The sequence below is a fragment of the Xanthomonas sp. 3498 genome (genome assembly GCF_014199795.1).
In the GTDB taxonomy this organism is placed as follows: Bacteria; Pseudomonadota; Gammaproteobacteria; order Xanthomonadales; family Xanthomonadaceae; genus Xanthomonas_A; species Xanthomonas_A rydalmerensis.
Map to the genome: position 1 here is coordinate 110,371 of NZ_JACHOH010000008.1, position 56,793 is coordinate 167,163.

At 69.0% G+C, this 56,793-nt stretch carries 52 protein-coding genes (2 of these 52 cut by a window edge); 24 read left to right on the plus strand and 28 right to left on the minus strand.

Features of this window, described 5'->3' with window-relative positions; genetic code table 11:
* The 3 genes from katB to GGR66_RS19330 form a co-directional block, all read left to right on the plus strand.
* Positions 1-1,122, plus strand: the 3' portion of a protein-coding gene (gene katB / locus GGR66_RS19320; protein ID WP_184449970.1) for a catalase KatB. Its footprint begins 402 nt before the window's first position; 1,122 of the gene's 1,524 nt are visible here — the last part of the coding sequence; its start codon lies beyond the left edge, outside the window; the stop codon is at positions 1,120-1,122.
* Between the two features lie 64 nt (positions 1,123-1,186).
* The gene (locus GGR66_RS19325) at positions 1,187-1,744 is read left to right on the plus strand and encodes an ankyrin repeat domain-containing protein (RefSeq protein ID WP_184449973.1); all 558 of its coding nucleotides are present in this window, start codon (positions 1,187-1,189) and stop codon (positions 1,742-1,744) included.
* A 232-nt stretch (positions 1,745-1,976) separates the two neighbouring features.
* Positions 1,977-3,548, plus strand: a complete 1,572-nt coding sequence (locus GGR66_RS19330) for an SDR family oxidoreductase (protein ID WP_184449975.1) — start codon at positions 1,977-1,979, stop codon at positions 3,546-3,548.
* Between the two features lie 206 nt (positions 3,549-3,754).
* On the opposite strand, the gene GGR66_RS19335 is transcribed toward GGR66_RS19330, so the two are convergent.
* Positions 3,755-4,222, minus strand: a complete 468-nt coding sequence (locus GGR66_RS19335) for a metallophosphoesterase family protein (RefSeq protein ID WP_184449976.1) — start codon at positions 4,220-4,222, stop codon at positions 3,755-3,757.
* A 375-nt stretch (positions 4,223-4,597) separates the two neighbouring features.
* On the opposite strand from GGR66_RS19335, the gene GGR66_RS19340 reads away from it, so the two are divergent.
* On the plus strand, positions 4,598-5,905 hold the full coding sequence (locus GGR66_RS19340) for an MFS transporter (RefSeq protein WP_184449977.1): 1,308 nt from the start codon (positions 4,598-4,600) through the stop codon (positions 5,903-5,905).
* 88 nt (positions 5,906-5,993) lie between these two features.
* Here the strand turns inward: GGR66_RS19340 and acpA are convergent, their stop codons facing one another.
* The 15 genes from acpA to ilvD form a co-directional block, all read right to left on the minus strand.
* Positions 5,994-7,706 (minus strand): acid phosphatase, encoded by a 1,713-nt coding sequence (gene acpA / locus GGR66_RS19345; RefSeq protein WP_184449978.1) that lies wholly within the window; start codon positions 7,704-7,706, stop codon positions 5,994-5,996.
* Between the two features lie 164 nt (positions 7,707-7,870).
* Complete coding sequence (locus tag GGR66_RS19350; protein WP_184449979.1) at positions 7,871-8,161, minus strand: hypothetical protein; 291 nt, start codon at positions 8,159-8,161, stop codon at positions 7,871-7,873.
* 34 nt (positions 8,162-8,195) lie between these two features.
* Complete coding sequence (locus GGR66_RS19355; protein ID WP_184450108.1) at positions 8,196-9,191, minus strand: AI-2E family transporter; 996 nt, start codon at positions 9,189-9,191, stop codon at positions 8,196-8,198.
* A 260-nt stretch (positions 9,192-9,451) separates the two neighbouring features.
* Entirely contained in the window at positions 9,452-9,841 is a 390-nt protein-coding gene (locus tag GGR66_RS19360; protein WP_184449980.1) for a VOC family protein, read from the minus strand.
* Positions 9,838-10,176 carry a hypothetical protein gene (locus tag GGR66_RS19365; RefSeq protein WP_184449981.1) on the minus strand — a complete coding sequence of 113 codons (339 nt, stop codon included), beginning with the start codon at positions 10,174-10,176 and terminating at the stop codon, positions 9,838-9,840. The genes GGR66_RS19360 and GGR66_RS19365 overlap by 4 nt, the downstream gene beginning before the upstream one ends.
* Before the next feature lie 28 nt (positions 10,177-10,204).
* Positions 10,205-10,516, minus strand: coding sequence for a hypothetical protein (locus GGR66_RS19370; RefSeq protein WP_326521086.1), 312 nt, complete (start codon positions 10,514-10,516; stop codon positions 10,205-10,207).
* Positions 10,513-10,809, minus strand: a complete 297-nt coding sequence (locus GGR66_RS21310; protein WP_255421800.1) for a DUF2695 domain-containing protein — start codon at positions 10,807-10,809, stop codon at positions 10,513-10,515. Before GGR66_RS21310 ends, GGR66_RS19370 begins: the two co-directional genes overlap by 4 nt.
* Before the next feature lie 69 nt (positions 10,810-10,878).
* Positions 10,879-11,223, minus strand: a complete 345-nt coding sequence (locus GGR66_RS19380) for a hypothetical protein (protein WP_255421801.1) — start codon at positions 11,221-11,223, stop codon at positions 10,879-10,881.
* A 31-nt stretch (positions 11,224-11,254) separates the two neighbouring features.
* The gene (locus GGR66_RS21315) at positions 11,255-11,725 is read right to left on the minus strand and encodes a DUF1161 domain-containing protein (RefSeq protein WP_255421809.1); all 471 of its coding nucleotides are present in this window, start codon (positions 11,723-11,725) and stop codon (positions 11,255-11,257) included.
* Positions 11,726-11,730: 5 nt separating this feature from the next.
* Positions 11,731-12,267 carry a hypothetical protein gene (locus GGR66_RS19390; protein WP_255421802.1) on the minus strand — a complete coding sequence of 179 codons (537 nt, stop codon included), beginning with the start codon at positions 12,265-12,267 and terminating at the stop codon, positions 11,731-11,733.
* An 86-nt stretch (positions 12,268-12,353) separates the two neighbouring features.
* On the minus strand, positions 12,354-12,893 hold the full coding sequence (locus GGR66_RS19395) for a transglycosylase domain-containing protein (protein ID WP_184449982.1): 540 nt from the start codon (positions 12,891-12,893) through the stop codon (positions 12,354-12,356).
* Positions 12,894-12,949: 56 nt separating this feature from the next.
* Positions 12,950-13,324, minus strand: coding sequence for a hypothetical protein (locus GGR66_RS19400; protein ID WP_184449985.1), 375 nt, complete (start codon positions 13,322-13,324; stop codon positions 12,950-12,952).
* A gap of 66 nt (positions 13,325-13,390) precedes the next feature.
* Positions 13,391-13,675, minus strand: a complete 285-nt coding sequence (locus tag GGR66_RS19405) for a hypothetical protein (protein ID WP_184449987.1) — start codon at positions 13,673-13,675, stop codon at positions 13,391-13,393.
* A gap of 119 nt (positions 13,676-13,794) precedes the next feature.
* Positions 13,795-14,199 (minus strand): hypothetical protein, encoded by a 405-nt coding sequence (locus GGR66_RS19410; RefSeq protein WP_184449990.1) that lies wholly within the window; start codon positions 14,197-14,199, stop codon positions 13,795-13,797.
* Positions 14,200-15,906: 1,707 nt separating this feature from the next.
* Positions 15,907-17,745 (minus strand): dihydroxy-acid dehydratase, encoded by a 1,839-nt coding sequence (gene ilvD / locus GGR66_RS19415; protein ID WP_184449992.1) that lies wholly within the window; start codon positions 17,743-17,745, stop codon positions 15,907-15,909.
* Between the two features lie 333 nt (positions 17,746-18,078).
* Here ilvD and GGR66_RS19420 point away from each other — a divergent pair, with 333 nt between their 5' ends.
* From GGR66_RS19420 to GGR66_RS19440, 5 genes are all read left to right on the plus strand, one after another.
* Positions 18,079-19,350 carry a cellulase family glycosylhydrolase gene (locus GGR66_RS19420; RefSeq protein ID WP_184450119.1) on the plus strand — a complete coding sequence of 424 codons (1,272 nt, stop codon included), beginning with the start codon at positions 18,079-18,081 and terminating at the stop codon, positions 19,348-19,350.
* 102 nt (positions 19,351-19,452) lie between these two features.
* Positions 19,453-20,007 (plus strand): DUF1190 domain-containing protein, encoded by a 555-nt coding sequence (locus GGR66_RS19425; RefSeq protein ID WP_184449995.1) that lies wholly within the window; start codon positions 19,453-19,455, stop codon positions 20,005-20,007.
* Between the two features lie 34 nt (positions 20,008-20,041).
* On the plus strand, positions 20,042-21,223 hold the full coding sequence (locus tag GGR66_RS19430; RefSeq protein ID WP_184449997.1) for a glutathionylspermidine synthase family protein: 1,182 nt from the start codon (positions 20,042-20,044) through the stop codon (positions 21,221-21,223).
* Positions 21,224-21,290: 67 nt separating this feature from the next.
* A complete protein-coding gene (locus GGR66_RS19435) occupies positions 21,291-21,890 on the plus strand; it encodes a hypothetical protein (protein WP_184450121.1) in 600 nt (199 codons plus the stop codon).
* A gap of 229 nt (positions 21,891-22,119) precedes the next feature.
* Positions 22,120-22,398 carry a hypothetical protein gene (locus tag GGR66_RS19440; protein WP_184449999.1) on the plus strand — a complete coding sequence of 93 codons (279 nt, stop codon included), beginning with the start codon at positions 22,120-22,122 and terminating at the stop codon, positions 22,396-22,398.
* A 415-nt stretch (positions 22,399-22,813) separates the two neighbouring features.
* Here GGR66_RS19440 and GGR66_RS19445 read toward each other — a convergent pair whose 3' ends face one another.
* From GGR66_RS19445 to GGR66_RS19480, 8 genes are all read right to left on the minus strand, one after another.
* Entirely contained in the window at positions 22,814-24,112 is a 1,299-nt protein-coding gene (locus tag GGR66_RS19445; RefSeq protein ID WP_167087925.1) for a DUF58 domain-containing protein, read from the minus strand.
* Between the two features lie 205 nt (positions 24,113-24,317).
* Positions 24,318-25,310, minus strand: a complete 993-nt coding sequence (locus GGR66_RS19450; RefSeq protein WP_160968736.1) for a MoxR family ATPase — start codon at positions 25,308-25,310, stop codon at positions 24,318-24,320.
* Positions 25,307-26,494 (minus strand): DUF4350 domain-containing protein, encoded by a 1,188-nt coding sequence (locus GGR66_RS19455; protein WP_184450001.1) that lies wholly within the window; start codon positions 26,492-26,494, stop codon positions 25,307-25,309. Before GGR66_RS19455 ends, GGR66_RS19450 begins: the two co-directional genes overlap by 4 nt.
* The gene (locus GGR66_RS19460; protein WP_184450003.1) at positions 26,491-28,158 is read right to left on the minus strand and encodes a DUF4129 domain-containing protein; all 1,668 of its coding nucleotides are present in this window, start codon (positions 28,156-28,158) and stop codon (positions 26,491-26,493) included. The genes GGR66_RS19455 and GGR66_RS19460 overlap by 4 nt, the downstream gene beginning before the upstream one ends.
* Positions 28,148-29,203 (minus strand): stage II sporulation protein M, encoded by a 1,056-nt coding sequence (locus GGR66_RS19465; protein ID WP_184450005.1) that lies wholly within the window; start codon positions 29,201-29,203, stop codon positions 28,148-28,150. Before GGR66_RS19465 ends, GGR66_RS19460 begins: the two co-directional genes overlap by 11 nt.
* Complete coding sequence (locus tag GGR66_RS19470) at positions 29,200-29,877, minus strand: RDD family protein (protein WP_184450007.1); 678 nt, start codon at positions 29,875-29,877, stop codon at positions 29,200-29,202. The genes GGR66_RS19465 and GGR66_RS19470 overlap by 4 nt, the downstream gene beginning before the upstream one ends.
* 173 nt (positions 29,878-30,050) lie before the next feature.
* Positions 30,051-30,974, minus strand: coding sequence for a DUF2167 domain-containing protein (locus GGR66_RS19475; RefSeq protein ID WP_184450009.1), 924 nt, complete (start codon positions 30,972-30,974; stop codon positions 30,051-30,053).
* Positions 30,975-31,105: 131 nt separating this feature from the next.
* Positions 31,106-31,666 carry an alpha/beta hydrolase gene (locus GGR66_RS19480; protein ID WP_184450011.1) on the minus strand — a complete coding sequence of 187 codons (561 nt, stop codon included), beginning with the start codon at positions 31,664-31,666 and terminating at the stop codon, positions 31,106-31,108.
* A gap of 29 nt (positions 31,667-31,695) precedes the next feature.
* Here GGR66_RS19480 and GGR66_RS19485 point away from each other — a divergent pair, with 29 nt between their 5' ends.
* Complete coding sequence (locus GGR66_RS19485; RefSeq protein WP_326521087.1) at positions 31,696-32,265, plus strand: Lrp/AsnC family transcriptional regulator; 570 nt, start codon at positions 31,696-31,698, stop codon at positions 32,263-32,265.
* A gap of 9 nt (positions 32,266-32,274) precedes the next feature.
* Here GGR66_RS19485 and GGR66_RS19490 read toward each other — a convergent pair whose 3' ends face one another.
* Positions 32,275-32,826 (minus strand): gamma carbonic anhydrase family protein, encoded by a 552-nt coding sequence (locus tag GGR66_RS19490; RefSeq protein ID WP_184450013.1) that lies wholly within the window; start codon positions 32,824-32,826, stop codon positions 32,275-32,277.
* Positions 32,827-33,091: 265 nt separating this feature from the next.
* Between GGR66_RS19490 and GGR66_RS19495 the strand changes: the two genes are divergently transcribed.
* The 5 genes from GGR66_RS19495 (at position 33,092) to GGR66_RS19515 (ending at position 38,435) form a co-directional block, all read left to right on the plus strand.
* Positions 33,092-34,600, plus strand: coding sequence for a NosD domain-containing protein (locus GGR66_RS19495; protein ID WP_184450015.1), 1,509 nt, complete (start codon positions 33,092-33,094; stop codon positions 34,598-34,600).
* A 29-nt stretch (positions 34,601-34,629) separates the two neighbouring features.
* Positions 34,630-35,925 carry a carbohydrate porin gene (locus GGR66_RS19500; RefSeq protein ID WP_326521088.1) on the plus strand — a complete coding sequence of 432 codons (1,296 nt, stop codon included), beginning with the start codon at positions 34,630-34,632 and terminating at the stop codon, positions 35,923-35,925.
* Between the two features lie 37 nt (positions 35,926-35,962).
* A complete protein-coding gene (gene aroD / locus GGR66_RS19505; protein ID WP_255421804.1) occupies positions 35,963-36,868 on the plus strand; it encodes a type I 3-dehydroquinate dehydratase in 906 nt (301 codons plus the stop codon).
* A gap of 48 nt (positions 36,869-36,916) precedes the next feature.
* Complete coding sequence (locus tag GGR66_RS19510) at positions 36,917-38,224, plus strand: MFS transporter (protein ID WP_184450018.1); 1,308 nt, start codon at positions 36,917-36,919, stop codon at positions 38,222-38,224.
* A 73-nt stretch (positions 38,225-38,297) separates the two neighbouring features.
* Complete coding sequence (locus tag GGR66_RS19515) at positions 38,298-38,435, plus strand: hypothetical protein (protein WP_184450020.1); 138 nt, start codon at positions 38,298-38,300, stop codon at positions 38,433-38,435.
* 210 nt (positions 38,436-38,645) lie between these two features.
* Here the strand turns inward: GGR66_RS19515 and GGR66_RS19520 are convergent, their stop codons facing one another.
* Positions 38,646-41,075, minus strand: coding sequence for a membrane-bound PQQ-dependent dehydrogenase, glucose/quinate/shikimate family (locus GGR66_RS19520; protein WP_317844418.1), 2,430 nt, complete (start codon positions 41,073-41,075; stop codon positions 38,646-38,648).
* A 345-nt stretch (positions 41,076-41,420) separates the two neighbouring features.
* Here GGR66_RS19520 and GGR66_RS19525 point away from each other — a divergent pair, with 345 nt between their 5' ends.
* The 5 genes from GGR66_RS19525 (at position 41,421) to GGR66_RS19545 (ending at position 49,993) form a co-directional block, all read left to right on the plus strand.
* Positions 41,421-42,563 carry an efflux RND transporter periplasmic adaptor subunit gene (locus GGR66_RS19525; RefSeq protein WP_304944333.1) on the plus strand — a complete coding sequence of 381 codons (1,143 nt, stop codon included), beginning with the start codon at positions 41,421-41,423 and terminating at the stop codon, positions 42,561-42,563.
* Between the two features lie 10 nt (positions 42,564-42,573).
* A complete protein-coding gene (locus GGR66_RS19530; protein WP_184450024.1) occupies positions 42,574-45,702 on the plus strand; it encodes an efflux RND transporter permease subunit in 3,129 nt (1,042 codons plus the stop codon).
* Positions 45,699-47,132: an efflux transporter outer membrane subunit gene (locus GGR66_RS19535; protein WP_184450027.1), complete on the plus strand. Its 1,434-nt coding sequence runs from the start codon at positions 45,699-45,701 to the stop codon at positions 47,130-47,132. Before GGR66_RS19530 ends, GGR66_RS19535 begins: the two co-directional genes overlap by 4 nt.
* A 431-nt stretch (positions 47,133-47,563) precedes the next feature.
* Positions 47,564-48,421: a PA4780 family RIO1-like protein kinase gene (locus GGR66_RS19540; protein ID WP_184450029.1), complete on the plus strand. Its 858-nt coding sequence runs from the start codon at positions 47,564-47,566 to the stop codon at positions 48,419-48,421.
* A gap of 612 nt (positions 48,422-49,033) precedes the next feature.
* Positions 49,034-49,993 (plus strand): alpha/beta hydrolase, encoded by a 960-nt coding sequence (locus GGR66_RS19545; protein ID WP_184450032.1) that lies wholly within the window; start codon positions 49,034-49,036, stop codon positions 49,991-49,993.
* A 398-nt stretch (positions 49,994-50,391) separates the two neighbouring features.
* Here the strand turns inward: GGR66_RS19545 and mnmG are convergent, their stop codons facing one another.
* Both mnmG and GGR66_RS19555 read right to left on the minus strand, forming a co-directional pair.
* Positions 50,392-52,281 carry a tRNA uridine-5-carboxymethylaminomethyl(34) synthesis enzyme MnmG gene (mnmG, locus tag GGR66_RS19550; protein WP_184450034.1) on the minus strand — a complete coding sequence of 630 codons (1,890 nt, stop codon included), beginning with the start codon at positions 52,279-52,281 and terminating at the stop codon, positions 50,392-50,394.
* Positions 52,282-52,790: 509 nt separating this feature from the next.
* Entirely contained in the window at positions 52,791-53,312 is a 522-nt protein-coding gene (locus tag GGR66_RS19555) for a hypothetical protein (RefSeq protein WP_160968700.1), read from the minus strand.
* Between the two features lie 164 nt (positions 53,313-53,476).
* On the opposite strand from GGR66_RS19555, the gene GGR66_RS19560 reads away from it, so the two are divergent.
* The 4 genes from GGR66_RS19560 to GGR66_RS19575 all read left to right on the plus strand — a co-directional run.
* Positions 53,477-54,436 (plus strand): pyridoxal-phosphate dependent enzyme, encoded by a 960-nt coding sequence (locus GGR66_RS19560; protein ID WP_184450036.1) that lies wholly within the window; start codon positions 53,477-53,479, stop codon positions 54,434-54,436.
* A complete protein-coding gene (locus GGR66_RS19565) occupies positions 54,421-55,035 on the plus strand; it encodes a YdcF family protein (protein WP_160968696.1) in 615 nt (204 codons plus the stop codon). The genes GGR66_RS19560 and GGR66_RS19565 overlap by 16 nt, the downstream gene beginning before the upstream one ends.
* 53 nt (positions 55,036-55,088) lie before the next feature.
* Positions 55,089-55,517: a ketosteroid isomerase-related protein gene (locus GGR66_RS19570; RefSeq protein WP_184450039.1), complete on the plus strand. Its 429-nt coding sequence runs from the start codon at positions 55,089-55,091 to the stop codon at positions 55,515-55,517.
* 116 nt (positions 55,518-55,633) lie between these two features.
* Positions 55,634-56,793, plus strand: the 5' portion of a protein-coding gene (locus GGR66_RS19575; RefSeq protein ID WP_184450040.1) for a glycosyltransferase family 39 protein. The gene runs 355 nt beyond the window's last position; only the first 1,160 of its 1,515 coding nucleotides appear in the window; it begins with the start codon at positions 55,634-55,636; the stop codon falls past the right edge of the window.

The window sequence follows — 56,793 nt, forward strand, 5'->3', positions numbered from 1 at the left end:
TTCTACACCAGCGAAGGCAACTGGGACCTGGTCGGCAACAACTTCCCGACCTTCTTCATCCGCGATGCGATCAAGTTCCCGGACATGGTGCACGCGTTCAAGCCGGACCCGCGCACCAACCTCGACGACGATGCGCGTCGCTTCGACTTCTTCTCGCACGTGCCCGAGGCAACCCGCACGCTGACCCTGCTGTACTCCAACGAAGGCACGCCGGCCGGCTACCGCTTCATGGACGGCAATGGCGTGCATGCCTACAAGCTGGTCAACGCGCAGGGCCAGGTGCATTACGTGAAGTTCCACTGGAAGAGCCTACAAGGCCTCAAGAATCTGGATCCGCAGCAGGTGGTTGCAGTGCAGGGCAAGGACTACAGCCACCTGACCAATGACCTGGTCGGCGCGATCAAGCGCGGCGACTACCCGAAGTGGGACCTGTACATCCAGGTGCTCGCGCCCGAGGACTTGGCTAAGTTCGACTTCGATCCGCTGGATGCCACCAAGATCTGGCCGGGCGTGCCCGAGCGCAAGATCGGGCAGATGGTGCTGAACAAGAACGTGGACAACTTCTTCCAGGAGACCGAGCAGGTGGCGATGGCGCCGGCCAATCTGGTGCCGGGCATCGAGCCGTCGGAAGACCGCCTGCTGCAGGGGCGCATCTTCTCCTACGCCGACACGCAGCTGTACCGCGTCGGCACCAATGGCCTGAGCCTGCCGGTGAACCGGCCGCGCGTGGCGGTCAACAACGGCAACCAGGACGGCGCGATGAATGCCGGCAGCACCAGCAGCGGCGTGAACTACGAGCCGAGCCGGCTCAACCCGCGGCCGCAGGATCCGAACGCGCGCTACAGCCAGCTGCCGCTGTCCGGCACCACCCAGCAGGCCAAGATCACCCGCGAGCAGAACTTCAAGCAGGCCGGCGAACTGTTCCGTAGCTACAGCAAGAAGGAGCAGCAGGACCTGATCCAGAGCTTCGGCGAATCGCTGGCCGGCACCGACGACGTGAGCAAGCACCTCATGCTCTCGTTCCTGTACAAGGCCGACCCGGCCTACGGCAGCGGCGTGACCCGGGTGGCCAAGGGCGACCTGGCGCGGGTCAAGCAACTGGCCGCGCAGCTGCAGGACTGATCCGTCCCACGCGCGGCCCGGCGGCGCTATCGCCGCGCCGCGCACCTTCTTGCGGAGACCCCCTATGCGTCGTGTTGTCCTCTTTCTTCTCGGCCTCGCGGTGAGCGCCACGGCCGCCGCCGCACCGGCTGCCCCCGCGACCCCCGATCCGGCTGCGGTGCAGGCGCAATTGCGCAGCTACTTCTTCGATGCCGCGCGGCAGGGCCGCCAGGACATGCTGGCCGAGTTCATCCGCGCCCATTACGACCTCGATACCCGCGACGACAAGGGCTACACCGCGCTGATCCTGGCCGCCTATCACGGGCAACAGGCAGCGGTGGAACAGTTGCTGCGCGCCGGTGCCGACCCCTGCGCGCAGGACAAGCGCGGCAACACCGCGCTGATGGGCGCGATCTTCAAGGGCGAGCTGAGCATCGCCAAGCGGCTGATGCAGGCCGATTGCGCGCCGGACCAGCGCAACAACGCCGGACAGACCGCGGCCATGTACGCGGCGTTGTTCCAGCGCACCGAGGTGCTGAAGGACCTCGCCGCCAAGGGCGCCGACCTGCAGGCCCGGGACGCGCAGGGCAACGACGTGGCCCGGCTGCAGCGCGGCGAGTTCGCGACCGCACCGGCGCGCTGAGCGGTCCCGCCCCGCTTCCGGGGCGGGTGCCGGGTCGGGCAATCGCACGGCGCGTGGATCGCAGGCCCCGGATCGGCGAAAATGCCCGGGTGGCCGGTTCCTCCGGCCCGCCGCGGCCCGTGCGTCGCCGTTTCCGCTTCGGCGGGCGGTGGCACATCAGGGCCGCGTGCTGCCCTGTCGGCATCGTGCCGGCGCTCTGCCGCGGCTCGCCGTCGCCCATCCCGGATCTGTCTTGAACGCCACTGCCCCCGTTTCTCCCGACGACCTGCCCCAGGCCGAGCGCCTGCGCATCGCCCTGGACCTGCTCGAGACCATCGCTGCCGACCGGCGCGTGCTCGATACCCTGCCGGAGCCCGAGCGGGTGCGCCTGCTGCAGGTGGTCGCCCAGGTCTTCAACCCCGAACCCAAGGCGCGGCGCAAGCTGCTCAAGGACCAGGCGCGCGAGCGCCACCAGGAGAAGGTGCGCAAGGCCGAGGAACTGCTGGCGCAGACCGGCATCCGTGCGCTGCGGCGCAAGCCGGTGTTCAGCACGCCCAACTATTTCCCGCCGCACATGCCGGCCGCGTTGGCGCATGCGCAAACCGTGGCCGAGACGCCCGCGACGCATTCGCCCGAATTGCGCCACTGTTACGTGTGCAAGCAGAAGTACACCGAGCTGCACCACTTCTACGACCAGATGTGCCCGCCCTGCGCCGAGTTGAACTACTTCAAGCGCACCGAGACGGCGGACCTGCGCGGGCGTGTGGCGCTGCTCACCGGCGGCCGGGTCAAGATCGGCTATCAGGCCGGGCTCAAGCTGCTGCGCGCCGGCGCCGAACTGATCGTGACCACGCGCTTCCCGCGCGACTCGGCCGCGCGCTACGCGGAGGAGCCGGATTTCGCCGAGTGGGGCCACCGCCTGCAGGTGTACGGGCTGGATCTGCGCCACACGCCCAGCGTCGAGGCGTTCTGCAGCGAACTGCTGGCGACCCGCACCCGCCTGGATTTCATCGTCAACAACGCCTGCCAGACCGTGCGACGGCCGCCGCAGTTCTACGCGCACATGCTGGCCGGCGAGACCGCCGCGCTGCACGACCTGCCCGAGCACGTGCGCCGACTGGTGGGCCAGTACGAAGGCCTGCGCGGCCCCGACCTGCTGCCGGCCGGGGGAAACACGCTGCCGGCTGGAGCGGGCCAAGGGCGAAGTGGCGCCGACGGCCTGCTGCGCGCCGCGGAGCTGTCGCAGGTGCCGTTGCTGGCCGACGATCTGCTCGCCCAGCAGCACCTGTTCCCGGAAGGGCGCCTGGACCAGGACCTGCAGCAGGTGGACCTGCGCGGACGCAACTCCTGGCGCCTGCTGCTGGACGAAGTGTCCTCGGTGGAACTGCTGGAGACGCAGCTGGTCAACGCGGTCGCACCATTCGTCCTCAACGCGCGGCTCAAGCCGCTGATGTTGCGCACGCCCGAGCGCGACAAGCACATCGTCAACGTGTCGGCGATGGAAGGGCAGTTCTACCGCAACTTCAAGACCACCCGGCATCCGCACACCAACATGGCCAAGGCCGCGTTGAACATGATGACCCGCACCTCGGCGGCGGATTACCAGAACGACGGCATCCACATGAACAGCGTGGATACCGGCTGGGTCACCGACGAGGATCCGGCCGAGATCGCCGCGCGCAAGGTGGAGGAGGAGCGCTTCCATCCGCCGCTGGACATCGTCGACGGCGCCGCGCGCATCGTCGATCCGATCATCCACGGCTTCAACACCGGCGAGCACGTGTGGGGCCAGTTCCTCAAGGACTACGCGCCGACCGACTGGTGAGGCGGCGCCGCTCGACCGGAGCGGTGCGCGCGATGTGCATCCGCTCCGCGCTCGGGGACTAGCCGCGGTCGCGTCCTGCGGTCGTCGCGGTGACGGCGGCGGCGTCCTTCTCGCGGCCCCGGCACTGAACAGCGAAGAACACGCGCGTTCGCCGCCTGCCGCCGCACGCCGCGTGTCCCTGCGTCGCGGCGCCGGACCCGCCCGTACTAGCCCAGGGTTTGCAACTCGCCGCGCGGGCCGGCTGATGTCAGATACAGGTGGCCGAGGCTGATCGGCAGGCGAAAGCGGCGCGGTCCGGCGCTGCCGGGATTGAGGTAGAGCACGCCGTCGCGGGTCTGCAGCGACGGCATGTGCGAGTGGCCGCTGATCACCACGTCCACGCCGTCGGCGACGTGTCCCAGCGTCTTCAGGTCGTGGCGCACGTGCAGGCGCACGCCGTCGATGTCCAGGTCCAGGGTTTCGGGTAGCGCCTGCGCCCACGGCGCGGTATCGATGTTGCCGCGGATCGCGTGCAGTGGCGCCAGTTCCCGCAGCGCTTCCAGCACGGCGGGCTTGCCGACGTCGCCGGCATGCACGATCGCGGCGCAGCCGCGCAAGGCCGCCAGCGCCTCGGGACGCAGCAGGCCATGGGTGTCGGCGATCACGCCGAGATGCAGCGGTCGAACGGGACGCATCGGTGGCGCTTCCTGGTGCGTGACCAGTGTCCAGCCTACGCATTCGGACGTGGTGGCGCCGTCGCGACCGCCGTGTAGGTGCCACGGTCCATGGAGCGAGTCGCGCCAGCGCAGCGAGCGTGGACGCGCAGGGTTCGCACGCCGGCATCGGTGCGTCGGCGTGCAGCGGTAAGCGCGGCAGTGCCCCCGCGATTGGCAGCCACCGGCCCTGCCGGGACCGCGCCATCGCGCTCGAGCATTAACCTGCACGGAGCGGCGCGCGCGCCGAGTGCGGCGGACGCACACGGCGTGTTGTACCGTTGCCATCCGCGTTCAGCCCTCGATGTCGCGCGACCGCGCAGGGCGTTGCCTTTCTTCTCCAGCAGACTTCGACCGATGACCTCTTCCGCTACGCCCCCTGCCGCCGCCGATGCCGCGCCGCACGGCGCCGCCGCCGTGTTCCGCGTGGTCACCGGCAACTTCCTCGAGATGTACGACTTCATGGTCTATGGCTTCTATGCCACGGCCATCGGCCATGCCTTCTTTCCCTCGCACAACGCGTTCGCCTCGCTGATGCTGTCGCTGGCCACCTTCGGCGCCGGCTTCCTGATGCGGCCGATCGGCGCGCTGGTGCTGGGCGGCTACATCGACCGGCACGGGCGTCGCAAGGGGCTGATCCTGACCCTGGGGCTGATGTCGGCCGGCGTGCTGCTGATCGCCTTCGTCCCCGGCTACGGCACCATCGGCGTGCTGGCGCCGGTGCTGGTGCTGATTGGCCGCCTGCTGCAGGGCTTCTCCGCCGGTGCCGAACTGGGTGGCGTGTCGGTGTACCTGGCCGAAATCGCCACGCCGGGACGGCGCGGTTTCTACGTGGCCTGGCAGTCGGCCAGCCAGCAGGTAGCGGTGGTGTTCGCCGCCGCGCTCGGCGTGGCCCTGCATGCATTGCTGTCCGACAGCGTGATGGACAGCTGGGGCTGGCGCGTGCCGTTCGCCATCGGCAGCCTGATCGTGCCGCTGATCTTCCTGATCCGCCGCTCGCTGCAGGAAACCCCGGAGTTCGCCGCGCGCCAGGCGCCGGACCTGGCCGGCATCGCGCGCTCGCTGCGCGCCAATGTCGGGCTGATCCTGGCCGGCGTGGGCATGGTGATGATGACCACCGTGTCGTTCTACCTGATCACCGCCTACATGCCGACCTACGGCCGCGCCGAACTGCATCTGAGCGAACTGGACAGCCTGGTGGTGACCGGCTGCATCGGCCTGTCCAATTTCGTGTGGCTGCCGGTGATGGGCGCGCTGAGCGACCGCATCGGTCGCAAACCGCTGCTGGTGGTCGCCAGCGTGGCCATGCTGCTGACGGTGTGGCCGGCGCTGCAGTGGCTGGTCGACGCACCCTCGTTCGGGCGGCTGCTGCTGGTCGGCGAGTGGCTGTCGCTGCTGTACGGCGCCTACAACGGCGCGATGGTGGTGGCGCTGACCGAGGTGATGCCGGCGGAGGTGCGCACCACCGGTTTCTCGCTGGCCTACAGCCTGGCCACCGCGACGATGGGTGGCTTCACCCCGGCGGTGTCCACCTGGCTGATCCACGCCACCCACAGCCGCGCCGCGCCGGCGCTGTGGCTGTCATTGGCGGCGCTGATCGGCCTGGCCTGCACCTTGCTGCTGTTCCGTCGCCAGCGCGGCGCCGACACGTTCCACGCCACCTGAGCGCGGTACTGCGTGGAGGAGGGCAGGGCGGCGGCAGTCTTGCCGCGCTCTGCCTGGCAACGCGCCCCGGTATGCGTCCGGCGCCGGTCTAGCTCAGATCCAGTGCGGCAGTCAGATCGCCCGGCACCACGCCGCTGGCGGCGTGCATGGCGCGTTCGCGTTCGACCAGGCCCGGCAACGGCTCCAGGCCGAAGCGGCGGGTGATGAAGCGCAGGATCGAGCCGGTGTCGTAGACGCTGTGGTCGACATGGCCGCGCTTGGCGTGCGGCGACACCACCAGCGCCGGGATACGCGAGCCCGGGCCCCAGCGGTCGGCCTTGGGCGGCGCCACGTGATCCCACCAGCCGCCGTTCTCGTCGAAGGTGATGAACACGACGGTCTTGTCCCACAGCGGGCTGTTGCGCAGCGCGTCCACCACCATCGCGATGTGGCGATCGCCGGCGGCCACGTCGGAATAGCCGGCGTGCATGTTGAGGTTGCCCTGCGGCTTGTAGAACGTCACCGGCGGCAGCGTGCCGGCCTGCACGTCGGCGAGGAAGCGGTTCTCCGGGGCGCTGTCGCCCAGGCCGCCGTCGCGCAGGTGCCGCGCCCGTGCCGGCGTGCCCGGGGCGAGGTTGGCGAAGTAGTTGAACGGCTGGTGGTGGATCTGGAAGTTGGGGCTGGTCGGGAACTCGCTGGTGTCGCCGGTGTCGCCCTTGCCCTGCACCGCCAGCGCCCAGCCGCCGGCGTACCAGGCCCAGTCCACGCCCTTGGCGTCGAGCGCGTCGCCGATGTGGCGGTGGGTCTGCGGCGGCAGCGTGTTGGGGCTGTTGGGGTCGGCGTAGTCCGGGCGCGCCGGGTCCTGGCTGGTGCTGGGCTGGAACGGCGGGCTCAGCGTGTTGATCGCCCAGAAGTCCGGGGTCAGCGCGCCGTTGCGCACGAAGCGCGGCCGGCCGTTGAGCGCGCTGCCCGGCGAATCGTCCTGCACCGCCAGGCGGATCTCGTCGGGACGGTCGCTGGCCAGCACGCTGATCTGCGTCCGCCCCGGGCTGCTGTCGGCCTTGGGATAGTACGGCGCCTGCGCGGCGACCAAGTACTGATGGTTGAGGAACGAGCCGCCGAACGCGCCCATGAAGAAGTTGTCGCACAGCGTGTAGTCGCGGGCCAGGCTCCACAGCCGCAGCGTGGCCGGCGCATCGGCGTAGTGGCCCATCACCAGGCCGCCGGCGTCGCTCCACGCGGCGAAGCCGTCGTTGCGGCCGCCGTTGATCTGCATCTGGTTCTCGTAGAAGCGATGCACCAGGTCGCGGGTCACGATGCCGTGCGGCAGCAGTTGGCCATCGGGCGTGCGCAGCGCGAACGGCGCATTGGGCAGCGGCCCGATCGCGTCCTCGCCGATCTTGTAGCGGCGGTGCGCCACCACCTGTTCGTCCGGTGCCAGCCCGCCCCAGATCGGCGGCAGGATGTCGAGCACGCTGCCGTCGCGGTCCACCTGCCGCGCCTGCGCCGGCGTCACCTTGGACAGCGGCTGTTGCAGCCCGGGGAACTCGGGGAACAGGTTGTTGAAGCTGCGGTTCTCGGCGTAGATCACCACCACGTGTTCGATCTTCTGCCGCAGTTGCCGATCCAGTTCCGTCGGCGACAGCGCACGCGCTGGCGCGCGCTTGGCGGTCTCGGCGTGGGCCTCGGCGGGACCGCCGATCGCGAGCGCGCTGCCTGCCAACGCCAGGCCACCGAGCAGGCGGCGGCGTTGCGGGTTTTCGGGGGTGGTGTCGGTGTCGGCGGGCGTGGTGGACGCAGGATCCTGGGGCGGCTTCTTCACGGGGTCATCGGAGACGAGGGAAAGGCACCCGCCAGTGTGGGCCGCGTGAATGACAAGTCAAAGCCAGCCCGTCCCAGTGCCGGGCCGGCGTTCAGCGGCCGTATCGCAGACCTCCCTACCGGGGTTCTGGATGCTGCTGCGAGAGGCCGTGTCCGCGGCCGCTCTCAGCGGCACGCTCGCATGCTGCCGAATACCTGCTCGCACAGCGCCACATAGATGCCCGAGCCGTCGCGCGCTGCCGCGCCGCTGGCGATGGCGCCACTCAGCGCCGGGCCGAGCCGCGCCTCGCCCAGACGCGCGGCCAGCTCGGTCAATTGCGCCTGGAACCGGTGCTGCATGTCGGCGATCTGCTGGGCATCGTGCCCGAGCCAGGCGTAACCCTTGTCGTTGTACGCGGCGGCACCGTGCAAGGTGTCGGCCAGGTCGCGCTGCGGGTCCTGCGGAGCGGTGGGCATCGTGGGTTGGGGGAGAGATATGCGGCAGCGCCGGTCAGGCGGGCTTCCCGGCATCTTCGGCGCCCTCGGCATCGCCCAGCGCATGCTGCACGTACAGGCGCTTGACCAGCACGTAGACCACCACGGTGAGCGGTGCCGCCAGCACCACGCCCATCGGCCCGAACAGCACGCCGATGCCGAACAGCGAGAACAGCAGCAGCGCCGGCGGCAGGTCCACCGCACGTGCCTGGATCAGCGGCTGCAGTACATGACCTTCGAGTTGCTGCAGCACCACGAACAGCAGCAGCGCGCCCAGCGCCACCTGCGGGCTGACGGTGAAACCCAGCAGGATCGCCGGGACCGCGGCCACGATCGGGCCGACGATGGGGATGAAGTCCAGCAGCGCGGTCAACAGGCCGATGCCCAGCGCCACCGGCACGCCCAGCAGCCACAGGCCGATGCCGGTCAGGGTGCCGATCACCGCCATCGCCAGCAACTGCCCGGTCAACCACGCACGCAGCGCCTGGCCGCTGGCGGTCAGCGCCTCGTCGGCGACGCCGCGGCGGTCGCGCGGCAGCAGGTGCAGCAGGCCCTGCCGATACAGCTTCGGTTGCGCGGCCAGGTACAGCCCGCCGACCATCATCAGCACCGCGTCGGTGACGCCGCCGCCGGCCGACAGCACGATGGCGCCGGCGTGCGTGGCCAGGGTCGAGGCGCCGTCGCGCAACTGATCGGGGATGCGCTCGATCTGCGGCCCCAGCGGGCCGGACTGCAGCCAGGCATGGAACTTGTTCCAGGCCGCGGGCAAGGTGGCGCGGAAGGTATCGATCTGCGCGGCGACCTCGGCACCGAACAGCAATACGATCGCCGACAACGCCAGCACCAGCACCAGGATCACCAGCGCCAGCGCCGCCCACTCCGGCAGCGGCAACCACTTGCGCAACAGCGTGGCCAACCCGTGCAGCAGCACGCCCACCACCACCGCACCGAACACGATCAGCAGCAGCTCCGACAACTGCCAGGCCAGCAGCGCCAGCGCGCCCAGCGCCATGACGACCAGGACCCGCGCCGCGAAGGGACGCAGGGGCGAGGGGGAACTCGGGAGGGAGGCATTCATCGGCGGCGCGGATCCCGATCAGGACAATGAGCGCGGACAGTAGTGATAGCGCAGTGCAGGGCGAGCGAAGATCGAGTGCCGGCCGTCGGCCGCACCCACCCACCGGTCGGCGGCCATGGGCGATGCCGGCGGGCGCCAGCATGTGGGGAGGCTTCGACGCGCGTTGGTCGGGCGCCCAGCGGTAACTGCCAGCGCTACTGCCCTGCGGGCGGCTGCCAGAGCTCCACCTTGTTGCCTTCCGGGTCGATGACCCAGGCGAATGCGCCGTATTCGGATTCGTCGATGCGCTCCAGCACGTGGCAGCCTTCCTCGCGCAGCGCCGCGACCAGGGCGTGCAGATCGTGCACCCGGTAATTGATCATGAAGGGGGCCGTGCCGGGCGAGAAGTGCGGCTCCTGTGCCGCCGCGCCGATCGACCAGACGGTGGAGCCGGTCACCGGCGCGCCGCTGTCGTCGTTCCAGGCGAAGGCGGTGCCGCCCCAGGCCTGCACGTCGATGCCGAGATGCCGCTGATACCAGGCCTGCAGTGCGGCCGGATCCTGTGCCTTGAAGAAGATGCCGCCAATCCCGGTGACGCGCTTCATGGAGCCTCCGCTGGTCCGATGGTAGGCTGGCCGGGCAGTGGCTCGTAACCGTCGCCGCGGCCGCTCAGCCAGCGCAGTCTACGCTTGCCGGCCTCGCCCAGGTACGCCGCGGCGGCCAGCAGCAGCGGATGCCGCAGGTCCGCATCCGTCATCGTCCGCGCATGTCCGTCGACTTCGATGTTCAGGAAATGCGCCTGGTCCGCCTCGTCGTCGTAGCTGCGCGCCAGCAGCCGGTCGCGGCCGTCGCTGAAGCGATAGAGGGTGTAGGCGTAGTAGTAGCCGTCTTCGTCGTCGGGCTCGCTGGCGTCTACGTGGTGGCTGATGTCGACGTGCATGTGGGCTCTGTGTGGACCGCCGTGTTCGTCAGGCCGTACTCGACACCACGTGGCCTGTCCCGGCGTTGCCGTTCGCCCAGACCGTGAAATCAGTGCCTGCCGGGAAACATGCAATTGCCTCAGACATCAACAACTGTACCGCTGCCCGGAACGTATCGCCGGGCGACGGGCTGCCGGTGAAGGTGAGGCGGGCGGACCATTGTTGCTGATCGATGCAGAGAATGGCGCACCACTGGCCGGGGACGAGCGCAATCGCCTTGCTTCCTGGCCGCGCAGGATGCAGATGCAGGTCGGCCAGGAAGTGATACGGCAGGCCTGCATCAGGCATATGTCCGGTCACGACTTGCCCCAGCGCTCCTCGACATTGAACAGCACCTCGCAATCGCAGAAGCCGCCGTGCGCACCGAGCCAGGGGATGACCGACTCCGGCGCGACACCGTGGGACGCGAGGAACTGCGTGGTGAGCCGCAAGGAATGATCGCAGCCATCGGCGAGCGCGTCGTTCAAGTGATCGAACAAGGCCCAGAGTGTTTCCTTGGGAAGGGGAAGCGCGGCCTCTTCAGATGTGCGCTGCTCGGACTCCACCTTCCTGCGGAGCGCTTTGCGACCTTGGGCTTTCGGGTCTTCTGTCATTGTCGCTGTCGCTGGAAGAAAACAATGCTGCGGCGGAAGTAGCGGGGAAGTACGGCGCGCGCCGGACGATCAGTTGTCCTTGATCCAGGCCTTGATCGCCAGGTTGACCCGCTGGCGGGTCTCGGCATCCGCCTTGCGAACCAGATACGGCGACCGATTGCCCAATACCCCCGGCGCGGTCGACTGCACGCGCTCGGCGAGCTGCGCGATGAAATCACGTCCAAGGGCGCGGAACTGCGCAATTTCCTGGGCAGTCAGTGCCATGGTCCACTCGTAACCGACGGGGCCATGGCTGCAGTTGACGTCGAGCAGCAGCGTGTCGCCGTCGCGCAGGAGGAACCAGGCATGAGGCGCGTGATCCACTACCTGCATGGCACGTTCCTTCGACGCGCGAGGACAATGCTTCGCGTCCATGTTGCATGCATGACGTAACAGCTCCTGTCGCTTACGTCGACGGCTTGTTCTTGCTGTACACGATCTTCTTGCGTCCTGCCTCGCAACTGCCAATGACCTTGCGATCCTTGACATCGGCGTTGTCGACGGCGTCCAGCGTGTAGTTCTTGACGCCGTGGGCATCGAGCTTCGCGGTGAGCTCTGCCTTCAACTCATCGCAGTTCTTGCCGGCAAGCGCCGGCGACGATACGAGGGCAAGCAACAGGAAGGCGATTGCGTATTTCATGATGGGGCCGATGGTTGAGGAAAGGGATCTTTCGGAGTCAGCAAAAAGAGGTGCCGGATTGACGGTGAAACCGAACACTTGCCTGCAGAGAGCGCTAAGTGAGACCTGCATGTATGCGTCGAGTGTAGCAACTTGCCGATTGCGGCAATCGCCACGGGCCGTCGCACTCTTCTTGCGGTCCGCCATGCCAGACGCGGCAGGCGACGTGCTGACGAGGGTGCGCGAGCCGTACTGCATCGCGTTCAAGGGTCGGCCCAGACGCCCGAGTCGTACATCAGCCGCATGGTGTAGTTGAGCTGCAGGGTCTGGTTAGGGCCGCAGGCGATCTGCTTGATCTTGTCCGACGCTCCAGGTCCGGAGACGGAGATGGACGAGGCGGATCGGAGTGGATCGAACAGGCTGTACCGGTAGCCGCCGTTGCTGAACTCAATCGACGCATTGCCGTTCAGGAACGAGGTGTAGGTGAAAAGCCCAGTCGGCGGCTTCTTGTCGGCGGGATACTGCATCACCAGTTTGCCACCGTCCGACGCCCTGTACTGCAGGTAGCCCGAGGTCCGGTTGACCACCTTCGAGGAACATAGAGAGAACACGCGTTTGCGCGTTTGGCACGTCCACAAGGTGAGTTCTTCCTTGGTGCAGAGCGGGCTGTGTTGGTACTCGCTCTCGGACTCCTTCAGTGTCGATTGGGTGATGGATGGCACCGGCTCAGACGCCGGTGCTGCGAGCGGCAGACTCGCCAAGGTCGCTGTCATTGCGATGCACGCTAGGGTCTTCTTCATTCTAGTGCCAATCCTGTTGGGGAGGATCGTGTCAGAGAGATTTCTGTGCGGGTACCGATGGTGTCGCCTTTGACACGAATGTAAGGCTAATGCGGATGATGGCTCCTCACCAGGAGCGTCCGAGCGTGTTTTTCCAGCCTGTCGCGGTCTCTCAAGTAGATCGTAGGGGCATGGGTGATCGCAACGGTCGCCGCAGCCTGCATTGGTGAGAGCTGGCTGAGCGGCTTGCCGAACTCCCGATGGGAAAAGCTGCTCAGTCCATGATCTTGGCCGTTGTAAGAAAGGGTGGCGTAAATGCCGTACATTTGCGACTTGTCGAAATGCATTGGCAACAGCAGGCTCCAAAGCGCGTTGCGCACGCGCGACTGACGTTGCGCAAAATCCGGGTAGACGAGGGACGTCACCAGGCGAGCCGCATGCGGGGAGGGCGACCCCACATTCGCATCAATCAGCCTGCGGATCGCTTCGGGAGGAGAGGCATCTTCTGGACTGGCCTGGGCGAGCAGATCACGAATTCGGGCCAGATGTGGGCGGACAGCGAGTGCATCGTAAGCGACCAATGCGACAAGCGTTGCCAGGAGGAGCAGTGCCGTTCCTCTTCCAACGAATTTGATGATCTTGACCATGAGCGTCAGCCAGCCCTCGGGTGACTTTGGCAGGTGAAGTCGTGCGCTGCAGGCGACTACAGCATCCGGTGTTGATCGGCCGCGTGCCGAAACACCCAGCCGACGAGCAAGCCGAGGCCTGTGGAAGCGAGTAGCTGCAGCCATTCCAAAGCGAAAAACATGGCCGGTTCATCAGTCATGTCTGGCGGCAATAGCGCTGCGACCACATCCGCGAAGACGGCGTACATGGCCAGGATGAGGCAGGCATGCGCGAGGCGGTGTTGCGCCACCCGTCGCGTCATATGTGCGAACAGCGCGGCGCAGAGCAGGAACGAGAGGAGGTTCCAGGCATTGATCCATCCAAGAGGGTCAAAGAACCCGCTGGCAATGCCAGTGCCGCACTGGATAAGGAACAGTAGCGCGGTGTAGGCAAGGATCGCTTTCCAGTTCATGGGGCATCTGCGAGGTGCGTGGTGGACGTGGAGTTCAACGACTGTCCGCCGCAGCGCGCTGGACGATCACTCGTATATTTTTCCTAGGTACAGAAAGACTGCTAGATCTGTCCAGCTTGGCTCAGATGTATTGCCCCAGTCATCTTGCGCCTCAGCTCCCGCCAGTGCGCAATCGAGAAAGGAAGAGATTGCTCCGTTCTGCCAGCCATTAGCTCCGCCCAATTGGTGCCGCTTGGGGTCAGCCCTTTCAAGCTGCTCAGCATTCTCACGATCAGTGATTAGTGCATGAACAAAGCGGACAAAGCTTTCTCTGTCTTTTACCGAGTCTGGATCAAGTGGATCGTTTTTCATATGAAGAGCCTTATGCCTGAATTAAGCCAAGCCCCGAAGCGGTCTAGCTCGAATGATTGTTAGACACCAGTGGTGCGCAGAGTGCTGGCTGGCAAGAAACTATCTAGGATGTTAGCCCGTCACAGCCAACGGTGCGGTAAACTTTGCATCAACTGTTCGGAGTTCTTTTCCGGTGCTGAACCAGGCCCGGCGTCCAAACCCGATGGGTCCGAGCCAAGCAGATCCTCAAAGAGCATGGCCGCGTCATCTGGTTTGATCCCTGGATCAGCCATTTTATAGAGCGTGTCGAACACGGCCTCATAAGATGCCATGCGATAGAGGAGGGACAGGTCGCGCCTCGATGCTCCCAAAGAAATCAGCCGTTCCAGGGCTGGCCCGGCGTCCCCGAATGGACCGTCAGGCTGCTTCCGCGATGCGTCAATTGCATTGTCGATCCAGAATTCCTGCATCGGCGAATTGATGATGTCACTCCACAGTAGACCTAGGAACTCTTCGCGGCTCGGGCGCTCTTCAGAATCATCCATGTTGTAGTGGTCTCGTATGCCTGTGATTGAGTTTTGTATCTAACACCTGAGTTAATCCCCTCCGCGAAGTGGCGTCGGATTGAATGAATTTTTAGGTGCCAAGATCGGCCCTCCTGCCACGCCGACCTAAGAACACCCGGAGAATAAGCAGAGCGGCAAAGCTTATGACGGCACCCTGTTCCAGTGGCGTTGGAGTGACACCAGGTTGCGGCCAGAAGGTAAGTCTAATGGCCAGGACGGCAAAGCATGCAAAAGCCAGCAGAAGCAGCCACTTTGCGATACGAGCCGAGAACGGAGCCGCGATAGCTGGCGCTGCGACAAGCAGGAACCCGATGCCACTGATCACTAATCCTGTCTGCCCCTGGTTGACATTGCCGGACGCAGCAATCGCTAGCAGTAGTGCGCCTATGGATGCGGCGCCGCCGCCGCCAATGATTGCAAGTAGATTTATAAATATTCGATGGCGCATCGCTGCCTCCTAACGCAAGTTAAACCGCGCCGCGAAACGGCTTCGGCTTGAGCGAGTTGTTAGATGGCTGGCCTTTGACTCTGCAAAACCACTCGCCGAATCCAAGATCCGGCTGGTCTACTCGATAGCAGTCACCTCTCAAAAGCACACTGCGAACGATGGTTTTTCCTCCGAGGCACTCCTTGACGAGCAGCGAGTTGCCACGCTTGAGGATCACCTCAGATGGTTCCCAACTTATCGAACTCAGATCATCGTCTGGGAAGTATGCACGCGAGCTGCTCTCTCGCGTTTCCACAGTAAGTCGTCCAAAGAAATTGTCACTGAAGAACCTGCGTTGTTTATCGGATAGCTTGTCGCTACGCGACATCTCGTCAAGCGTAAGGTCAGCATTCGACCGCCAATCTCCGCAAAGATCACATGGGCTATTTGCACAACCACCTAGTGCCAAGAAACTGGTGACAATTGCGAGCATTTTCATCTTGGCGCTTAAACAGCGACGCGAGCGACGTCGGCTTGAATGAATTATAGGGCTCAGCTGCATACGATAGCAGGCGAGAAACATTGCGATGAAATGTCTGCTTACCATTGGGCACTGGTTGCTCTGGTGAGGTGAAGTCCATGTAGTGATGGTAGACCTGACAATTGCGATCGATCGCGGCCTGTGTCGCAGTAGTATGCGAACCAGTCTTTATCAAAGGCTTTCCGGTGCCAAAGGGGTACGTATGATCTGAACTCCGCAACCGCAGCCTGGATGTCTGGAAAAACAGATTCTAAGTGTTTATGAATTTTGTCCGGCCAGTTGCTCGCAACCGGATAAAGACCGGAAAATTTGGTCAGTAGTGTGCTGCGAAACTTGACCGACGCCGCTCTTGCGGCATTGCGTCGATGGACGTGCAATGAGATCAAAGTACTGAAGAGCGCTAGAAGCACGACGATCGCTTGTTGTGGATCAACGGGCATGTTCGTGTGAGCCATAACTATTTGGCCGCCTAAAAGCGGTGATGCATCAAGTATCCACCAACGCCAGGGGTCTGCAAAGCGGGGAATTCCTAATCTTCATCAATGACTTGCCGGACGGTGGCCGCGGCTCTGGGCGTCGGTGCTGGTGATGCCAGCATCAAGAAAAGCGACCCAACGGTGGTCGTTTGTGGTCGCGCGTCGGGACTGAAGTCCCTCCCACAGTGCAGTGCGGGGACGCCCCTGAAGACCGTGGAGTTCCACGGTCTTCAGGCAATACCTCACCCATCCAACATCGCCTTGTTCCGCACCGCACCCTTGTCGGCGCTGGTCGCCAGCAGCGCGTACGCCTTCAGTGCGGTGGTGACCTTGCGCGGGCGATGTTCCACCGGCTTCCAGCCTTGCGCGTCCTGCGCAGCGCGGCGGGCGGCCAGTTCGGCATCGTCGACCAGCAGGTTGATGCTGCGATTGGGGATGTCGATCAGGATCTTGTCGCCGTCGCGGACCAGGCCGATGGCGCCACCAGCGGCGGCCTCGGGCGAGGCGTGGCCGATCGACAGGCCGGAGGTGCCGCCGGAGAAGCGGCCGTCGGTGAGCAGGGCGCACTGCTTGCCCAGGCCCTTGGACTTCAGGTACGAGGTGGGGTACAGCATTTCCTGCATGCCCGGGCCGCCCTTGGGGCCTTCGTAGCGGATCACCACGACGTCGCCGGCCTTCACTTCGTCGGCGAGGATGCCCTTGACCGCGGCGTCCTGGCTTTCGAACACCTTGGCGTTGCCCTCGAACACGTGGATGGATTCGTCCACGCCCGCGGTCTTCACCACGCAGCCGTCCACGGCGATGTTGCCGTACAGCACCGCCAGGCCGCCTTCCTGCGAGTAGGCGTGGGCGACGTCGCGGATGCAGCCGGTGGCGCGGTCGGCGTCCAGGCTTGGCCAGCGTGTGGCCTGGCTGAAGGCGACCTGGGTGGGAATGCCGGCCGGCCCGGCCTGGTAGAAGGTCTGCACCGCGGGGTCTTCGCTCTGGGTGATGTCCCACTGCGCGATGGCGTCGGCCAGGCTGCGGCTGTGCACGGTGGCCTGGTCGGTATGCAGCAGGCCGCCGCGCGCCAGTTCGCCGAGGATGGCGACGATGCCGCCGGCGCGGTGCACGTCCTCGATGTGGTACTTCTGCGTGTTCGGCGCCACCTTGCACAGCTGCGGCACGCGCTTGGACAGGCGGTCGATGTCGCGCAGGGTGAACGGCACTTCGGCCTCCTGCGCGGCGGCGAGCAGGTGCAGGATGGTGTTGGTGGAACCGCCCATCGCGATGTCCAGGGTCATCGCATTCTCGAACGCTTCGAAGGTGGCGATGCCGCGCGGCAGCGCGCGCGGGTCTTCGGCGCCGTACCAGCGGTGGCACAGTTCCACTGCGGTGCGGCCGGCCTTCAGGAACAGTTGCTCGCGGTCGGCGTGGGTGGCGACCACGGTGCCGTTGCCGGGCAGGGCCAGGCCCAGCGCTTCGGTCAGGCAGTTCATCGAGTTGGCGGTGAACATGCCCGAGCACGAGCCGCAGGTGGGGCAGGCGCTGCGTTCGAACGCGGCCACCTTCTCGTCGGAGGCGGTGGGATCGGCGGCGATCACCATCGCGTCGATCAGGTCCAGGTTGTGGTCGGCGAGCTTGGTCTTGCCGGCTTCCATCGGCCCGCCGGAGACGAACACGGTGGGGATGTTGAGGCGCAGCGCGGCCATCAGCATGCCGGGGGTGATCTTGTCGCAGTTGGAGATGCACACCAGCGCGTCGGCGCAGTGCGCGTTGACCATGTACTCCACCGAGTCGGCGATGATCTCGCGGCTGGGCAGCGAGTACAGCATGCCGTCGTGGCCCATGGCGATGCCGTCGTCCACGGCGATGGTGTCGAATTCCTTGGCCACGCCGCCGACGCGCTCGATCTCGCGCGCGACCAGTTGCCCGAGATCCTTCAGGTGTACATGGCCGGGCACGAACTGGGTGAAGGAGTTGGCGATGGCGATGATCGGCTTGTGGAAGTCGGCGTCCTGCATGCCGGTGGCGCGCCACAGCGCGCGGGCGCCGGCCATGTTGCGGCCGTGGGTCGAGGTCTTGGAGCGATAGTCGGGCATGGGAGCAACGAACGAGCGGGCGGGGAGGCTGGCGATGGTGGCGCGATCGGATCGTTGCTGCTGCAACCGTCCTGGCGCCCACCGGTGGGCCGACCACGTTAGCACGCACGCTGGCGCCGCCATACGCCGGCCAGGAGTGCGAAGCGGGTCGCAGATCCGCCTGCCTGCGCTTGGCAGACTGCGGAAGCCGGTGCGTCAGGGGGCGTAGGCCCGGCTCGCCCATCATGACCACAGGAGGTGTCCATGCTCCGGCATGTGCGTTCGTCGTCTTCCGCTGTTTCCTCCCCCACTCCGTCCCTCGCCTCCACCCCGGCCGATCCGGGCCGCCGCAGCGTGTTGCGCGCCGGTGTCGGCATCGCCGCCGGTGCCGCGCTGTGGGGCCTCGGCGGCCAGGCCCGCGCCGCGGGCACGCTGCCGTTCGCCGGTCTCAACCTGTCCGGGCTGGCGTCCAACAATTTCGTGGACAACGCCGTCATCGACCGGCACTACCGTGACATCCGCGACCAGCACATCGCCGCCGCCGGCGCCTGCCCGCTGTTCCGCCTGCCCACCACCGCCGCACGCTTCAGCACCGGCCAGGGCATGCCGCTCAACGCCACGTATTGCGACCAGGTCGAGCAGGTGCTGAATCGGCTCGCGCAGCGCGGCAAGGTGGCGATCCTGGAATTGCACGACTACATGCGCCTGCCGATCAAGGTCGCGAGCAAGTCCGGTTACCGGCGCGATAGTTCCGGCCAGTTGGTAGGGCCCGATGGGCGCGCGGTCACCGATCCCGCCGACCAGACGGTGTGGGACGGCACCTACCGCAAGGGCAATTTCCTGTACCTGGGCTATTTCGATCCTGCCGACAGCCTGCTCAAGCTCTACGAGTATCGGGTGATCGGCACGCCGGGCTGCACGCTGTACAACGCCGCCGGCCTCCCGGACCTGTGGAGCCGCATCGTGCAGCGCTTCCGCTCGCATCCGGCGATCTTCGGCTGGGGCCTGATGAACGAGCCCTACCAGGGACCGGAGCTCAACGCCGACGGCAGCAAGCTGGTGATGGCCGACCACTGGCTGCGCACCGCCACCGCCACCGCCGCGCGCATCTTCGATTTCGACCGGTCGCATTACGTGTTCGTCTGCGGCAACGAATACGCTAGCGCCCGCCGGTGGAAAGAGGTGTCCAACAACCTGGACACGATCCCCGATCCGTACGATCGCATCGTCTACGAGGCCCACAATTACCTTGATAACGAGGGCCGCGGAGGCGGTGCCTGGGCCAATCCCAATGAATCCGTTGCGCCGGACACCGGCATCGAGATGGTCACGCCCTTCATCGACTGGCTGGCACATAGGGGCAAGCGCGGCTTCCTCGGCGAGCACGGCTATCCGGCGGGCAACGCCAGTGCGGAATTGGCGACCAAGCGCATGCTCGCGCACCTGCAGGCCAACAACATCCCCAGCACGCAATGGTGCTTCGGTCCCGGTTGGCCCGACAACGACGTGCTGGGCATGAGTCGCGACGTCGGCATGGATATCCAGGTGAAGTCCAATATCGCCGCGGTGCAGCCATATTTCGACGCGCGCCTGTCCAGCTACGTGCCGCCGCCGCCGACGAGCTGACGCGTCGCGACCGCGTCCGCCGTGGCGTCCAACCGCCGGTCGCGGGTTTCCGCGGCCGGCGGAACCGGGCATCATCGCGGCTGGACTCAGGAAGACGTTGCCATGAAAAGGTCGAAGACGACCGCATTGTTGCTGATGAGCGCCGCGCCGCTGCTGTTTACCGCCTGCGGGCGCGAGCCGGAAGCCAAGGCCCAGGAAGGCCTGTACACCTCGGTGGATGCCTGCGTGGCGCAAACCCACGACATCGCCACCTGCCGCGAGGCCTTCGCGCAGGCGCAGAAGCAGGCAGCCGAGCAGGGGCCCAAGTACGCCAGCCGCGAGCAGTGCGCGCAGGACTATTCGCAAGATCGCTGCGTGGAGCAGCGCGACAGCCACGGCCATTCCTTCATCGGGCCGATGATGACGGGCTTCTTCCTGTCGCAGATGCTCAACAACAACCGCGCCGCCGGGTTCAATGCTGCGCCGGCCTATCAGGACCGGCAGAACCAGTGGCAGCGGCCGGCGTCCTATTCCGGCGGTGCCGGTGCGGCCGCGGCCGGCAGCAGCCTGCGCGGCAACCAGACCATGACCCATATCGGCGCCACACCGAACCGGGCGGTTACCGTCAGCCGCGGCGGCTTCGGCGAATCCGGCGGTGGGCGCGGCTTCGGCAGCTGAGCACGGCTTTTTTCCTCTTCGCACGAGACCCCGCATGAAACGCATCGCGATCGTCGAGCGCGGCGACTGGCGCGCCCAGGCCGCGGAGTACGGTTTCCGCTTCCACACCATCGATGGCCAGCGCTATTGGGACGAACGTGCCTACTACGCGTTCAGCCTGCGCCAGATCGAGCGCGACCTGGAAGATCCCAGCGCCGAACTGCATGCGATGGCGATGGGTCTGCTCGACGACATCGTCGCCAGCGAGGCGCTGATGCAGCGGCTGGCGATCCCGCCAGCGTTCCGCGACTGGATCGCCGACAGCTGGCGGCGCCGCGAACCGCATCTGTACGGGCGCCTGGACCTGGCCTACGACGGCCGCGGCCCGGCCAAGCTGTACGAACTGAACTACGACACGCCGACGTCGCTGTTCGAATCGGCGTTCTTCCAGTGGCAATGGCTGGAGGACCAGCGCGCGCAGGGCCGCTTGCCGGACGACGCCGACCAGTTCAACTCCATCCACGAGGCCTTGCTGGAGCGCTTCGCCGCGCTCGCCGGCTGGCTGCCGCCGCCGCTGTACTTCGCCGCGGTGCGCGATTCGGAAGAGGATCAAGGCACGGTCGCCTACCTGCGCGACTGCGCCGCGCAGGCCGGCGTCGCTGGCGAAATGATCGCGATCGAGGACATCGGCCTGTCCAGCGACGGCCGCTACACCGATCTGGACGACACGGTGATCGGCGCGCTGTTCAAGCTGTATCCGCTGGAGGACATGTTCGCCGAGCGCTTCGGCCAGGCGCTGCCGGGATCGGGCCTGCACCTGCTGGAGCCGCCGTGGAAGGCGCTGCTCAGCAACAAGGGCATCCTCCCGCTGCTGTGGGAGCGCCATCGCGGCCATCCCAACCTGTTGCCGGCCGCGTTCGACGATGGCAGCGCGTTGCCGCCGGGTTGGGTGCGCAAGCCGCTGCATTCGCGCGAGGGCGCCAACATCGTGCTGCACCTGGATGACGGGCGTGTGCTGGAGAGCGATGGCCCCTATGCCGGGCCTTACATCCGCCAACAGGCGCATCCGTTGCCAGCGTTCGAGGGCCGCTACCCGATGGTCGGCAGCTGGATCGTCGGCGACCGCGCCTGCGGCATCGGCATCCGCGAGGACGATGGCCCGATCACCCGCGACAGCGCGCGGTTCCTGCCACACGCCATCGTCGAGGACGCGCAGCCGGGTGTGCTGTATGCCTGAGTCTGTGTCGCGCGCCGACGCGGTGTCGCCTGGCGCGCCGCGTCGGCATCGCAACGACGGCACGCCTTTGGCCGCCTATGCGGAACAGGTGGCGGTGCGCTGCCATCGCTGCGGTGCGCCGGGCTGGGTGCTGGCGCAATGGGAGCCTCACCGCTGGCAGGCGCGATTCCGTTGCGGCCAGTGCGCTGCGGGGCTGGACAGCGACGCCGACGATTGGGTGGGCGCGGTGCAGCTGGAAGGTCATCGCGCTTGCGGCCATTGTGGGCACAAGTGGGTGCGGGTGCGTGCGACGTCGACCGGTGCAACCGCAGCGCCCGCGACCTTGCCCGGGCGTTGTGCGCATTGCGGGAAAAGCAGCGCGGTGGCGGTCACCACGTATCGCGTGCGCGATGGATCGCCCTGCGATCCGCATTTCGGCATGCCGCTGGCGCTGGTTGCGCCGACCCGCGCCGGGGTGCTGTGGGCCTACAACCCGCGCCATCTGCAGGAGTTGCAAGACTACGTGGCGGCGACGCTGCGCGAACGCCGCGGCCTGTTCGGTCGCTCGATGGTGGCGCGGTTGCCGGCGTGGATGAAGCTGGCGCGGCACCGGCCGCTGATGCTGCGGACGTTGCAGCGCCTGCAGCAGGCCTGCGCGCAGTTGCCGCCGCTGCCTGCGGCAAAGTGAGCGGTGGCGGAATGTCGGATGCTGTAGCTGTCGCCGCGCGAGCGCAGGGTGTGGACGTGATCGACTCGACGCGCTTGACGCGCGTTGCGTAAGCGACGATGCGGTGTTGGCTGGGATGCTGGACTGCCGGAGGGGACGCAGCCAGCGTCAGCACGCCGAGGCGCGAAGCACGGCTGACGTGCCCGGCGTTGCGCATCGGCAGAAACGATGCGCCAGTGGGGCACTGGCCATGACCAATCAGACCAAGGACGCCGTCGTCCTGCAGATCGCCGACGTGGTCGGCCCGTTGCTCAAGCCCCAGGGCTTCGTGCGCCGGCGGCATCGGTTCGAAGCGGCCGATGGCGGCAGCAACATCCGTGGTTATGAGATTTGTCTTTCCAGGAGCAAGGCGCATCTTGCGTTGCACCTGCGATTGACGCTGCTGGAACGCAGGTACGAAGAGGTGTTGTCCAAGAGCAGATCGAAGAACGAAGTGGCCTTGTTCTTCAAGCATCTGACCATGCACTGACGCGCGTGCAGCGCAGCCCGGCATGCGCGTTTCTGGCATGTTGCGGTTGCTGCGCGTTGCCGCCATGGGAGCGGCTTCGGCCGCGACGCACGATGGCGTGAACGTCGGTCGTCTTCGGACGCTGTCGGGACTGAAGGGTGTCTCTAATAACGCGCGTTGCCGCGGCGCAGCCGGACACGTCGTTATCCTCGTAGGAGCGGCTTCAGCCGCGACGGGCATTCCCGGTAGAGCTTGTCGCGGCTGAAGCCGCTCCTACAACGGGACTCTGTGGTTATTCGAGGTCCCCTGAAGTCCCTCCCACAGTGCACCCATTACGCCAGCCTCGTTCTCGTCAGGAGCGGCTGGGGCGATGCAGCCGCCATGTGCTGGCCATACCGCGGGCGGCATGCCACCGCACTGCATCGACAGCGTCGCGCTACAGCAAGCCGTCGCGCTTCACCGCCAGGTAGCGCTCGATCAGCGCGGCGGGCAGTTCCTCGCCGGTGACGTCGAGCACCATCACGCCGTGGCTGCGCAGTGCGTCGTGCGCGGCGCTGCGCTGCTGCAGGTAGCGCGCCACTGCACCGGCCTGCACGGCCTGCGGCAGCTCGTGGACGTCCTCGGCCAGCGCCTGGTCCAGTTCGCGCTCGCGCAGGCTGGCCACGCACACCAGGTGGCGGCGCTGCAGCAGGCGCACCGCGGCCAGCAGGTCCTCGATGTCCTCGTCGCGCACGTTGCTGACCAGCATCACCAGCGCGCGGCGGCGCTGGCGCAGCGACAGTTCGGTGGCCGCGGCGAGGTAGTCGGTGGCCACCGGCTGCGGCTGCAGGTCGTAGCTGGCGCGCAGCAACACGTCGACCGTGGCCATGCCGCGCTGCGGCGCCACCCAGCGCGCGTCGCCGCCGCTGGCCATCATGCCCACCGCATCGCCCTGGCGCAGCGCCAGGTACGACACCACCAGCGCCGCGTTGAGCACATGGTCGAAATGCGACAGGCCGCGTTCGCTGGCCAGCATCCGCCGCCCGGTATCGATCAGCATCAGCAGTTGCTGGTTCTTCTCGTCCTGGTACTCGCGCGAGATCAGCTTGCGCGCGCGCGAGGTGGCCTTCCAGTCGATCTGGCGCAGGCTGTCGCCGATCCGGTACTCGCGCATCTGGTGGAAGTCGGTGCCTTCGCCACGGCGACGCTTCAGGTGCGCACCGACCAGGCGCGAGGCCTGTTCGGCGCTGAACAAGGCGAAGCGGGTCAGCGGCGCGAAGTTCGGATACACGCGCACGGTCTGCGCCGGCCCGGCCAGGCGTTGTTGCCACCACAGGCGCCAGGGCGCATGCAGGCGCAGGTGCGTGCCGTCGAACACGAAGCGGCCGCGCGCGGTCGGGCGCAGCTGGTAGCGCACCTGGGTCTGGTGGGCGGCGGGCAGGGTCAGCCGCTGCGGCAGGCCCTGCAACTCCCAGCCGCTGGGCACCAGGTCGAACAGGTCCACGCGCTGGCGCTGTGCGCTGTCCAGATACAGCACCACCTCGCGCTGCACACTCAGCGGCAACGCCTCGGGCAACTCACGGCGCAGCTGCGGCGTCGGCCGCCGCCACAGCCGCCACGCATCGAACGCCGCGACCAGCGCGATGGCCGCCGCGACCGCCTGCCAGCTCCACAGCGGCAGCCAGCCCAGCGCCACGGCCAGGCCGTACAGCGCCCACAGCGCAAGCAAGGCCAGCAGGGGCGGGGCGGGTCTCATCGGGGGGCCGGGATTCGGGATTGGGGAGTGGGGATTCGCAGAGGCGCGCACTGGCGGCCGCAGCGCCATGTGGCGGTGAGGCGGCGTCGAGTTACAGGGAGCGCGGTACAGCGGATCGGCCAAGACGCGCTGACGCAGTCAGTGGCATGCGCCGCCGCCGCACCGCGCTGTTGCCAATCCCCACTCCCGACTCCCCAATCCCCGCTCATTTCCGCGGCGCCTCCACCTTGGCCAGCAACGCGCTCAGGGCGTCGTCGGCGCTCTGGCCTTCGATCTGCAGTTCCGGGGCCAGGGCGATGCGGTGGCGCAGGGCCGGCTTGGCCACGTCGCGGATGTCGTCGGGAGTGACGAAGTCGCGGCCGGACAGCACCGCCTGCGCGCGCGCCGCGCGGACCAGGGCGATGCTGCCGCGCGGGCCGGCGCCCAGGGCGATGCCGGGCCAGCGGCGGGTGGCGGCGACGATGCGCACGGCGTAGTCGATGACCTGCGGGTCGACCGCGATGGCAGCGGTGCCGGCCTGCATCGCCACCACGTCCTCGGCGCCGAGCACGCGCGGCACCTGCGACAGGTCGAAGTCGCCGGCGCTGCGGCCGCTGGTGACCGCGGTGACCATGCGCGCCTCGTCCTCCAGTTGCGGGTAGTCGATCAGGATCTTCAGCAGGAAGCGGTCCAGCTGCGCTTCCGGCAGTGGGTAGGTGCCTTCCTGCTCGACCGGGTTCTGCGTGGCCAGGGCCAGGAACGGCGGCGCCAGCGGGAACGGCTTGCCTTCGATGGTGACCTGGCCTTCCTGCATCACTTCCAGCAGCGCCGACTGGGTCTTGGCCGGGGCGCGGTTGATCTCGTCGGCCAGCAGCAGATGGGTGAACACCGGGCCGCGGCGGATCTTGAAGCTCTCGGTCTTGGGGTCGTACACGGCGTGGCCGCTGACGTCGCTGGGCATCAGGTCCGGGGTGAACTGCACACGTGCGTAGTTCAGTTCCAGCGCCTGCGCCAGGGCGCGCACCAGCAGGGTCTTGCCGAGGCCGGGCACGCCCTCGATCAGCACGTGGCCGCCGGCCAGCAGCGCGATCAGGATCTGGTCCAGCACCTCCGGCTGGCCGATGAAGGCGTGGCCGACCGCGGCGCGGATCGCCTCGGCGCGTTCGATCAGGGCAGGGCCGGCGAGCGGCGCGACGGCGTCGGAGGAGGCGGTGGTCATAACTGGTTTCTCATCTGGACGAGGAGGCGGATGCGCTCGCGCAAGGCGGCGGGTTGGTTGGGTGGCGGCGGCTGCAGCGCCTGTTCGACCTGCGCCACCGGCAGTTGCAGGCGTTCGGCGATGGCCGCGGCCTGGGCCGGGCCCTCCAGCGCGGCGGCGATCGGCGCGCGCCGGCGCAGCCGCGCCAGGAACGCCTCGCGCATCGCCGCATGCAACAGGTCGGCGCGGCCATAGCGCAGCAGATGTTCGCCGCTGGCGCGCACGTGTTCCAGCAGCGAGCGGCGGTCGGCCGGCGGTGCGGCAAGCAGCGGCCCGAAGCGCTGCATGCGCGACCACAGCCAGGCCAGCAGGATCAGCAGCGCGGGCAGCCAGGCCGGCCAGCCACGGGTGAACAGGGTGCGCCACAGCGACGGCAGTTCGGCCGAATAGATCAGGTGGATGGTGCCCTGGCCGTAGTTGGGGCCCAGCACCTGACGGGTCAGCAGGCGGTTGCCGGCTTCGCGCAGCCCGCCCTTGCGCAGGATCGGGTCGTTCTCCATCGGCGAGCCATCGAACATCGCGCCGATCCGGTTGTCCTGGTTCTCGAGGAAGTCCAGCTCCGACAGCACGTCCACGTTGCCGTCGCCGTAGGGAACGCGCGCAAACACGAAGTCGTCGTCCTCGCCGCTCCACCAGTTGTCGGGCGTGTCCGGATCGATGTGGAAGCGGCGGCCGTCGCAGAACACTTTCTGCGGCGGTGCGCCCGGCACCGCCATCATCAGGCAGTTGTCCGGGCTGCGCGCCTCGACGGTGATGTCCAGCGCGTCCAGGATCGGCACGTCGCCGCGCTTGACCTCCGCGGTGGGCGTGCGCAGCACCAGATGTCCGCCATGCTCCACCCAGTCCAGCAAGGCGTCGCCGTCGGCCTTGCCGAGCATGCGCGGATCGCCGTACAGCACCACGCTGTCGTGCGGGCGCAGGCGCATCGCCGCCAGGTCCAGGCGTTGCCGCGACTCGGCGCGCACGCCGTCGGCGCGCAGGGTCTGGCGCAGTGCGTACAGCGGGTTGTAGGCGGCCTCGCCGCGCGGCGGCAGCACGATCACCCGCTCGGCGCGTTCGTAGCGGCCGAAGAACCAGGCCGCGGCGACGCTGGCCAGCAGCAGGCCGACCAGGAAGATCAGCGCATTGCGCGTGCCGCTGTTCATGCCTGCCACCGGAACTGGCGCTGCAGGTCGTCGACCAGCGCGTCGAAGGCGCCGTCCTCGGGCAGCCGGCCGGCGTAGGCGGCGTGCTGCCAGACCCGCACCATGCGGGCGAACAGGCTGCGGTCGGCGTCGTCGGGCAGGCGTTGCGCGGCGCGCAGGCACTGCGCCTCGGTGGCGCTGGGCGGCAGCACCAGGTCGGCGCGCTCGCACAGCGTCGCCACGCTGGCCCGGTACAGCAGCGCCAGCGCATCGCGGTGGCGCCCCTCGCGCCAGGCGCGTCGTGCCACCGTCGCCACGTCGTCGGGCAGCGGTTGCGGTGCCAGCACCGGGGTGTGCTCCGGCGCCGCCGGCACCGGCGCACGTCGGCGCCCGGCGCCACGCATCCACGGCAGCCAGTGCCTGGCGGTGAGCAGCAGCACCAGCACCAGGATCCCCGCCAGCACCCACATGCCCCACTTGCCGACGAAGGCGATGGCCTGGGCGGCGGCCTTGATCCATTGGCCGAACGCGGTGAGGTCCTGCTTCTTGTCGTCCGGCTTGGGCGGTTCGTCGGGATTGCGCTTCTTCCAGTAGCCGATGGTGCGCTTGGCGGTCAGCAGCGGGTCGTCGTAGGCGCGGTCGGCGGCGCGGGCGAAACGCGCATCGGCGGCGGGAACGGTGTCGAACACCTCGTCCAGCGGGACCGGGCGCGCGCCGTGGTGCTGGCTGTCGGTGGCGTGCGCGGTGGCCTTGCTGTCGGTATCGGTGTCGGTGTCTGCGCCCTGGTCGGCGTCGGTCTCGTCAGCGCCATCGCGCTTGTCGTCGTCGGGGGCAGCTTGCACCGCCGTGTCGGTGGCCGGTTGCGCACGCAGCGCCGCCATCGGTGCGGCGAGCAGGGCCACGCACAGCATCGCCAGCGGCGCAGAAGTGCGCAGGCGCGCGGCCATCCGCCGCAATGCCATCTCCACGTCCCAGGCTTCGAGCTGGGTGCGCCGGTTGAGATACAGGCCGAAGCCGGCGCCGACGAAGAATGGTTCGATCAGGGTCATCGCCAGCCAGGCGATGGCGTTGAAGCCGATGTCGGCCCACACCGGCGTCTGCTGGCCGATCAGCGACCAGGCCGCGCGTGCGGTTTCCGGCAGCAGGTCGATGGGCACGAACAGGAAGATGGTGGCGATGCAGGCCAGGCTGAGCATGCCTTCGAACGTGGCGAAGACGCTGGCCATCAGCAGTGCATGGCCGTAGATGGCGCCGCCCAGGGTACGGCGGCGCTCGCGCTGCTGGTCGGCGCTTGCGCCTTCCAGCAGCTCCAGCGGCATGAACACGCTGCGCGCCGGACTCAGCCGGCGCCAGGTCAGGTAGCCGATCAGGGTGCGCCAGCCCCAGCCGCCCTGCGCACGCACGGTGTCGCGCACGCGCGGCACGTCGCCGAACACCGCACGCGAGATCACGAACAGCGGAATCCGGTCCAGCACCGGCTTCAGCCACCACAGCAGCAGCGGTGCCAGCCACAGCTGGTCGATCGCCCAGGCGCCGAGATTGAGCGCGGCGAACAGCGGCAGGGTGACCAGCAGCCACGGCTTCCAGATCGCCCCAGCATGGCGGCGGACCAGGGCACTGCCCAGTTCCATCGCTTCCCAGGCCGAGCGTGCGCGCAGCACCACGTCCAGGCGCTCAATCCGCATCGATGGCCTCCGCGCGGCCGCGCCCGCCGCGCCACAGCCACGCCAGCACCAGCGTCCACAGCACACCGGACACGCTGTACTTGATCCACGCCGGCACGGTCGCGATGGACGACCAGAACGCCTCGATGAAGGCGGCCACCAGCAGCATCGCCGCCACCCCCAGGCACAGCCGGGCACCGATCTTGCCGCCTTCCACCAGCGCGTCGATGCGCCGCCGCCGCCCCGGCGCCAGCACCTTCAGGCCGAGCTGCAGGCCGGCGCCGCCGGCGATCACGATCGCGGTCAGTTCGAACGGCGCATGCCCGGCGACGAAGCGCCAGAAGGTGACGCCGTAGCCGATCTGGTGCAGGTGCCCGGCCACCGCGCCGATGGTGATGCCGTTGAACAGCAGCACCAGCACCGTGCCCAGTCCCGCCAGCAGGCCGCTGGCGAAGGTGCGCAGGCCGATGCTGATGTTGTTCATGATGTAGTGGCCGAACATCTGCCAGTCGGTGCCGCTGTCGCGGCCGAGCTTCTGCGCGCTGGCGGCTGGGTCGTACATGCGCTCGATCTGGCTGACCTGCATCGGGTCCATCAGCCCGTGGATCAGTTCCGGGCGGAACTGCAGCAGCACGAAGATGGTCACCAGCGGCACCACGAACAGCGCAGTGGCCGCGGCCATGTAGCCGGCCTGGCTGCGCACCAGCTGCGGGAATTCGGCGAACAGGAACTCCGCCGCGCGTCGCCAGCGCGGACGCGGTGCCCGGTACAGGACGGTGTGGCCCTGCTGCATCAGGTGCTGCAGGCGCGCGGTGACCTGCGGGCTGTAGCCGCGCTTGCACGCCAGCGCCTGCTGCTGGCACAGGCGCCGGTACCGCGCCGGCATGTCCTCGTCGGCGAGCGGCGGCGGTTGGTGCGCGTTCGGTGGCGTGACCGCATCCGTGGCGTCGGTTGCGGTGGATTTGGGTGCCGGCTTGCGCCCGTTGCCGCTGCCGCTGCGCTGCAGCCAGGCCTCGAACGCCTGCCACTCGTGCTGATGGCGGAGGACGAACTGTTCCTGTTTCATCGGCGGCCCAGCAGCCAGTTGGCCATCGCGTACAGGCGCAGCACCCCGGCCTGGCCCGGCGTGTCGGTCAGCGGCTGCGCCAGCGCGGCCAGTTCCAGTTGCCGCTCGGGGGTGAGTCGCGGCGCGCGCTCGGCGAAGGCGATCAGCGCCGTCTGTTCGGCCGGCAGCAGCGGCCGCGGCGGCGCGAGCGCACTGGCGATCGGCGGCAGCGCCTCGTCCGCGCGCGGCGGCTGGTGCACCACCAGCGTGCCTGCGACCAGGTCGCCCAGGCGCCGCGAATGGGCGTCGAACAGGCAGGCGATCAGGCCGACCGCATAGCCGAACGGCAGCATGTCCACGGTGCGCAGCAGGTTGCGGGTGATCGCTGCCATCCACCCCACCGGCGCGCCGTCGCGCGCCACCACGCGCAGGCCCAGCGCCTGCTTGCCGAGGGTCTGGCCACGCCAGCCCTCCAGCACGATCGGGTAGCCCCAGAACACCAGGAACATCGCCACCAGGTACAGGCCCTGGCCGAGGCCGCCGAGCAGGCCGAGGAACATGCCCATGGCGGTGAGCAGGGCGAAGCGCAGCGCCAGGTCGATCAGCCAGGCCAGCGCGCGCGGCACCGCGCCGGCGGCCGGCAGGTGCAGCGCCACGCCTTCGGGCGTGATGACCTCGCGGTAGGTATCGAGCATGCGTGTCACCGCCGCCGCGCGGCGCGGCGGACAAGGGCGCCTGCGATGTGGGGAGGCCGTCCTTCCGTTCGGCCGGCTGCCTGTGGCGGCATGCTGCTCTCGACTGCGTCCTGCTTCCGAAGCGGCACTTTAGCCGGCGTGACGTGAATTGCCCAGCACGCCGGCGGCGCCGATCAGCGCACCGTGCCGCCGTCGCGCTGGCGCCCGGAGAACAGCTTGCGCACGCCGGCGACCAGGGCCATCAGGCCGACCAGCACCAGCTTCCAGGCCTTGGCCAGCAGCAGGCCGAGCTTGGCGAACAGGCCCGCCTTGGCCGCCAGGCCGCCGCCGATCAGGGTGGCCACGCCGTAGCTGGCGATCTTGTCGGTGGAGGGGTTGTGGTCGGCGTAACGGGCGCCGCTGTCGAACTCGGCCATCGGCAGCAACTGCTGCATGCCCTCGCGCACCTGCGCCAGTTCGCCCATGCCCGAGACCGCATTGAGGCTGAGGTAGCCATGCCGTCCGAGCACGCGGATGTCGTAGTTCAGGGTGTGCTCGCCCTCGCCCGCGAACGCCAGTTCGCGCGCCCAGTACAGCTTCTTGCTGCCGGTGTCGTAGCGCGGCGGCACCGCCCAGCCGACCAGGTCGACCTGCTCATAGCCGGCCTTCTTGCGCTGCGCGTTGGACTCGCGCGTCTCCTCCTGCATGTCCTTGAGCATGGCCTGGTAGTCGATCTTGCTGGCGTCCTCGTCGGACACGTAGCCATCGTCGGAATAGGTGACGACCACCGCCCAGCTGCCCTTCTCGTCGAGTGCGGGCTGGCGCGGCACGATCAGGCCCAGCACGTCGTCGTCCGGCGGGTTGCCCCAGTAGCTCTCCAGCACCTTGCGCGCGTCGGCCTTGTCCAGGAAGCGGAACGCCGGGCCGAGATCGAAATGCACCTTGGCCTGCGGCAGTTCGATATGGCCGTCGCGGAAATGCAGTGAGCCGACGAACTGTTCGGCGGTCATGTCCGGGCCGCCGTTCTGGGCCAGGGCCGAGCCGGCAGTGGCGCACAGCGCACAGAAAAAAGCGGCCAGCAGACCGCGCAGCGAGGTCTTGAGCATCGGCGATTCCATTCGTTCGGTGGCGTCCCCACGCCAGAGGCGCCTAGTGTCGCGCAAGCGTGCATGGCGCGCCAGTCGCGCGCGCGCCCGTTTGCCGGTCCATGGCGCCGCAAGGCGTCCTGCCGGCGATGCGCCGGCAGCGCTCAGACGGGTGAGGCCGGTGCAGGCCCGAGGCCGGCATCGAAGGCGGCCAGCAACTGCGCGCCGTGCGGCCATGCGCCCAGACCGCTGGCGGCATTGAGGTGTCCCAGTCGGTCGAGTTCGACCAGCCCGCTGCCCCAGTCGGAGGCGCAGCGGCGGCTGTAGGATGGCGTTGCGTAGGGATCGTCGCTGCTGGCCACGATCAGGCTGGGAAACGGCAGGCGCGCCGTCGGCACCGGGACGAAACTGGCGGCCTGCGCATGCGGGAACGCGGCGCTGTCCGGATCGGGAACCGCGACCAGGAAGGCGCCGCGCGGCAGGCGGTCGGCGCGCGCGGCCCAGTGCGCGACCAGCAGGCAGCCCAGGCTGTGCGCGACCAGCAACGGCGGCGTGGCGCAGTCCTGCACGCAGCGGTCGAGCGCGCGCAGCCAGTCGTGCAGTTGCGGGTGCGCGAACGAGTCCGGTTGCAGCCGGCGCATGCGCGTGTCCTGCTGCTGCCAGAGGGTTTGCCAGTGCTCCGGCCCCGAGTCGCCGATGCCCGGCACGATCACCACGTCCTGCATGCGCTACGCTCCGTCGAAAGGAAGCGTGAGTGTCGCGCTGCCCGCCCGGCATCGCCATGGCGATGCATCGGCGCATGCGGCGTTTTTCCGATGAATCCACGGTGCAGGGCGAGGGGGCGAGGCGAGTGGCGGCGAAGACCTGGCGGGGCGATGCCCTGGATTACGCGATCCTGGAGGCGCTGCAGTGCGACGGACGTATCGCCCTGGCGGCGCTGGGGCGGCGCATCGGGCTGTCGCAGCCGGCGATGTCCGAGCGCGTGCGCCGGCTCGAGGAACAGGGCGTGATCACCGGCTATACCGCCCGGGTCGATCCGCGCGCGCTGGGCCTGGCGACCTCGGCCATCGTCCGTCTGCGCACCACGCATGCGCAGATCGGCGCCTGCCTGGAACTGTTCGCGCAGATGCCGCAGGTGCTGGACGTGCACCGGGTCACCGGCGAGGACTGCTTCGTGCTGCGCGTGCTGGTGCCCGCGCCGGCGCAGCTGGAGCCGGTCATCGACGCCCTGGCGCGCTTCGGTGCGGTGACCACCAGCGTCGTGCTGCGCAGCGAGACGCCGCGCCCGATCGGCCGCGCCTTGCTGGCGTTGGCGGCCGAGTAGCGGCGCCGTCTACTGCGGCGACGCCGCGGACGCGGCCAGGTAGCGGTCCTTCAGCCGCACGTAGTGCTGCGCCGAGTAGTGCAGGCTCTCGATCTCCTTGTCGCTGAGCATGCGCGCCTTGCGTGCGGGATTGCCCAGCCACAGCTCGCCCTCGCCGACGGTCTTGCCGGGGCCGACCACCGCGCCGGCGCCGACGAAGCCGTATTTCTTCACCGTGGCGCCGTCGAGGATGCACGCGCCCATGCCGATCAGGCACAGGTCCTCGATGGTGCAGGCATGGATGATGGTGCCGTGGCCGACGGTCACGTCCGCGCCGATCAGGGTCGGGTAGCCGGCCGCGTTGAACGGACTGTGGTGGCTGACGTGGATGATGGTGCCGTCCTGGATGTTACTGCGCGCGCCGATGCGCACGTGATTGACGTCGCCGCGGATCACCGTGCCCGGCCACACCGACACGTCGTCCTCCAGCACCACCTCGCCGATCACGGTGCAGGCCGGGTCCACATAGACGCGTGCGCCCAGTTGCGGGGTCTTGTCGAGGAACGGACGGATCGGGGACATGGCGCTCTCCGGCGGTAGGGCGGCCGGCGGCCACGCCGCTGCCGATGATAGCGCGGTGGCCCGGGCCGGCCGCCGCGCGCCGGCGGGTCCGGGAAACGCCGATGTGCACGGTGTTGTGCGATAAACGCACCGCCAATCGATATTCGCACTTGAATGGTGCACTGCGATAAAACTAGCGTTGCCGCTGTTCCGGCGCCGTGCCACGGACGCGACGGCGTCCGGCGCGCCGCCGCCGGTGCGGTCCCGATCCTGTTGGAGATGGTGCATGTCCCCTGTGTGTTTCCGTGGCCTGGCCGTGCTCGCGGCCCTGCTTCCCGGCGCCGTGCGCGCCTACCAGGCCGAGCCGCCGCCGCCGGAGCGCAGCGTGCTGACCGTGGACCGCTACGCCGACGACGACGCCCCGGGCTCCCTGCGCTGGGCGATCACGACCGCCAACCAGGCCCCCGGCCGCTACCGCATCGAGATCGCCGCGGTGGGCGCGCCGCCGTACGTGATCCGCCCGCGCGCGCCGTTGCCGGCGCTGCAGGGGCCGCTGCAGGTGGTCGGCCTGGCGCGCGCGCGCGACGGCCAGTACATCGCCATCGACGGTGCCGGCTACATCCGCGGCAAGGGCACCGCCGCCTGCCCGGGCGCGGAGAAGGGCCAGTTCGGCACCAACGTGCGCAGCACCACGCTGCCGGGCCTGGTGCTGCGCGACACCCATGGCGTGGAACTGAGCGGCCTGGAGATCCGCAACTTCTGCATCGGCGTGCTGATCAACCGCGCCAGCGACAACGTGCTGCGCGACAACCGCATCGTCGCCAACCACGGCGGCGCCGGGGTGATGCTGACCGGCGACGACGGCAACGGCCAGTCCACCGCCACCACCACGGTGCGCAACCGCATCGTGCGCAACGACTTCCTCGACAACGGCGACGGCCTGGAACTGACCCGCGGCGCGGCCTGGAACCTGGTGGCCGACAACGTGTTCCGCTCCACCGACGCCAACCCCGAGCCCTCGCAGGGCATCGAGATCCTGTGGGGCAACGACAACACGGTGCTGCGCAACCGCTTCGAGCGCTATTCCGACGGGCTGCAGATCAACTGGGGCAACCGCAACACCATCGCCGACAACGACTTCGCCGGCAATTCGATCGGGGTCAGCGTCACCGGGCGCGACAACCTGATCGAGGGCAACCGCCTGGTCGGCAATGGCATCGGCATCGCGGTACGCCCGCAGCCGCGCAGCGAACCCAACCGCTTCAGCGCCAACCTGCTGTCCGGCAACGGCCTGAAGATCGAACGCTGTTTCGCCGGCGGCACCTGCGTCCCGGGCCAGCCGCGCGGCGCCATCGTGTTCGGCGTGCCCGGCCTGGAGCATGCGCCCTTCGTCGGCTCGCGCGGCATCGGCGTCGATCCGGATCCGCGCAAGCGCGCGGCGATCTGCGGCGCCGCGGCGGCGGAGGGCTGCCAACCGCCGCCGAACTTCGGCCAGGCCGCGCCGCAGTTGCGCGCGATCGAACGCGACGCCGGCACGCCGCGGGTGCAGGGCAGCTTCGTCGGCCGTCCCGGCCACCTCTACACGGTGGAACTGTTCGGCAACCGCCGCCCCGGCGACGACGAGGCCGAACGCTATCTCGGCCGCGTCGAAGCGCCGGTGGATGCGCAGGGGCAGGGCCGGTTTGTGGTGCCGCTGGACGGCGATGCCACGGAGTTGGCCACGCTCACCGCCACTGTCACCAGCGACGACGGCGCGACCTCGCCGCTGAGCGCACCGCTGGCGGTGGCGCCGTGAGCCGCGCTGCATCGGCTGGCGCTCGCGCGGTGCGACGCCCGCCGTCGTTGCCGGCCTGGTCGCTGCTGGCCGCGGCCGTCGCCTTCGTCCCGGCCGTCGCCGCCGCGCAAGACGCCACCGATCTGGCGCACAGCACCTTCAGCGGCGACTGGAACGGCACGCGCAGCGACTGGCTGCAGCGCGGCATCAACGTGCGCGGCGACTACGTCGGCGAAGCCATGGGCGTGGTCGACGGCGGCCGCGGCGAGCGCGGCGCGCGCTATGCGCAGCAGGTGCGGCTGGGCGTGGACCTGGACCTGGCGAAACTCGCCGGCTGGGACGGCGGCGCGCTGCATGTGACCGTCAACGACCGCCGTGGCCGCAGCACCTCGGCCGATCTGCTCGGCAACCGCTTCCCGATCCAGGAAGCCTACGGCGGCCAGTTCACCCGGCTGACCGAACTGAGCTACGACCGCCGCTTCAACGACGGGCGCAGCTACATCAAGGCCGGCTTCTACGCGATGGGCAACCAGTTCGGCGCGCACACGCTGCTGACCAACTTCGTCAACGCCGCGTTCTGCGCGCATCCGCTGGCGATGTCCGGCAACAGCGGCTGGTACAACTATCCCAATGCGCGCTGGGGCGCGGAGGCGGCGCAGCAACTGACGCCGGCGACGAACCTGCGGGTCGGCTGGTTCCAGGTCAATCCCAGCACCAACAACAACGTGCACACCGCGTTCGACCTGGACGCGCGCGGCACCACCGGCTCGCTGTTCCCCGTCGAGCTCACCTGGACGCCGGGTGCCGGCGGCGCCTATCCGGGCACCTACAAGTTCGGTGGCTACTACGACTCCTCGCGGGTGCCGCGCAAGGGCCTGGATTCGCGTGCCACCACCGGTCGCGACGGCGCCTATCTGCTGGTCGAACAGAAGCTTTACTCGCCCGGCGGCGAGCGCGGCCGCGGCCTGACCGGTTTCGCCCAGTACATGGTCTCCGACCGCGCCACCGCGCAGATCACCCGCTGGTACGCGCTGGGCGGCGTCTACCAGGGCATCGGCCGGCGCAGCCAGGACCGCATCGCCCTGGGCTATGTCGGCGCCGACATCAATCATCGCCTGCTCGACGCGCGGCGTGCGGCGCTGCTCGACGCCGGCGTGCCGGCGGACGCGCCGGTGTTCGCGCTCGACACCGCCGAGGAACTCTACGAACTGTCCTACAGCGCCCAGCTCACGCCGTGGCTGATGCTGCGGCCGGATGTGCAGTACATCGTCAATCCCGGCACCTTCGCCTATGCGCGCACCGACAACGCGCTGGCGGTGGGGCTGCAGGTCAAGCTCACCTTCTGAGCGCGCGCTGCGCGCTTCCTTGCCCAGGCCGATCCCGATGCCCCTGTTCCTTTCACGATTGATCTTGCTGTACTGCGCCGGCCTGCTGCTGGCATCGCCGCTGCAGGCCGCGGCTGCGGTGCCTCCCGCAACTGCGCCGGCGTCGCCGCCCACGGCGGCCCCGTTGCCGGCGCCGCACGTCCTGCAGGTTCGCGGGCTCGTTATCGGCGCCGGCCTGCCCAAGATCATCGTGCCGATCACTGCGAAAGACGCCGAGCAGGCGCTGGTGCAGGCGCAGCGCATCGCCGCCTCGCCCGATGCGGATATGGCCGAATGGCGCATCGATCTGATGGACAGCGCCACCGATGCGGCGGCGCTGGCGGCACTGGGGCCGCGCCTGGCGCAGGCGCTGCACGGCAAGCCGCTGCTGCTGACCTTCCGCACCAAGGCCGAAGGCGGTGCGGTGGCGATCGACGATGCCGCCTACGGCGCGCTGTACGCCCGCCTGCTGGAGGCGCGCTTCGCCGACCTGCTCGACGTGGAGATGTTCCGCGATCCTGCGGTGGTGCGGCAGCTGGTGGAGCAGGCGCACCGGCAGGGCGTGTACGTAGTGATGTCCAGCCACGACTTCCACGCCACCCCGCCGGTGGCGGAGATCGTGGCGCGGTTGCAGCGGCAGCAGGCGCTGGGCGCCGACGTGCTGAAGATCGCGGTGATGCCGCGCGATCCGGGCGACGTGCTGCACCTGCTCGACGCCACCTGGCAGATGCGCCAGCGCAGCGGCCAGCCCTTGCTGACCATGGCGATGGGGCCGCTGGGCGCGGTGTCGCGGTTGTCCGGCGGTACCTTCGGGCAGAGCCTGACCTTCGGCATGCTCGGCAGCGCTTCGGCGCCGGGACAGATCGACGCGGCGCGGTTGCGGCAGGCGCTCGACGCGCTGCAGGCCGCCGCGCCCTCCAAGTAATTCCGCGACGCCGCGGTTCCCGTTCGCCGTTCTTGCAGGAGTGTTGCCATGAGCCATGCCGCCGCCCCGCCTTCCGCGCTCGTCCTGGACCGCATGAGCGGTTTCCAGTGGACGGCGATTGCGGTCTGCGTGCTATTGAACATGCTGGACGGGTTCGACGTGATGGTGATGGCGTTCATCGCCCCGCACGTGTCGGAGGCCTGGCACCTGTCCGGCAAGCTGCTGGGCATCGCGCTCAGCGCCGGGCTGGTGGGCATGGCGCTGGGCTCGCTGTTGCTGGCGCCGCTGGCCGACCGCTGGGGCCGGCGCAACATGATCCTGTGCTGCCTGGCGATCCTGACCGTGGGCATGGCCGCCTCGGCGCTGGCCCAGGACATCTGGCAACTGGCCGCGCTGCGCGTGTTCACCGGCATCGGCATCGGCGGCATGCTCGCCGGCGTCGGCGTGATCACCGCCGAATACGCGAGCCCGAAGTGGCGCAGCACCGCGGTGGCGCTGCAGGCCACCGGCTATCCCATCGGCGCCACGCTGGGCGGCTTGATCGCCGCGATGCTGCTGGAACGCTGGGGTTGGCATGCGGCCTTCCTGTTCGGCGCACTCGCCTCGCTGCTGTGCATCCCGGTGGTGCTGGCGCTGCTGCCCGAATCGTTGGACTTCCTGCTCAGCCGGCGCCCGCCGGATGCGCTGGCGCGGCTCAACGGGCTGCTGACGCGCATGCGCGCACGGACCCTGGATGCCCTGCCGCCGCGCCCGCCGGTGCAGGAGAAGGCGGGCTACGCGGCGCTGTTCACCCCGCGCCTGCGCCGCAACAGCGTGCTGATCGCGCTGGGTTTCTTCATGCACATGTTCGCGTTCTATTTCGTGCTGAGCTGGACGCCAAAGCTGCTGGTGCAAGCCGGGGTGTCGGCCGAACAAGGCGTCACCGGCGGCGTGCTGCTGAACCTGGGCGGCATCGTCGGTGGTGCCTTGTTCGGCGGTCTGGCCGCACGCTTCGCACTGCCGCGCTTGACCGCGGCCAGCTTCCTGATCGCCGCACTCGCGATGGCGGCGTTCGCCACGCTCGGCGCGCAGCTGCAGTTGGCCTTCCCGGTGGCCTTCGTGATCGGCGCGGCGCTGTTCGGCTCGATGGCCGGCCTGTATGCGTTGGCGCCGATCGTGTTCGCGCCGACCGTGCGCACCACCGGCCTGGGCTGGGCGATCGGCATCGGCCGTGTCGGCGCGATCCTCTCGCCGATGACCGTCGGCGTGCTGGTCGACGCCGGCTGGCAGCCGGCCAACCTGTACTACGTGCTGGCGTTGCCGCTGCTGGTGGCCATTGCCGCGGTGCTGACGATGCGGCTGCAACCGTCGCGTTGAGGCCGGGGCGGTGCGGGCGCGGGTCTGGTCCAGAGGCCGAAAACAACACGCGTGACGGCTCTGGCGGCGCCACTTGGCCTACGTCACCCTCTCGGCGCCGCCGTCCAGCACTGCGACCGATGTGTCGGCGGTGAAGGCCGGCGACAGTCAGTGCCAGCGCCGGACCGGTACCGACGATACCGCGCGCTGGTACCGCGCCAGCTTCGAATGACGACTCACCACGTTCCCTCCCTATCGTCGATGGCGTGGTCGACCTGCCCATGCATGACGTGGTGAGTGTGCAGCGTGTGCGTTGCTCGGTTCCCGGCATCGCGGTGGCGGCTAATGTGCTGCGTCCGCTCTAGGCGGCCTGAGGCCCCATGGATGCGGGACGCCTCGGTCCAGGCCCACCGCGCGCAGGCGTTGCCTGCGCGCGACCTTGCTACTTGGCGTCCGGCAGCGCGTAGGCGATCACGTAGTCGCCGCGGTCCGGCGACTGCCGCGCACCGCCGGCGGTGATCACGATGTACTGCTTGCCGTTCCTGGCCGACAGGTAGGTCATCGGCCCGCCCTGGCTGCCCACCGGCAACCGCGCCTTCCACAGTTCCTTGCCGGTGCCGCTGTCGTAGGCGCGCAGGTAGTAGTCCTGGGTGCCGGCGATGAACACCAGGCCGCTTTGGGTGGCCAGGGTGCCGCCCAGGGTCGGCATGCCGATCGGAATCGGCAGATGCATCTTGAAGCCAAGCGGGCCGGTGTCCTGCACGGTGCCCACCGGGACCTGCCAGGCGATGCGCCGGGTCTTCAGGTCGATCGCGCTCAGCGTGCCGAACGGCGGTGCCTGGCAGGGGATGCCCAGCGCCGACAGGAAGCGGTTCTTGTTGACCGCGTACGGCGTGCCCTTCAGTGGCACCGCGCCCATGCCGGTGTTGACCGCCTCGCCGCCGCTGGAGGCGGCCGCCTTCTCGGCCTTCTGCGGAATCATCTGCACCCACAGGCCCAGGCGCATGTCGTTGGCGAACACCACGTCGTGCAGCGGATCGACCGACAGCCCACCCCAGTTCATGCCGCCCAGCGAGCCGGGGAAGCTCAGCGACACGTCGGTGCCGGGCGCGGTGTACAGGCCCTCGTAGCGCATCTGCTTGAAGGCGATGCGGCACAGCATCTGGTCCAGCAGGGTGGCGCCCCACATGTCGGCTTCGGTCAGATGCTTGGTGCCGATCTGCGGCATGCCCACCGACAGCGGCTGGGTCAGCGCATACGGTTCGTGCGGGATGTCGGCGGCCTTCACCGGCACCTCGCGGACCTCGGTCAGCGGCTTGCCGGTGGCGCGGTCGAGCACGTACAGCTGCCCGGCCTTGGTGCCGATGATCAGCGCCGGCACGCGGCGGCCGTCGGCCATCGGGAAGTCGATCAGGCTCGGCTGCATCGGCAGGTCGAAGTCCCACAGATCGTTGTGCACGGTCTGGTAGACCCACTTGACCTTGCCGGTGCTCGCGTCCAGCGCGGTGATCGAGGCGCCGAAGCGGTGGTCCAGCGCGGTGCGCTCGGCGCCGTACAGGTCGGTGGACGGGCTGCCCATCGGCAGGAACACGGTATTGGAGGCGGCGTCGTAGGACATCGGCGCCCACACGTTCGGCGTGCTGCGCACGTAGGACGTGCCCGCGGCCGGCGGTTGGGTGTCCTGCGGGTTGCCCGGGTCGAAGGCCCAGCGCTGCGCACCGGTGATCACGTCGAAGCCGCGGATCACGCCGCCGGGCATGTCGGCCTGGACGTTGTCGGCGACGCGGCCGCCCACCACCACCGTGGTCCCGGCCACGGTCGGCGCCGAGGTCAACTGGTACAGCGGATCCGGCGCAGCGCCGAGGCCGGCCTTCAGGTCGACCTGGCCGTTCTGGCCGAAGCCGCTGCAGAACGCGCCGGTGTCCGCATCCAGCGCGATCAGCCGCGCGTCGATGGTGTTGGTCAGCACGCGGCGCCGGCAATTCGCGCCGGCCGGCAGCACCGCCGCCGCGACCGGCGAGGCGCCGACCGCGCTGGGCTGCGCCAGCGGCGCATCGGTATCGAAGTAGGCCAGGCCGCGGCAGCGCTGCCAGACCGAGGACTGCGCGTTGATCTCGCGCTTCCACAACTGCCGGCCGCTGCTGGCATCCAGCGCGATGACGTTGTTGTGCGGGGTGCACACGAACAGCGTCTCGCCGATCTGCAGCGGGGTGGTCTGGTCCTCGGCGCCGTTGCCGTCGCTGAGCGCGATGTCGCCGGTGCGGTAGGTCCAGGCCACCTGCAACTGGCTGACGTTGCCGCGGCCGATCTGGTCCAGCGCGGCGAAGCGGCTGCCGCCGGCGGTGTTGCCGTAGTGGCCCCAGTCGCGTTGCGCCTGCGCCGGGGTCACCGGTACCGGTGCCGGGCCGGGGCCGCTGGCGGCCACCGGCGGGTGCGGCACGAACATGCCGGCCAGGCCGCCGGCGCAGGCCAGTGCCAGCACCGCCGCCAGTGCATACGCACCGCGTCCGCCGGGCAGGCCGCGGGCGCGGCGCAGGGTCGGGTAGACCAGGGCGACCAGCAGCGCCAGCACCGCCGGCATCATCAGCCGCGAGACCAGCGGCCAGAACGCCAGGCCCGCGTCCCAGTAGGCCCAGGCCACGCTCAGCACGAAGGCCAGCGCGTAGAGCCAGGCGCCGGCCGGGCGCCGCCGCAGCACCAGCAGCGCCGAGGCCACGCAGGCCGCGCCCATCGCCAGGAAGTAGACGCTGCCGCCGAGCGTGGCCAGGCGGATGCCGCCGACCAGCAGCGCCAGCCCGATCAGTGCCAGCAGCAGGCCGACGCTCCACAGCACGATCCGGCCACCGGCCGACACATCCGATTGGGTTTGCACGTTTTCGATCCTCTGCAGGGTAGGCGCGCGGCGTCCGCTGCCAGCCACGACGGCGGCGAGGGCGGGGCGTGCGCACGATGGCATGCCGCGGCTCGAAAGAGCGTCGGCAGGTTGGGCGATTATCGCATTTGTGTTCGGTAATAGAACGAATGGCCATGTTCGACGGCGCGCTGCTGCGCGCCGGCTCCGACGTTTCTCCGACCTTGGTGAAGCCCGTACAACACACCGTTACAGGGATGGTGCGATGCGACACACCGGTGGAGTAGCGTTGCGCGTTTCTTCCCAGCCGCACTCCCCATGTCCGACCTCTTCCAGGCGCCTCGTCGTCCCGTTCGCTGTGCCCTGTTGCTGGCCATTGCCGTGGCCGGAGGCTGCTCCGGCGACAAGCCGGCGGCCGCGCCGCCGCCGCGGGTGGGGGTGCTGACCCTGGGCGCGCGCACCCTGCCGGTCGAGCGCACCCTGGCCGGTCGCACCGTGGCCTACGAGACCGCCGACGTGCGCCCGCAGGTCGGTGGATTGCTGCGCCAGCGCCTGTTTCAGGAGGGCCAGGAGGTCAAGGCCGGGCAGGCGCTGTACGTGATCGATCCGGCACCGTACCAGGCCGCCTACGACATCGCGCGCGGCAACCTGGTGCAGGCCGAGGCGGCGCTGGCCAGCGCGCGGCCCAAGGCCGAGCGCACCCGCAGCCTCACCGACATGGACGCGGCCAGCAAGCAGGACGCCGACGACGCGGTGTCCGCGCTGCGCCAGGACGAGGCGGCCGTGGTCGCCGCCAAGGCGTCGTTGCAGGCGGCGCGGATCAACCTCGACTACACCCGCATCACCGCGCCGATCTCCGGCACCATCGGCACCTCCGCCTACACCGTCGGCGCGCTGCTCACCGCCGCGCAGGACGCGGCGCTGACCACCATCCAGCGGCTGGACCCGATCTACCTGGACGTCACCCAGTCCAGCACGCAGATGCTGGCGCTGCGTCGCCAGCTCGACGCCGGGCAGATCCACGCCATCGACGGCAAGGCGCAGGTGCAGGTGCGGCTGGAGGACGGCAGTACCTACCCGCATGCCGGCACCCTCGAATTCGTCGGCACCCAGGTCAACGCCGGCACCGGCAACGTCACCCTGCGCGCGGTGGTGCCCAACCCCGAGCACCTGCTGCTGCCGGGCATGTACCTGCGCGCGGTGCTGCCGATGGCCACCGACCAGGGCGCGGTGCTGGTGCCGCAGCAGGCGGTGACCCGCGACAGCAAGGGCGAGCCGGTCGTGAAGCTGCTCGACGCGCAGAACAAGGTGGTGGAGCGCCACATCCGCACCGGCGAGGCGGTCGGTCACGACTGGGTGGTGGAGTCCGGGCTCAAGCCGGGCGAGCGCCTGATCGTGGTCAACGGCAGCCGCGCCGAACTCGGCAAGCCGGCGCAGCCGTATCCGGTCACCGCCGCCCAGCTCGATGCCGCGCCGGCGCTGCCGGGCGACGACGCCCAGGCCGACTGAGGACTCCCGCATGTCGCGCTTCTTCGTCAACCACCCGGTGGTGGCCTGGGTCATGGCCATCGTCATCGTCCTGATCGGCATGCTGGCCATCCATGGGCTGCCGGTCGAACGCTATCCGCACATGGCGCCGCCCACCATCACCGTGCGCGCCACCTACACCGGCGCCTCGGCGCAGACGGTGGAGAACACCGTCACCCAGCTGATCGAGCAGTCGCAGCAGAGCCTGGACCACCTGCTGTACATGACCTCCACCAGCGCCTCGGACGGCAGCGCGCAGGTCAATCTGGTGTTCGAGACCGGCACCAATGCCGACACCGCGCAGGTGCAGGTGCAGAACCAGTTGCAGTCGGTGATGTCGGTGTTGCCGCAGGCGGTGCAGCAGAACGGCCTGGTCATCACCAAGTCCAGCGGCTCGCTGTTCGAGGTGGTGGCGTTCACGTCCGACGACGGCAGCATGGACAACTTCGATGTCGCCAACTACATGGAATCGAACATCGACGACCAGATCAGCCGCGTCAGCGGCGTCGGCAACATCCAGCCGATGGGCTCGGAATACGCCATGCGCATCTGGCTGGACCCGGAGAAGCTGCGCAAGTACGCGCTGATGCCCTCGGACGTGGAGAACGCGCTGCAGTCGCAGAACACCGACGTGTCGGCCGGCGAGATCGGCGGCCAGCCGGCGCTGCGCGGGCAGCGCCTGGACGCCACCGTGACCACCCGCAGCCGCCTGCAGACCCCCGCGCAGTTCGGTGCGATCGTGCTCAAGAGCGACGCCAGCGGCGCCGCCGTGCACCTGTCGGACGTGGCCAAGATCGGCCTGGGCCCGGAGACCTACGACAGCATCACCCGCTTCAACGGCAAGCCCTCGGCCTCGCTGGGCATCGAGCTCAACTCCGACGCCAACGCGGTGGAAACCTCCAAGGCCATCGACCAGCGCCTGCAGGAACTCAAGCAGTACTGGCCGCACGGCTTCAACTACCACATCGCCTTCAGCACCACCCCGTTCGTCACCACCTCGATCAAGGAAGTGGTCATCACCCTGATCGAAGCGGTGTTGCTGGTGGTCGCGGTGATGTACCTGTTCCTGCAGAACTGGCGCGCCACGCTGATCCCGACCATCGCCGTGCCGGTGGTGCTGATGGGCACCTTCGGCGTGCTCGCCGCCTTCGGTTACTCCATCAATACCCTGACCATGTTCGCGATGGTGCTGGCGATCGGCCTGCTGGTCGACGACGCCATCGTGGTGGTGGAGAACGTGGAGCGGGTCATGGGCCAGGAAGGCCTGCCGCCGAAGGAGGCGACGCTGCGCTCGATGCAGCAGATCGGCGGCGCCCTGGTCGGCATCGTGCTGGTGCTGACCGCGGTGTTCGTGCCGATGGCGTTCTTCAATGGCGTCACCGGCGTGATCTACCGGCAGTTCTCCATCACCATCGCCGCTTCGATGATCCTGTCGGTGCTGGTGGCGATGACCCTGACCCCGGCACTGTGCGTGACCATCCTCAAGCCGCTGCACCAGGGCGAGGCGCCGATCGGGTCGCACGGCCGCCTGGGCTGGTTCTTCGTCTGGTTCAACACCCGCTTCCGGCACCTGTCCGAGCGCTACCGCACACTGGTCGAGCGGGTGCTGGGCCGACGCGCGCTGGGCCTGATCGCCTATGCGCTGCTGATCGCGGTCACCGGCCTGCTGCTGTGGCGCCTGCCCGGCGCGTTCCTGCCCGACGAGGACGAGGGCATGCTCAACGTGCTGGTCAAGCTGCCGGCCGGCTCCACCCTGGAGCAGACCCTGGCGGTGACCGACCGGCTGACCAAGGCCGCGCTGAAGGATCCCGGCGTGCGTTCGGTGCTGTCATCGGCCGGCTTCAGCGTCACCGGCGCCGGCCAGAACGTCGGCATGGCGTTCGTGCGCCTGAAGGACTGGGACGACCGCGACGACGATGCGGCAACCATCGCCGACCATCTGAACAAGGCGCTGGCCGACGTGCCCGACGCGGAGCTGTTCGTGACCTCGCCGCCGGCGATCACCGGCCTCGGCGACGCCTCCGGTTTCACCTTCGAACTGATGGACTACGAAGGTGCCGGTCACGCCGCCCTGGTCGCTGCGCGCGACAAGCTGCTGCGGCTGGCCCAGCACGATCCCAAGCTGATGAACGTGCGCTACGCCAGCCTGGAAGACGCGCCGGTGTACGCGGTCAAGATCGACGACGCCAAGGCGCAGGCGCTGGGCGTGGACCCGGGCGACATCAACGCCACGCTCAACAGCGCGCTCGGCGGCGACTTCGTCAACAACTTCATCTACAAGGGCCGCATCAAGAAGGTCTACGTGCAGGGCGATGCCGACGCACGCATGGCGCCGCAGGATCTGGACCGCTGGACGGTGCGCAACGGCGGCGGCGACATGGTGCCGATGTCGGCGTTCACCCGCTCGCACTGGACCAGCGCGCCGGCGGCGCTGGAGCGCTACAACGGCGTGTCGGCGATGGAGCTGACCGGCCAGGCGGTGCCCGGGGTCAGCTCCGGCGCGGCGATGGACGCGATGGCCGAACTGAGCAAGCAACTGCCGCACGGCTTCGGCTACGCGTGGTCGGACATGGCCTATCAGGAAAAGCTGTCGGCCAACCAGGCGCCGGCGCTGTACGGGATCTCGCTGCTGTTCGTGTTCCTGTGCCTGGTGGCGTTGTACGAGAGCTGGTCGATCCCGTTCGCGGTGATGCTGGCGGTGCCGGTGGGCGTGTTCGGCGCGGTGTTGCTGATGACCTTGCGCGGCCTGGAGAACGACGTCTACTTCCAGGTAGGCCTGCTGACCACGGTGGGCCTGGCGGCGAAGAACGGCATCCTCATCGTCGAGTTTGCGCGCGACCTCGAGCACCGCGGCGAAAGCCTGCTCGCCGCCACCCTGCACGCGGTGCAGATGCGTCTGCGGCCGATCCTGATGACCTCGCTGGCGTTCCTGCTCGGCGTGCTGCCGCTGGTGTTCAGCAAGGGCGCCGGCTCGGCTGCGCGCCACTCGCTAGGCACTGGCGTCACCGGCGGCACCCTGGCCTCGATCACCCTGGGCCTGTTCTTCGTGCCGCTGTTCTACGTGATCGTGCGGCGGATGTTCCCCGGGCCGTCGGTCGCCAACCCGGAGACGCAGGCATGAGCGCCGCATCGCGCATGAGCGTGGCGGTGGCCACGCTGCTGGCCCTGTCCGGCTGCACTCTGGCACCGACCTACGTGCGCCCGGCGGCGCCGGTGCCGGCCGATCTGGCGGCGGTCGATGCGGCGCCCGCCGCGGGCACCGCCACCGACACCCTGGCGATGCCGGACTGGCAGCAGGTGTTCCTGGATCCGCGGCTGCGCCAGACCATCGCGCTGGCGTTGCAGAACAACCGCGACCTGCGCGTGGCAATGCTGTCCATCGACAAGGCGCGCGCGCAGTACCGCCTCCAGCGCGCCGCGCAGTTGCCGTCGTTCGATGCCAACGCCAGCGTGAACCGCAGTCGCACCAGCGCCGCCAGCAACGACGACGGCGTTCCCGAGGTCAGCACCAGCGACACCCTGCAGGTCGGGCTCAGCAGCTGGCAGTTGGATCTGTTTGGACAACTGCGCAGCCTCAAGCAGGAGGCCCTGCAGAACTGGCTGTCCAGCGCCGAGAACCAGCGCAACGTGCGCCTGACCCTGGTCGCCCAGGTCGCCGCGGCATGGCTGACCGTGGGCGCGGACCAGGAACAACTGGACCTGGCGCAGCAGACCCTGGACAGCCAGACCCAGACCCTGCAACTGACCGAGCGTCGGCACGACATCGGCAGCGCGTCCGGGCTGGACCTGGCGCAGCAGCAGACCAGCGTGGAGTCGGCACGTGTCGCCGTCGCCAGCGCCGCCACCCAGCTGGCGCAGGCGCGCGATGCGTTGCAACTGCTGGTGGGCGCATCGGTCGATGCGGCGCTGCTGCCGACTGCGCAGGCCATGCAGGGCAGCGTCGCACTGGCGCCGCTGCCGGCGCACCTGCCCTCGACGGTGTTGCTGCAGCGTCCGGACGTGCTCGCCGCCGAGCACACCTTGCAGGCGGCCAATGCCGACATCGGCGCCGCGCGCGCGGCGTTCTTCCCGTCGCTGAGCCTGACCGCGTCCACTGGGCGCAGCAGCGATGCGCTGTCCACGCTGTTCTCCGCCGGCAGCCGCACCTGGTCGTTCGTGCCCAGCATCACCGCGCCGATCTTCCACGCCGGTGCGCTGAAGGCCTCGCTGGACGCCTCCAAGCTCGGCAAGGACATCGCCGTGGCGCAGTACGAGAAGGCGATCCAGTCGGCCTTCGCCGAAGTGGCCGACGCCCTGGCCACGCGCGATCACCTACAGGCGCAGCTGACCGCGCAGCAGGCCCTGGTCGACGCCAGCCAGCGCAGCTACACCCTGGCCGACGCGCGCTACCGCGCCGGCCTGGACGGCCACCTGCCGGTGCTGGATGCGCAGCGTTCGCTGTTTGCCGCGCAGCAGGCGCTGATCGCGCTGCGCCTGCAGGACGCCAGCAACCGCGTCACCCTGTACCAGGTGCTCGGCGGCGGTGCCGACGCGCAGGCCGCCGCGCCCTGAGCACGGCGGCAAGCAGCAACGCGGACGCAGCGCTGCATGGCCAAGCTGCCCACGCCGCGGGGCGGCGTGGTCCCTCCGCGGACGGCATGGACGCTTCCGTCCATCGGCGCCGTCCGCGCTGTGTCCGACCCCGTCCGCAGCGTTGCGGCGGGGCCGGATCCACTCAGCCCTTCTTCTTTTCCTGCTTGGCCGCGCGCTTTTCCTTCAGCGTCTTGGTCGGCTGCTTCTTCTCGCTCTTCTTCTGATCCATGCCCTTGCTCATGACACCCTCGTGACGTTCATGCTGTGGAAACCCGGACTCTGCCGCACTGGCGGCGACCGTGGCCGTCACTCTACTCCGCCGGCGCACGCCGGCGCTGCGATTGTTTGTCGACGGGCGCGGCGCGGGGGTGGGCCATAATCCCGGCTCCACCCCAAGGTGCCCGTAGCTGATGAAGATCCCCCCGAGCCTGCAGCCGCTGATCGACGATGGCGTCATCGACGGCGTGCTGCGCCCGCTCAAGAGCGGCAAGGAGGCCGCGGTCTACGTGGTCCAGGCCGGCGACGACGTGCTCTGCGCCAAGGTCTACAAGGACATGGCGCAGCGCAGCTTCCAGGCCCGCGTGCAGTACCAGGAAGGGCGCAAGGTGCGCGGCAGCCGCCAGGCGAGGGCGATCGGCAAGGCCAGCAAGTTCGGCCGCCGCGAGCAGGAAGCCGCGTGGAAGGACACCGAGGCCAACGCCCTGTACCAGCTGGTCGATGCCGGCGTGCACGTGCCGCAGCCGCGCGGCTACTTCCATGGCGTGCTGCTGATGGACCTGGTCACCGATGCCGACGGCCAGAGCGCGCCGCGGCTGGGCGAAGTCGAGCTGGAACCGGCGCAGGCGGAGGCCTTCCACACGCAGCTGGTCGGCGACGTGGTGAAGATGCTGTGCCTGGGCCTGGTCCATGGCGATCTGTCCGAATACAACGTGCTGGTCGGCGCCGATGGCCCGGTGGTGATCGATTTCCCGCAGGTGGTGAGCGCCGCCGGCAACAACGCCGCCCGCACCATGCTGCTGCGCGACGTGCACAACCTGCGCGACTGCCTGGGCCGCTTCGCGCCCGAGCTCAACGCCACCCATTACGGCGAGGAGATGTGGGCGCTGTACGAGAAGGGCACGCTGCGCCCGGACAGCGTGCTCACCGGCCGCTTCACCTTCGATACCCGCCGTGCCGACGTACGCGCGGTGCGCGCCTCGATCGAGGACGCGCGGCAGGAAGCCATCATTCGCCAGCAGGGCCGTGAGGCCGCCGAGCAGGACGACTAGGGCTGTCATTCCTCCCACGAGCATGCCGCGCCGTAAACGAGCATGTGGCCCAGTCTCTCTGCCTGGGCGACCGCATGCAGCAGCCCCACGGCCGCTTGCAAGGCGCTCATGGCCTCGGCGAGGCTGAACGCATCGGCTGATCTGCTCAATCGGGGCCTGTGCGATTGCACCGAATCCAATATCGCCACGGAGCCACAGGCGCGCGACCGTGCCCTTCGGCTGGGGCTGATCAACGCGCCGCCGACACAGCGCGGCGTGACCGGACGCCAAGCGGGCGCTGCGACTCACAACGCCAGCGGACGCTCGCCAACCTCGACGCGGCGCACCTGGGAATCGGTGGCACGCCGTGGCGCGAGCCCCATTCGCGCACGCCCATGCTGCGCTGCAATGCGGCGGCGGTGCAGGTGCGATACCGGCCAGCGTGTGCCGCAAGCCGCGTGAAGCCTTGCCACGCCTGCATTGCGCACACCTCTTCGCCACCGCGACCGGCCGCCTGCCGTTGACCCGCCAAGCGCCGTGATGGTCGTTCCATTTCGCTTATTTGCGAAAATGGTTATCGGCAATAACAATTTGGCCGACGCCGCTTGTGCAGCCGCCCCGGGAGGGCCACCCATGTATTTCGATCCAGACGTCGTCCGTTTCTTCGCCCTGGCGCAGCAGTCCGGGCAGCCACCGATGGAGGAACTGCCCTTGCCCGAGGCGCGGGCGATGATGCGTGGCGTCGCTGCGCAGTTCGGTTTCGCGCGTGTGGAAATGGCAGAGGTCCGCGACCTGCAGGCGCCGGGTCCGGCCGCGCCGATTCCGCTGCGTCTGTACCGGCCGCACGGCCTCGACGCAGGCCCGGCGCCGACCTGCCTCTACGCGCATGGCGGCGGCGGCGTGGTCGGCGACCTCGACTCGCACGACGACGTGTGCCGACAACTGGCAGCGCGTGCCGGCTGCCAGGTGCTGGCGGTGGACTACCGGCTGGCGCCCGAGCATCCGGCGCCGGCCGGCATCGAGGACGTGATCGCCGTGTTGCACTGGTTGGCCGCGCACCCGGGCGAGGTCGGCGCCGATGCGCAGCGCCTGGCCATCGCCGGTGACAGCATGGGCGGCGCCCTGGCGGCGAGCGCCGCGCTGGCCGCGCGCGATGCCGGCATCGCCCTGCGCTGCCAGATCCTGATCTATCCGCTCACCGACGTGCGCCCGGACAATCCCTTCCCCTCGCGCGTACACAACGCCGGCATCCCGCCGCTGACCGAAGCGGCGATGCGCTTCTTCGACAATCAGTATCTGCCCGACCCGTCGCTTGGGTCGGACTGGCGCATCTCGCCGGTGGTGGCGCCGGACGTGGCCGGCGTCGCCCCGGCGCTGGTGGTGCTGGCCGACCGCGACGCGCTGCACGACGAAGGCCTGCACTACGCGCAGCGCCTGCGCGAGGCCGGCGTGGAAACCCTGGTACGTGTCCACCCCGGCATGATCCACGGCTTCATCAACATGGGCAGCGTGATGCGCGTGGCCGGCGAAACTCTGGACCTGGCGGCGCTGTTGCTGCGACAGCGTCTACTGCCGGTGGTCGTCTGGGACTGAATGCCGCACGGCGCGATCGCAATGCATCGCGCCGTGTACCGCCCGCATGCTGTAGTAGCGGCTTCAGCCGCGGCAGGCGTTAAGGGAACCTGTCGCGGCTGAAGACAGGGGACTCCTAACGATGCACGGTCGGTTGCCGGCACGGACCTGTCGAACTGCTTGTTCTGGGAGGGACTTCGGACCCGAGCGCTCCGAGGTCCGATCGCCGGCCCACTCCGCTCGTCGCGGCTGAAGCCGCTCCCGCAGGTGCGGCACTCGCCTTGTCGGAGGACTGCACTGTGGGAGGGACTTCAGTCCCGACGACGGCGGGTGTCAGTCGGCTTTCGGCTTCGCTTGTCGCGGCGGCATGACAGTGGACGCCGACGCGAATGCCGCGGGCGATGCGCGTCCGGGGCAGATCACGCCACCCGGCTGCGCCGCGCCCGTTCCAAGTGCACCAGCAGCAGCGAGATCGCGGCCGGGGTCATGCCGGGGATGCGCTGCGCCTGGCCTACGGTCTGCGGACGCACGCGCTCGAGCTTCTGCTGCACTTCGGCCGACAGCCCGCGCACCTGCGCGTAGTCGAACGTGGCCGGGATCGGGGTGTCTTCGTGGCGCTGCTGGCGCGCGATCTCTTCGCGCTGCCGGTCCAGGTAGCCGGCGTACTTGATGCCGATCTCCACCTGCTCGGCCACCTGCGTATCGGCCACGCCGGGGCCCAGCGACGGCACCCGCATCAGCGCGGCATAGTCCAGCTCGGGGCGCTTGATCAGGTCCAGCACATTGGTTTCGCGGCTCACCGCCACGCCCAGCGTGGCCGCGACCTCGCGGCCCAGCGCGTTGCCCGGCGTGGCCCACAGCGCGCGCAGGCGCTCGTTCTCGCGTGCCACCGCGTCCTGCTTGGCCTGGAAGCGCGCCCAGCGCGTTGCATCGACGATGCCCAGGTCGTGGCCGATCCCGGTCAGGCGCGCGTCGGCGTTGTCCTCGCGCAACTGCAGCCGGTACTCGGCGCGGCTGGTGAACATGCGGTACGGCTCGCTGGTGCCGTGGGTGATCAGGTCGTCGATCAGCACACCGATGTAGGCCTGGTCGCGGCGCGGCGACCACGGCTCCAGCCCGCGCACCTGGCGCGCGGCGTTGAGGCCGGCGATCAGGCCCTGCGCGGCGGCTTCCTCGTAGCCGGTGGTGCCGTTGATCTGCCCGGCGAAGAACAGCCCGGGCATGGCCTTGGTCTCCAGCGAGGCCTTGAGCCCGCGCGGGTCGAAGAAGTCGTATTCGATGGCGTAGCCGGGGCGGGTGATGTGGGCGCGCTCGAAGCCGCGGATCGAGCGCACCAGCTCCAGCTGCACGTCGAACGGCAGCGAGGTGGAGATGCCGTTGGGGTAGATCTCGACCACGTCCAGGCCTTCCGGCTCGACGAAGATCTGGTGGCTGGCCTTTTCGGCGAAGCGCACCACCTTGTCCTCGATCGAGGGGCAGTAGCGCGGGCCGATGCCCTCGATCTGCCCGGTGTACAGCGGCGAGCGGTCCAGCGCGCCGCGGATGATGGCGTGGGTGCGCTCGGTGGTGTGGGTGATCCAGCACGAGACCTGGCGCGGATGCTGGGCGACCTCGCCCAGGAAGGACATCACCGGCAGCGGATCGTCGCCGGGCTGTTCCTCCATCGCCGTGTAGTCCAGGCTGCGCCCGTCGATGCGCGGCGGGGTGCCGGTCTTGAGCCGGTCCACGCCGAAGCGGCCATCGCGCAGCGCCTGCGCCAGCGCGGTGGCCGGCGGATCGCCGGCGCGGCCGCCGGCGTACTGGGTCTGGCCGATGTGGATCTTGCCGGCCAGGAAGGTGCCGGCGGTCAGCACCACCGCCGCGGCCTCGAAGCGCAGCCCGGTCTGGGTCAGCACGCCGCGCACGCGCTCGCCGTCCATCACCAGGTCGTCCACCGCGGCCTGGAACAGGGTCAGGTTCGGCTGCGCCTCGACCAGGCGCCGGATCGCGCTGCGGTACAGGTTGCGGTCGGCCTGGCAGCGGGTCGCGCGCACCGCCGGGCCCTTGGAGGCGTTGAGGGTGCGCCACTGGATGCCGGCCAGGTCCGCGGCCTGGGCCATCGCCCCGCCCAGCGCGTCGATCTCCTTGACCAGGTGGCCCTTGCCGATGCCGCCGATGGCCGGGTTGCAGCTCATCGCCCCCACCGTTTCCACGTTGTGGGTCAGCAGCAGGGTGCGCGCGCCGGCACGCGCGGACGCCAGCGCCGCCTCGGTGCCGGCATGGCCGCCGCCGATCACGATCACGTCATAGCGGTAGAAGGAGTCGCTCATCGGGGTCTCGTCGGCCGGCGCGGGACCGGCAGCAGGGGGCCGCAGGCGGGATCGCCCAGGGCGGGAACAGGAATTTTAGCGGTTGCATCACAAATTGCAGATCCGGGCCTCAAGTTGGCACGCAATCTGCAGATATTCCCACTGCACCCAACGTGGCAATGCGTCAGGGGCGTATGACTGGAATTGGAACAGGGGCCAGTCACGCGCACGTTGGGGGAGCTGGGGGCCGGTAGTCGGGGGACTACCGGCCCTTTTTTATGCCCGTCTTTCGCGCATCGCCGGCGCCGCGCCAGCAACGGCAAGGCCCCAACGCGAAAAGCCCCGGCGAACCGGGGCTTTTCGTTGTGAGGCGCCGACGCCCGACAGGGCCGGAACAGGGGGGATCCAGATTTCCCTGTCGGACATCGACATAGACGGTGGGGTCGACCCCTTCGGGTCATAAAGCGACGCAGACGGTCACCCCGTAGGACGTAGAGTGCGTGCTGGGACAGGCGAACGCAAGCCCTTTCTCAGGGTTCGAGTGTGCGACGTGTCCCATTGCTGCGACCCATATTGCCGGGGCGCGGCGCCGGCGGACGCTGCATGCCTTCCGGACGCTGCATCGCTGGCCGCGCCGGCTGCATGGACTGCGGCCGTGGCGCCGAATTCAGCGCGTCCGGACGGCGCAGGCGATCCATGTCGCGCCAGGGCGAGGGCACCCGACCGCCCACGCTGGGCGGCGGCGGCGGCGGGCGCGAACCACCGTCGTCCGGCCGCGGACGCGGCGGCGGGCGGTGACGCGGGCCGTCGTAGCCACGGTAGTAGTAATACGGCACGCCATACCCGTAGTAGCCGTAGTACGCCGGGCCGTAGCCGTAGTAGGGCACCGCCCCGTAGGGCGAGTAGTACTCGGAGTAACCGGCCGGATAGCGGTATTCGACCGAGGGGGCGCCACGGTAGTAGCCACCGTCGCCGCCTCCGGCGTAATCGTAGGTGGCGCAGCCGCCCAGTGCGGCCAGCAGTCCAGCGGCGCAGATCAGGCGCAGTTTCATGGCGTTTGCCCTCCAGCAGGCTGGCTGACAGGTTCGGTCCGTGGCATTGAATCCCCCCTTAACTTCATCGGCTGCACTTGAACGCTTAAGTTGCGCGCAACGGCGGCGAACCGGCACGGTTGGCGGACGCTGCACGTTGGCGACGATACGCTACCCTTTCGCGCATGGTCTCACGTTTTCTGCCCGAGTTCGGCGACGTCCTGGCGGCCGCCGCACGCATTGCCGCGCACGCGCGGCCGACCCCGGTGCTGCGCTCGCGGGCGCTCGATGCCGCCACCGGCGCGCAGCTGTACTTCAAGGCCGAACACCTGCAGCGCGGCGGCGCGTTCAAGTTCCGCGGTGCCTGCAACGCGGTGTGGGCACTTGACCCGGCGCAGGCGAAGCGCGGCGTGGTCACCCACTCTTCCGGCAACCACGGCGCGGCCCTGGCCCTGGCCGCGCGCACCCGTGGCATCGGCTGCCATGTGGTGGTGCCGGAGGGGGCGGTCGCCGCCAAGCTCGCCAACATCGCCCGCCACGGCGCCACGCTGTGGCGGTGCGCACCGAGCATCGCCGCGCGCGAGGCGCTGTGCGCCCAGGTGCAGCGCGACACCGGCGCGACCCTGGTGCATCCCTATGCCGATCCGGCGGTGATCGCCGGGCAGGGCACCGCCGCGCTGGAACTGCTGGATGCCAGCGGCGGGCTGGATCTGCTGGTGGTGCCGGTCGGCGGCGGCGGCCTGGCCGCGGGCAGCCGCCTGACCCTGTCGGCGCGGGCGCCGCAGGCGCAGCTGCTGCTGGCCGAGCCGGCCGGCGCCGCCGACACCGCGCGCTCGCTGGCTGCCGGCGAGCGCCGTGTGGACATGCAACCGGACACCGTCTGCGACGGCCTGCGCGGCAGCCTCGGCGAACCCAACTTCGCCCTGCTGCACGGCCATGCCGAGGTGCTGGTGGTCGAGGACGCGGCGACCGTGGCGGCGATGCGGCTGCTGTGGCAGGTGCTCAAGCAGGTGGTGGAGCCGTCCTCGGCGATCGCCCTGGCGGCGGTACTGGCGCAGCCGGCGCGCTTCGCCGGGCGCCGGGTGGGGGTGATCCTGTCCGGCGGCAACGTCGACCTGGACGCCTTGCCGTGGGGCGCGGCATGAGAGCGCGGGGTGGCTTCCGCTGGCTGCGCTGGCTGCTGCGCCTGGCGGCGTTGCTGGGGCTGTGGCTGCTGGGCGTGGCGATCTACATCGTCTGGGTCGGCGACCGCGACCAGGCGGCGCCGGCCGACGCGATCATCGTGCTCGGCGCGGCGGCCTACGACGCCAAGCCCTCGCCGGTATTCGAGGAGCGCATCCGCCACGGCCTGGACCTGTACCAGCGCGGCTACGCGCCGACCCTGATCTTCACCGGCGGCTTCGGCAACGGCGCGCGCTTCGCCGAGTCGCAGGTGGCCCGGCGCTACGCGCTGCGCCACGACGTGCCGGCCGACGCGATCCTGATCGAGACGGTGTCGCGCACCACCCGGCAGAACCTGATCGAGGCGCGCCGGCTGATGCGCGAGCACGGCCTGCACCGGGTGATCGTGGTCAGCGATCCGCTGCACATGGCGCGGGCGCTGCGGCTGTGCGAGGAACTGCAGATCGACGCGCTGGCCTCGTCGACGCCGAGCAGCCGCTTCCGCAGCTTCCAGACCCGCTGGCGCTTCCTGCTGCAGGAGCTGTACTTCTTCCATCGCGACCTGCTGGAGCAGGCCGCCTGAGCGCGGCAGCGAGACCGTATGATGGGCCTTTCCACGGCCCGAGGGCGGCAGCCATGAGCAACCACGGAGTTCCTGCGCAGGATCAGGCCATCGCCCTGGTCCAGGCCTATTACGCCGCGTTCAACCGCGGCGACTGGGACGGCATGCTGGGTATGCTCAGCGACGACGTCGCCCACGATCTCAACCAGGGCGCGCGCGAGATCGGCAAAGAGGCGTTCGCCGCCTTCCTGCAGCGCATGAACGCCAGCTACCGCGAGCAGTTGCAGGACATCGTGGTGCTGGCCGCGCAGGACGGTCGCCGCGCCGCGGCCGAGTACGTGGTGCACGGCGAATACCACCACACCGACACCGGCCTGCCGGAGGCGCGCGGCCAGCGCTACGTGCTGCCGGGCGGGGCGTTCTTCGACATCCGCGACGGCAAGATCGCCCGGGTCAGCAACTACTACAACCTGGAAGACTGGATCGCGCAGGTCTCCGCGTGAGTCGCGCGCCGGCCTGAAGCCGGCGCGTTCGCGCTGTCGCAGAACTGTCCGCCGGCGGTCATCTGCGGCCGCAGGCGCCGCGGCTATGGTCGCCGCGCCGACCGAGAGGACTGCCGATGCGCGCGCTGCTTCGTTCCCCGGCCGTCGCGGTGGCGCTGCTCGCCTGCACGCTCGCCCTGGCCCTGCTGGGCATGCGCGGGATCTGGGACGCCGACGAAGGCCGTTACTCCAACGTCGCGCTGAACATGCTGCACAGCGGCGACTGGCTCACGCCCCGGCGCAGCGAGGACGTGGCGCACTGGACCAAGCCGCCGCTGACCTACTGGGTGATCGCCGCCAGTGTTGCCGTCTTCGGGCCGTCGCCGTGGGCGGCGCGGCTGCCCTCGGCGTTGGCGTACCTGCTGTGCGTGCTGTTGGTCTGGCGCCTGGCCGCGCGGCTGTTTCCCGAACGGCCCGAACTGCCGGCGCAGGCGGCGCTGCTCTACGCGACCATGCTGGCGCCGTTCGGCGCGTCGCAATGGATTTCCACCGACTTCCTGCTCGCCGCCTGCGAGACCCTGGCGGTATGGGCCTTCGTCGAAGCGCGGGCGCATCCGCCCGGCCAGGGCAAGCGTTGGATCGCGGCGATGTGGGCCGGCTTCGCCCTGGCGTTCATGACCAAGGGCCCGCCCGGCCTGCTGCCGCTGCCGGCACTGTTGCTGTTCAACGCGGTGACGCCTGGGCCGCCGCGGCGCGCGCTGCAGATCTCCGGCATCGTCCTGTTCGCGGTGTTGGCGCTGCCCTGGTATCTGGCGGTGATCCACGGCCATCCGGGATTGCTGCAGTATTTCGTCGGCGACGAGGTGGTCAAGCGTGTGGCCAGCGACGCGTTCGGGCGCAACGCGCAGTGGTACGGCTGGGCGGTGGCGTATGCGCCGATCCTGGTCCTGGGCACGCTGCCGTGGACGCCGGCGCTGGCGCGCTGGGCCTGGCAGCTGCCGCAGCACCTGCGACAGTGGTGGCGCGATCCTGCACTGCGCCTGCAGCAGGCCGCGCCGCTGCTGCTGACGCTGTGGCTGCTGGTGCCGCTGCTGGTGCTGTGCCTGTCGCGCTCGCGGCTGCCGCTGTACGTGCTGCCGCTGTTCGTACCGCTGGCGCTGCTGGCGGCATGGCAGCGCGCGCAGGAGGGGCGCGTGCCGTGGCGCTGGCCGTGGCTGCTGGCGTGGTGCGCGTTGTTGCTGGCGCTCAAGCTGGCGCTGGCGCTGCTGCCCACACACAAGGACGCCGGCGCCTGGGC

Bases quoted from the DNA above. Each gene is read 5' to 3' on its own strand.
- GGR66_RS19325 (WP_184449973.1), top strand. From the start codon at position 1,187: ATGCGTCGTGTTGTCCTCTTTCTTCTCGGCCTCGCGGTGAGCGCCACG.
- GGR66_RS19335 (WP_184449976.1), bottom strand. From the start codon at position 4,222: ATGCGTCCCGTTCGACCGCTGCATCTCGGCGTGATCGCCGACACCCAT.
- GGR66_RS19340 (WP_184449977.1), top strand. From the start codon at position 4,598: ATGACCTCTTCCGCTACGCCCCCTGCCGCCGCCGATGCCGCGCCGCAC.
- GGR66_RS19350 (WP_184449979.1), bottom strand. From the start codon at position 8,161: ATGCCCACCGCTCCGCAGGACCCGCAGCGCGACCTGGCCGACACCTTG.
- GGR66_RS19355 (WP_184450108.1), bottom strand. From the start codon at position 9,191: ATGGCGCTGGGCGCGCTGGCGCTGCTGGCCTGGCAGTTGTCGGAGCTG.
- GGR66_RS19360 (WP_184449980.1), bottom strand. From the start codon at position 9,841: ATGAAGCGCGTCACCGGGATTGGCGGCATCTTCTTCAAGGCACAGGAT.
- GGR66_RS19365 (WP_184449981.1), bottom strand. From the start codon at position 10,176: ATGCACGTCGACATCAGCCACCACGTAGACGCCAGCGAGCCCGACGAC.
- GGR66_RS21310 (WP_255421800.1), bottom strand. From the start codon at position 10,809: ATGACAGAAGACCCGAAAGCCCAAGGTCGCAAAGCGCTCCGCAGGAAG.
- GGR66_RS19380 (WP_255421801.1), bottom strand. From the start codon at position 11,223: ATGGACGCGAAGCATTGTCCTCGCGCGTCGAAGGAACGTGCCATGCAG.
- GGR66_RS21315 (WP_255421809.1), bottom strand. From the start codon at position 11,725: ATGCAGTACGGCTCGCGCACCCTCGTCAGCACGTCGCCTGCCGCGTCT.
- GGR66_RS19390 (WP_255421802.1), bottom strand. From the start codon at position 12,267: ATGAAGAAGACCCTAGCGTGCATCGCAATGACAGCGACCTTGGCGAGT.
- GGR66_RS19395 (WP_184449982.1), bottom strand. From the start codon at position 12,893: ATGGTCAAGATCATCAAATTCGTTGGAAGAGGAACGGCACTGCTCCTC.
- GGR66_RS19400 (WP_184449985.1), bottom strand. From the start codon at position 13,324: ATGAACTGGAAAGCGATCCTTGCCTACACCGCGCTACTGTTCCTTATC.
- GGR66_RS19405 (WP_184449987.1), bottom strand. From the start codon at position 13,675: ATGAAAAACGATCCACTTGATCCAGACTCGGTAAAAGACAGAGAAAGC.
- GGR66_RS19410 (WP_184449990.1), bottom strand. From the start codon at position 14,199: ATGGATGATTCTGAAGAGCGCCCGAGCCGCGAAGAGTTCCTAGGTCTA.
- ilvD (WP_184449992.1), bottom strand. From the start codon at position 17,745: ATGCCCGACTATCGCTCCAAGACCTCGACCCACGGCCGCAACATGGCC.
- GGR66_RS19425 (WP_184449995.1), top strand. From the start codon at position 19,453: ATGAAAAGGTCGAAGACGACCGCATTGTTGCTGATGAGCGCCGCGCCG.
- GGR66_RS19430 (WP_184449997.1), top strand. From the start codon at position 20,042: ATGAAACGCATCGCGATCGTCGAGCGCGGCGACTGGCGCGCCCAGGCC.
- GGR66_RS19440 (WP_184449999.1), top strand. From the start codon at position 22,120: ATGACCAATCAGACCAAGGACGCCGTCGTCCTGCAGATCGCCGACGTG.
- GGR66_RS19445 (WP_167087925.1), bottom strand. From the start codon at position 24,112: ATGAGACCCGCCCCGCCCCTGCTGGCCTTGCTTGCGCTGTGGGCGCTG.
- GGR66_RS19450 (WP_160968736.1), bottom strand. From the start codon at position 25,310: ATGACCACCGCCTCCTCCGACGCCGTCGCGCCGCTCGCCGGCCCTGCC.
- GGR66_RS19455 (WP_184450001.1), bottom strand. From the start codon at position 26,494: ATGAACAGCGGCACGCGCAATGCGCTGATCTTCCTGGTCGGCCTGCTG.
- GGR66_RS19460 (WP_184450003.1), bottom strand. From the start codon at position 28,158: ATGCGGATTGAGCGCCTGGACGTGGTGCTGCGCGCACGCTCGGCCTGG.
- GGR66_RS19465 (WP_184450005.1), bottom strand. From the start codon at position 29,203: ATGAAACAGGAACAGTTCGTCCTCCGCCATCAGCACGAGTGGCAGGCG.
- GGR66_RS19470 (WP_184450007.1), bottom strand. From the start codon at position 29,877: ATGCTCGATACCTACCGCGAGGTCATCACGCCCGAAGGCGTGGCGCTG.
- GGR66_RS19475 (WP_184450009.1), bottom strand. From the start codon at position 30,974: ATGGAATCGCCGATGCTCAAGACCTCGCTGCGCGGTCTGCTGGCCGCT.
- GGR66_RS19480 (WP_184450011.1), bottom strand. From the start codon at position 31,666: ATGCAGGACGTGGTGATCGTGCCGGGCATCGGCGACTCGGGGCCGGAG.
- GGR66_RS19490 (WP_184450013.1), bottom strand. From the start codon at position 32,826: ATGTCCCCGATCCGTCCGTTCCTCGACAAGACCCCGCAACTGGGCGCA.
- GGR66_RS19495 (WP_184450015.1), top strand. From the start codon at position 33,092: ATGTCCCCTGTGTGTTTCCGTGGCCTGGCCGTGCTCGCGGCCCTGCTT.
- aroD (WP_255421804.1), top strand. From the start codon at position 35,963: ATGCCCCTGTTCCTTTCACGATTGATCTTGCTGTACTGCGCCGGCCTG.
- GGR66_RS19510 (WP_184450018.1), top strand. From the start codon at position 36,917: ATGAGCCATGCCGCCGCCCCGCCTTCCGCGCTCGTCCTGGACCGCATG.
- GGR66_RS19530 (WP_184450024.1), top strand. From the start codon at position 42,574: ATGTCGCGCTTCTTCGTCAACCACCCGGTGGTGGCCTGGGTCATGGCC.
- GGR66_RS19535 (WP_184450027.1), top strand. From the start codon at position 45,699: ATGAGCGCCGCATCGCGCATGAGCGTGGCGGTGGCCACGCTGCTGGCC.
- GGR66_RS19540 (WP_184450029.1), top strand. From the start codon at position 47,564: ATGAAGATCCCCCCGAGCCTGCAGCCGCTGATCGACGATGGCGTCATC.
- GGR66_RS19545 (WP_184450032.1), top strand. From the start codon at position 49,034: ATGTATTTCGATCCAGACGTCGTCCGTTTCTTCGCCCTGGCGCAGCAG.
- mnmG (WP_184450034.1), bottom strand. From the start codon at position 52,281: ATGAGCGACTCCTTCTACCGCTATGACGTGATCGTGATCGGCGGCGGC.
- GGR66_RS19555 (WP_160968700.1), bottom strand. From the start codon at position 53,312: ATGAAACTGCGCCTGATCTGCGCCGCTGGACTGCTGGCCGCACTGGGC.
- GGR66_RS19560 (WP_184450036.1), top strand. From the start codon at position 53,477: ATGGTCTCACGTTTTCTGCCCGAGTTCGGCGACGTCCTGGCGGCCGCC.
- GGR66_RS19570 (WP_184450039.1), top strand. From the start codon at position 55,089: ATGAGCAACCACGGAGTTCCTGCGCAGGATCAGGCCATCGCCCTGGTC.